This window comes from Shinella sp. 1A1, from assembly GCF_055379515.1.
Genome location: NZ_AP039671.1, coordinates 277,836 through 330,439, shown reverse-complemented (window position 1 = coordinate 330,439; position 52,604 = coordinate 277,836). Strand labels below are relative to the sequence as shown.

Sequence of the window (52,604 nt, the reverse complement as noted above, 5' to 3'; positions counted from 1 at the left end):
CAGACCCGGCTGTGGACTGGTTCATGCCCTTTTCCCAGTCGACGATCCGCGCCGCCACCATGGCGCGCTGGCTTTCGGTAAGGTGCCGGCGATGAAGGTTCAGGGAGAGGACGAACCCGAGCGGGTCCTTTCCCTCATAATCCTTCGTCCAGGCATCGATGCCGAGCAGCGCGCAGGCGGCCTCGCGGTTGCGACCGTCGATGATCTTCCCGTCGAGCAGCCAGACTGGTTCCTCCTGACCGCGCGTCTCGATGTCGTCGGCCAGCCGGCGCAGGTCGTCGTCCGGCAACATCGGGAACAGACCGGCAAGCGGATGGTGAGGCAGGCGCGGCGGCCCGGTGGGTGGTGTAGCGACCGGTGCGATATTCAACTGGGCTGCGGCATCCGTGGGATACCACAGCGCTCCATCCTTCGGATCGCGCCGCAGCAAGCCCTTGGCGTTCAGGCTCCTGCATTTGATCGTCTGGCCTTGGGTCTCAGAACGGAAAGAGCCGCCGGAGAGCGTGGCGGCGAGGATGGCAGTCTGATCTGGGCTGAGGGCCATCACACCGCCCTCATCAATCGGTCGAGATGCGCCAGCCCGTCATGGGTGAGATGGAGCAGTTCCTCGTCTCGCGTATCGCGACGCACATAACCGAGCATTTCGCAGCGGCCAGCCGCATCACGGTCGCGGTTCCGCTCGCATTTGTAGGTGCCGCCCGCCTCGCGGACGCGGCGAAGAAGCGCAACGCCGCGCGGGCCCGCCGGATCGGCCGGCATGGGCCGGGCTGGCGCGTTGACGGTGTGCCGGTCACGGCGATGAATGTCTCGGTGCGATTTCGTGCGCGTCATCGGCTACGCTCCGCCGCCCGCTCGCGCTCGACATGTTCGCGCGCCTTGAGGATCGCCTTCTGCCGTTCCGCTTTCCATGCCCATTCCGGCAAGGTGACGATCAGCCCGCCATCGGTCGATTTCTTCGTTTCCGGGTCGGCGGCCTCGGCCTTGAATTGTGGCGTGAAATCGAGTTCCGGCAGACGCAGGATGACCGCATGCTTCAGAAACGTCGGCTTGAAAGCACCCTGAGGGTCCGGAATCAGCGCCATGCGCCCCTCGTCCGAACCGCTGCCGATCTTGACCGTCAGCCGGTCTGCCTGACCGAATGCGAGCGTGTACCGGGTGCTCGGAATGGAGAGGACGAGGCGGAATGCCCCCCCCTGCCGGGCGACGGACATGATCTTGAAGGCGCCCGATTTCACGGCTGCCTTGGGAACGATGGTTTCGAAGGCCATTATTCCATCTCCCCGACAACCTTGAGGCCGGCGCGGCCGCCGCCCTGCGCGATGATCTGGGTGAGGCCGGTCTTCAGGTCCGGCAACGTGCGTTCCACGGCTTCGAGATCGCGCAACGAGCGCACCGCTTCGGCCGGCGTCACGACGCGATCGGCCATGGCCGAGGCAAGGCCGCTCATGAATTCGGCGTTGCGCTGCTGGAACTCCGCGTTGTCGCGCATGAGGCACCTGCCGTCGGCCGGCGTGTCGCGCGGGTTGGTCAGCGTGCAGCCGTGCAGCTCCGCCATGGCGCGGGTGAAGATCGGCTCGCCGCATTCCGCCTCCAGGCGGATGACGGCCTCGACCGGCGGTAGGTCCGCGCTCGTCGCCACGTTCCAGCGCCCGATCTCGGTTTTCGAGATGGAGAGGATCGGCACGCAGGCCTCGATGCCGCCATTGAGCTTGATGAGCTGCCGGGCCGCAGCCTTCAGGCGATGAAACCACGCATTCGTCATTGTATCGGTCATGGCTTTTTCTCCACGCGCGCAAGATCGTTCCCGCACCGGGAAATCCGGTCGGGTTTTCCCGTATGGGGAAGAGGTCGAAACTGTCAGAACAGGCGGGCGATCAACTCATTGGAGGTCCGCATGCGACAGGATGGAAAAAAGGCGCCGGAACGGTCCGCCACGGAAGGTCTTTCGCGACCGCGTTCCGGCGCCAGGTGGTGCGAACACGCCCGCCAATCGGCAGATCGGGACGCATCGCGCACTCGGGGGGAACATGAATGGGCCTGCGGACGGCGAGACAAGACCCGCCGTCCGCGTGCTGCAGGGCTGGAGGAGGAGAGCCCGCAGCGGGCCGCATCAACCGGGGAAACGACGAGGCCGGTTGATGTAAGGGGGACGGTTTTGAGGTTGGCGTCATTCGGCGGCCTCAGGAACCGGACCGAATGCATCAGGACGCTGAACGTGGCGCGATATTCCGGTCCTTGCTTCGACAAGTAACACCCGCTCGATCGGTACGCCGTTCTTTTCCCAACGGTGAATCGTCGATTTGTCCACCGGTGGATCGAACAGGGAGCCGAACTCCTCCTGCGACATCCGATTGTTCTCAAGACGGTACTTTGCTATGGGCGACAGCGTTTCCATAAATGGAAAGTTGCATAAGTTGCAACTTTCTGCAAGCCCCCATGTTGCACGTGAGTTTAACGCCACACGAAATGGCGGCGGCTACAGTTGCAACATGAGCAACATTACGACGATCCACACAGACAAAACGCCTGTCCGAATTCACTTTATTGCTGAGTGGGCGGAGCATCGCGGCCTAGCGCAGGTGGACATCGTCAACGCCACAGGTGCTGACAAAGGGCTAGTCTCGCGGTGGTTCGGAGGTACTCTTCCCAAGCCTGAATACCTGGAAAAGCTCGCGGCACTCTTCAGTACCGATGTTCACGGTCTCTTTCGAGATCCTAATGATGACTGGTTGGCCAAATTTTTCCGCGACAAGACAGAAGAACAAAAAGCGCAGGCCATCGACATGCTCAAAATTCTGTTCAAATCGGAAAAGACCGGTACCAGCGACTGATCATCATCAGTTGAGCAGCCTCTCCAGAGGCATACGCTTCCGATAGATCGATTTGAACATGGTCTCTGCGCGAGCCAACGAATCACGACGACCTGATGCGCCGAGATCGCACGCATTCCGAAAGCTTTCCCGCTCAGTCGGCTCCTGTCGCGCTCCGGATGCCTGGATGATCATTCGCCACGCGCATCCTTCAACGCGATCAACGACTACAGCGCCATCACACCCGGTCGAAAGACAGAAGGCAATATTTCGCTGGGCCTGGTAGTCGCCCTGCTGCGCAGCGACCCAATCATCCTTGAATGCTTCACGCGTAGCCTCACACAATCCTCTGTGAGACGTCTCTACGCAGATCGTGGTCAGTTCATCTACCTCCGGAAACTCGCCAGCGAAAGCCGAGCCATACGGCAAAAGAATCAGAAAACACGCCGCAACCCCTAGTCCGCGCATTAAACACATCCCCTCCATTACACAACCCAAGACATTGCTAGCGCACCTCACGAACGCCTCGCAAGCGCGAGAAGTCAGGCAGCGTTGCACGTTGTAAATCTTCAATGTTGCATTACGTGCAACTTTTCACCTTTACAGCAGTTGCAACTTATGCAACTTTCTTTTCGTTCCTCCCGGACGGGTAGGCCGCCGCTGACCTCAAGGTCCCCGAGCGCGGCGGCGGCCAGCCTCTCCGGTTCCCTCAGAACGGAGAGCAGCAATGCGTCACTTCTCGAAATCCCAGCATACCCGCATCCGTGCACTGGCGAACGCCATGCGCGAGCTCGGCGACGACTGCACGGTCGAGCGCCTGATCCGCATGAAGTTCACGCGCCTCGAAATCACCGTCTACGGCGAGGCCGCGACCGAAATCGCCAATGCCGAGGCTGTCCGCCCCGGCCGTAAGGCCGCCTGACCATGGCGCTCACTGATCACATCTACGATCAGCGCCTCAACCTTCGTCACCCAAAGCCGGTGGCGAAGGTCGTCCAGCACCATTTCCGCATCAAGCTCGGCGACAAGAGCATTCACGACGTCCTCGCGGCGAATGCCGACGACGCGCGTCTCTTCGTCAGCCGCCGCCATCCGAGCAAAAGCATCGTCTCGACCGTCGTGATCGGCGGCAAGGAGTGACCGGCATGCAGAAGGAAATCGATCTCCCCCGCGAAAGGAGCCTCCTTGAGCGCACGGCCGACATCGCCGCCGGATGGGTTCTCGTCGGCTCGATCCTCGCGCTGGGTATCTTCGGAATGGCCTGCGCAGTGCAGCTCGCGGAAGTCGAGCGTCAGCTCGCCGCCGAGGCGAGGGTCTGACCATGGAAGGCGCACACCCGGACTACATCGCGAGCCTCCATTCGCATCCGAGCCACCGATCCGGCTGCCTGCTCGTCGCCGGCGCGTTCCTCGCGCTCGCTTTCGGCGCCGTGGTCATCGCCATTTGGAGGGCAATGTGATGGTCGAGCTGACCCGAGAAGAAATCGAGCGCCTCTACCGCCTGGTCGCGGACAATGCGCCGCGGCAGGAAGTGCTGCAGATGATCCACGATCTCGCCGGCGCGCAATGCAACCTGCGCCCCCCCGTCGACGAGATGCGGCTTGCCCGCAACTGCGGCACGGAGCATCACGCGCATGGCTGAGATCTGGTTCACCATCCATCGCTCGTCGCTTCTGCCTGCGCTTTCGCGCGTATCCGACGCGATGGACACGAAATCGAAGATCCCGATCCTCGGACACGTTCTGCTCCAGCCGGAAGGCGCGGCGCTGCGTCTGCGCTGCACCAACCTTGATCTCCAGATCGAGGCAGAGTGCGAAATGATGGAGAGCACGGAATTCGCGCCCGTGGCGCTGCCCGTCAGCCGTCTTTCCGCCATCCTCAAGGAAATGCCGGAAAGCGCCGAGATCGCCTTCGGCCCAGGCCGCCTCAAGGATCAGGTAGGCGTCCGCTCCGGCCGTTCCTCATTTTCGATACCATCGCTGCCCGGCGCCGACTTCCCGGAGATGGGCGGCCGCATCAGCGACGGCTGGGTCGAGATCGACGGCGCGAAGGTCGCCGACGCCCTGAAAAAGGTCGCTTATGCAGTCAACAAGATCGATGACCGTCCTTATCTCTGCGGCTTCTGCATGCACAACGGTGAGGCGGGCAAGGGCATCGTCCTCGCGGCGACTGACGGGCACTATCTCGCGCAGGTCATCATGCCCGAAGCAGGCAATGTTGTCTTTCCGCCGGTCGAGAATTCCTATCCGCACGTCATCCTGCCGCCAATGGGCGCGGATCCGATCAGGAAGCTGCTGGACGGCGCCAAGCAGGGCGCACGTATCGCGGTGACGAGGGCGAAGATCGCTGTTGCCTATGATGGCGTCGAGATCCAGTCCAAGCTGATCGACGGGACCTATCCCGTTTATGAGCGCGTCATCCCCGCCCGCACCGAGCAGACGATCATCGTCGCACGCGAGGCCTTCGCATCCAGCGTCAGGCGCGTTGCGGCCATGGTGGACGATGCCAAGAATGACGGCATTCGCCTGCGGGTCACGACCGAGGGCCTGCGCATCGACATGCTCACGGCCGAGGGCGGTTTCGCGTCGGACGTCGTGCAGGGCGAGATCAATGCGCCCGACGGGTTCGTCGTCGCGCACTCGGCGCCACGCCTCGAAAGGACACTGTCGGGCATACATTCGGTCGACATCGAATTGAGCCTGACCGACGAGATGACGGCCGTCGTCATGCGCCCCCTCGACGGTTCTCCCGAACTTTACCTGCTGTCGGCCATGCGGCCGCGCTTCGTGGCGGAGTGAGGCGATGAGCATCAATCACGCGTCGGAACGCCGTCGCCGACAGAATGGCGCCTACCGTGCCGGCATCGAAGAAGGGCGCCGCCGCGAGCGCGACGCGCAGAGCATTTCGCTCGGCAGCCTCGCCAACACGCCGGATTTCCTGCTGGGCGATCGCGTCCAGAAGGTCGGCGGGCGCTATGGCGGTCCCGGCCGCATCGTCGGCATCAGCGAAGATCTCGATGGCGACGGCTACCGCCTCTACCAGGTCGCCATGCGCGTCGCCGAAGGGTTCGGCGAATTCGTGCACGTCTTCCCCGCCGCCTGTCTGCGGCTCGCCGTCGAGCCGGCCACCAATCCCGAAACCATCCAACCCACCGGAGAAGGACAATGAACATTGCAGTCAAGACACCCGCCGCCACCATTGTGCGGCCCGACCAGACACCCATCCTCATTGCCAGGGACGCGGCGTCGCTTGCCATCCGTGCCGGCACGATGATCAAGAGCGACGCCGGCGTCTTCAGCTTCGCCGACGATACCGAGATCGCCGTGCCCGACTTCGTCCCCGGCGAGGATTACGGCGTGCGGCTCGACGAAGGGCGACCTTTCGCCTCTCTTCTTGGCCCCGAGAACGCTATCGAAGCCGGCTGGATCGGCGGCTTTCATTTCGCGGTGGGCGGCAATGCGAAGGCGCGCTCCGGCGGGGATACGACGCCGGCAATCAACCCCTGCTCGTTCTGGGATATCGGCTTCCGTCCGGCCTGCCCGGATCCGCGTGGCATGAAGCTGGTTGACGCCGGCAACACCCATCTTTTCTGGGACGATATCTACCTGCTTGGCACCGAGCACGAACGTTACGGCACGAGCCGCTGCGGCGCGACCATCGCCACCGGCGAGACGCTTGGCCGGCTGAACTATCACGACGCCGTCGAGATCCTGGCGAAACACGGCAAGCGCCTGGCGACCTATGAAGAGGCCCGTGCCAGCGCCTACGGCGTCACCGAACGCAGCTCCGCCGACCGGCATCCGAAGGTGACTGGCCTCGACGCCGCCCGCACCAGCGCGACCGGCAGCATGCAGGCCACGGGCAATGTTTGGATCTGGATCACCGACGGCGATCCTGACGACCCGCGCCCGTCCGTCTTCGGCGGCTCGTGGATCCACGGCTCGAACTCGGGCTCGCGGTGCGCGTACCTCGACGTCTGGGCCGCGTACTCGAGCGAGAACCTCGGCGTCCGCGCTGCCTGCGACCACCTGGCCGCCTGATCCGCGCGCGCGAAAGCGCGGGCGCACCCTCCCTCCATCGAAGGACCACGACCATGACGGCAATAGCCGCAATCAGGAAAAACGACATCATCGTGGAGCGTGCAGACATTGCCGCGCCGATTCTCTACGTCGCCGGCAAGGAGGCCGTCGGCATTCGCGCCGGCACGGTGATCCGCATCGGCGGCAACGCTCACGGCTTCGACGTCGACACGCCCCTCGACGTTTACGGCGCGCTCGCGCCTGGTTACGATTATGGCGTCGGCGTGCACGAAGATGGCAGACCCTTCGCCGCCGTTCTGGCGCCGGCCAATCCGCTTTCCATTGGCTTCGTCGCCGGTTTCCATTTCGCTCCGAGCGGATGCGCGGAAGGTACCGAGGGCGGCAACGGCATTCCCTCGATCAATCCGTTTTCTGCATGGGACATCGACTTCCGCCCGACCTGCGCGGACCCGCGCGGCATGACACTGCTGGAGATCGGCCAGGGCCGCCTGTTCTGGGAGGATATCTATCTCCTCGCGGCCGATCACCTGCGAGGCACCAGCCGCTGCGGAGCGACGATCGCCGACGGGCGCGACTTGCCCGAGCGCGTGGACGGGAAAGGCAGATACGCGCGGCTCGACCATGCCACGGCCGTCGAGATCTGCGCGCACCACGGCAAGCGGTTGATGGGCGCGGAAGAGGCGTTCGCCGGTGCCTATGGCGTCAAGGAGCGTTGCTCGCGCGGCACGGACCCGGTGAAGACGGGGAGCATGGCGGATGGCGGTGCGCGTTTCGTCAGTCGACGCGGCGTCATCGACGCGACCGGCACCATGTGGCAGCGAGGCACCGATGGCCATCCCGACGATCCGCGCCCGTCCATCTTCGGCGGCTCGTGGTTCGACGGCTCGCTCTCGGGCTCGCGGTACGCGTACCTCGGCAGCTGGGCCGCGAGCTCGAGCGGGAACCTCGGCGTCCGCGCTGCCTGCGACCACCTGTCGCCCGCCTGATTTGCGCGGAAGCGCAAATCCCTCCTGAACCGGACGATCGCCAGCCATGCACCGCGACGAACATGTGAGAGCCGGAGACCTGGCGATCGTCGAAAAATACGAGGCAACCGTGACCTATCTCTACCCCATCCTTCAATCTTTTCCGCGCCGGCACGGCGCTCTGCGCGACAACATGATCGGGCAGCTGATGGACATGGTCGGCCTCCTTTACCAGGCCGCGAAATCGAAACAGTCTTCGCGGCTCTATGTGGCGGATGCCCATCTGGCGACGCTGCGCTTCTGGTTGCGCTTCGCGGTTGCGGAGAAGCTGCTCTCTCACAAACAGCATCGGGTGGCGCTCGGCCACATCGCCGAGACCGGCGCGATGCTGGGAGCATGGATCGGCGCCGCGAAGCGCAGCGGGAGGTCGGGGTAATGGCTATGGTGCGCCCGTCCATCTTCGGCGGCTCGTGGATCAACGGCTCGAACTCGGGCTCGCGGTACGCGAACCTCGACAACTGGGCCGCGAACTCGAACGAGAACCTCGGCGTCCGCGCTGCCTGCGACGACCCCTTTCCGGCTCGGCGACGGTCACGGCCGCGTCGGCCACTTTCCACCGGCGCTCGCGCGCCAGGGTGGTCGGCCCAACCTTCCAGCTTCGGCGAATACACTGCGAGGTCCGGCAAAGCGGGGAGTAGCGGCCGTCGCGCCGTCGAAACCCGTGGCCGGCGTCTCGCCGAAAGGTTTCTCATGGCGAAGAAGTACCGCAACCTGATCGGCCTCATCACGGCCGATGCCAACATGCGCGAGGCCCTGCGCCTGACCGCACGCGGCAAGCGCCTCACTCCCGGCTATCTCGAATTCAAGGAATACTCCGTTCTCAACCTGCATCTGCTCGCGGCTGCCATGCGCGATGGCACATATCAGCAGGGGGAGCCGAGCGAGTTTCGTATCTATGATCCGAAGGAACGGCTGATCTGCGCATTGCCATTCGAGGACCGCGTCGCGCAGCAGGCCGTTGCCCGCGTCATCGCGCCGATCTTCGACGCCACCCTGCTGCCGCGCTGCTACGCCTGCCGGCCGGGCAAGGGCACCCATGCCGCCGCCATTGCCCTGCAGGCGGATATGCGGCGTCTCGATCGTGATGGCCCGCTCTATGCCCTGAAGACGGATTTCTCGCGTTACTTTTATTCGATCGAGCGCGGCACTCTCTGGCGGTTGATCGAGGCAAAGATTTCCTGCCGCGCTACGCTATGCCTCCTGGAAGCGATGCTTCCGCGCTCCGGCATTGGCCTGCCGATCGGCAATCTGACTTCCCAGATATTCGCGAATGTCTACGCCGGCGTCGTCGATCGCCACCTGCAGCAGGATCTCGGCGAGCGCTACTGGTATCGCTACATGGACGATATCGTCGTGCTCGGCCGCGATCAGGATCACCTGCGCAAGGTGCGCGCTTCCATCGAGGACCTTTCCCGCGATCTGCTCGGCCTTCGCTTTTCGAAGTGGAGCATCCAGTCTGTCCACCGAGGCGTGAACTTCGTCGGATATCGCATCTGGCCTACCCATAAGCTGCTGCGTCGCGACAGCGTCACGCGCGCCCGTCGCAAGATCAGGGCATACCGCGCCGCCGGCGAGCACGAGCGCCTGGGACGCTTTCTCGCCGCCTGGACTGGCCACGCCCGCTGGGCCGATAGCCGCAATCTTCTCAGAAACCTTGGTGTTCCGCCGGTCGAGATCGGCCGGCCGGTCGCCAGCAAACTGACCGGAGGCGGCGATGCCTAGCATCAATATCAGCGAAGAAGACTTCGCCGCAGTCGCGAGCGCCGCCCAGGAGGCGCAAGGACGTGGAGACGAGGCCGAGGCTAAGGTACTCGACAAGGTGGCGCGGAAGATGAACGCGGCGCTATCGAGCGCGACCGTGAGCTCGATCACCGCATTCGGCCGCGTCAGCGGAAAACCGAAGTGGCAGGACATGCCTTCCACCCTCAATCCGACAACTGGAACCGGGGGTGGCGAATGACGGCCCGTGCCTACTACAACGAAATCGATCCGTACGCCGCTCAATGGCTGCGCAACCTCATTTCCGCCGGACATATCGCGCCCGGCGACGTTGACGAACGGAGCATCATGGATGTCCAGCCCGACGACCTCAAAGGTTACGACCAGTGCCATTTCTTCGCCGGGATCGGCGGATGGTCTGTCGCTGCTCGACTTGCCGGCTGGTCAGACGATCGACCTCTTTGGACAGGTTCTTGCCCCTGCCAGCCCTTTTCCGTCGCCGGCCGCGGAGGCGCGCAAAAGGACGAAAGGCACCTCTGGCCGACGTTCTTTGAACTCATCCGTGCCTGCCGGCCCGATGTCGTCATGGGAGAACAGGTTGCGGCAGCGGTTGGAAAGAATTGGCTCGACGGAGTGCATTCTGATCTGGAAGGCATCGGATACTCCTTCGGGGCGACCGTTGTCCCGGCTTGTGCCGTCGACGCGCCCCATCGACGAGATCGCCTCTGGTTTGTGGCCGACGCCAGTCAAGAACGACGCGACCGGCTCGACGCACTGCTACGGGAAGAAGTATCCGGACGGGACACGGCAGATTTTTCTGAAGCTGCCGGCGGCGGTGAGAGCAATGTGGCCGACGCCGGCAGCACACGAATTCGAGGGGGGCGACCCTTTGAAGATGTGGGCCAGGCGGGAGCGGGAAAAGGCAAAGGGCCGGAACGGGAACGGCTTCGGCCTGACGATCGGCATGCTAACCACCGCGGGCACTGGGGCGCAACCGAGTTCCTCGTCGGAGCCGACGGAAAAGCAAGGCGCGTTGAACCCGGAATTCGTCTGCTGGCTCATGGGGTTCCCGCCCGAGTGGGAAAGCTGCGCGCCTACGGCAATGCCATCGTCCCGCAAGTCGCGGCCGAAGTGATCGGCGCGTACATGGACACCACTTCATCAAGTGGGTGCGCCGAATGATCGCGGTCGTATCTCTCTTCGCCTTAGCCGCATCGTTTGTAGCCATCGATTGGTGGCGTAGACGCTTCTGGCGTCGATGGGACGTAGCCATCGGCAAAGAAGATAAATCCCTTGCTGGCGCGATGAAGCGGGGTCGCCTCAAATGATGCGCGTCCTCGACCTCTTCACCGGCATTGGTGGCTTCGCCCTAGGACTCGAAAGGACCGGCGGGTTTGAGCCAGCTGCGTTTTGCGAGCTCGCGCCCGAGCCCTCCCGTATCCTGCGAAAGAATTGGCCGCATGTCCGAAATCTTCAAGACGTTCATTCCGTGGACGCAGAACAGATCGCCCGCCTGGGCTCCATTGACGCCGTCACCTTTGGTTTCCCCTGCCAAGACATCAGTCTTGCGGGCCCAAGCACCGGACTTGCCGGACACCGTTCTTCTCTCTTCTGGGAAGCTATACGAGCCATTCGCTTGGTACGACCGGCAGTCGGGATCATGGAGAACGTGGCGGCGCTCCTCGGCCGCGGAATGGGCGTTGTTCTCGGGGCGTTGGCCGAAGAGGGGTATGACACGGAATGGGATTGCATTCAGGCAGTTGACGCCGGACGTCCGCACAAGCGGGACAGGGTCTATCTTGTTGCCAACGCCGCGGGCATCGGATGGGGACCGGGGCGGCCGGGGGGACTTGCTGACGGCCTTGCGGGGCTACCAGTCGAGCCATGTTGGCAAGGAAACCCGATCGATTTCTTCGAGGAAAGGTTCTCCCAACCCGCGCTTCTGGGAGTGGATGATGGGCTTCCCCGAGGACTTCACCGCCTAGGGCCGTGCGGCAACGCCGTCATCCCGACAATTCCAGAACTCATTGGCCGAGCGCTTCTAAGCGAAAGCTCCTCCAACGTATCCTCCGGAGGCGGCGATGACTGATTCCCTGTCGAGCGCGGAACGCTGGGAGGCAGACGAGGCGGTTTATCTCGCGCCACGCGTCGCGCCGACCGGCAAAACCTTCGCCCAAGCTGCGGCTAGCCACATCAGGCATGGCGGCGAGGCGCGATACCTTGAGCGGATCGTTGCACATTTCGGTGACAGGCCGCTCTCGGAGATCTTTCCTTTCGACATAAAGCAGATGGCGAAGGCGCTTTATCCCGAGGGCTCGAACGCGACGCTCAACCAGCAGGCATTGGCGCCGGCGCGCGCCGTGATGATCCATGCTTATGAGTGCGGATACATGCGCCTTCGCCGATTCCGTGAGGAAACACCGAAGCGCCGCGAGCCTGCATCGCCGACGTGGCTGCACACCTTCGTGCGCCAGGCCGTGCAGGACGGTCATGATCGTCTGGCGGCGCTCGTGCTCTTCATGGCGACGTCCGGCGCACGCGTTACCGAGGCGATCAATTTGCGCTGGAGCGAGGTGGACCTTCGTCAGCGGAACGCCATGCTGGTCAAGACGAAGACCGATCGCAACTCGCTCCGGTCACTTACGAGCGAGGTCGCGGCTCGCCTTATGGACCTCCAGGAGAACGCCCGGCCGGAAGACCGCGTATTCGGTTTCGCGCACCGGCAATCCGTAAATGCCCGCATCCGGAAGGTCTGCGAACGCGCCGGCATATCCTACAAGCCGAGCCACACGTGCGGTCGCTCCAGCTTCGCGAACAACGCGCTTGAGATGGGGCTCGATATCCGCAGCGTCATGCACGCCGGCGGCTGGCGCAGCCTTGCCATCTTCCTCGGAATTTACGTTCGGCCACACCGAAACGCCGGCCGCATCGTCGCCGAGCGATTTGGCCGCTACGAATACCGGACGGATATTTGAGATGGCGGCAGCGGAACCGACAGCATCTCCCGCCCAACTGCGCCTCGACGCAATCAGGAACCGCGTGACTTCTTCCTCGCCGATCTGGGAAATCACGGCGGGAGATCACCTAACCATGACGGCCGGCGAGGGTGGAGACCTTCCAGAAGTCCTCACCTTCTCGTCTGCGGTATTCATCGAAGATCGCGATCTCGTCCTACACGCGCGAGACGATCTAATTTGGCTTCTCGCGATATACGACAAGCTCGCCGAGCGGTTTCGTTGGGCGCTCTCGGAGATCAAGCGCCTCGATCCTCCGAAGAAGTCGAAGGACTATGCGGCGGAATGCGCAATGCAATGCAGCAAGCAGGCGTTCCGCACCTTCCTGCGCGAGAGGCATGGCCTTGAAGCGACCGACGACGAACGCATCAACACGCGCGTCCGGTCGATCCTTCGAATTCAGTCGCGCGCCGACCTCAACACCGATGACAGCGCCCGCGAGCGCTGGTTTTCGCTACGGGCTGAATTCAAGAACTGGCAGGAGGGAAGGGCATGAGCGCTCAGATCACTCAAGACGACGAGCCCATGACGCTTGCCGAGGCTTGCTGTATCGTATTCAGAGGTGCGATCAAGCCAGCCACGTTGAGGGCCGAGGCTGCGAGAGGCAATCTCGTCATCGAACGGATTGGCCGGCGCGACTTCGTGACCCGTGCAGCGATAAGGGAAATGAGGGAAAAATGCCGCGTCCAGCAAAGGGAGCCCGCCTCTGGTACGACAAGAAGTCAGGCCTCTGGTACATCCGAGACGGCACAACAAAGCGCGGCACTGGCTGCAGCCTTGCAGAGCGCGAGAGCGCTGAGGAAAGGCTCAAAGAGTACATTGGCGAAAAATATCAGCCACCGAGCGACAGTCGTCCATCTCGACTCCGCGTCGAAGACATCCTGACCTTCTACGCCAGAGAAATCGCCCCTGGACAGCGATCCGATACGACCAGCTACGCGATCGAGCGCCTACTCAGTTGGTGGCAGGGAAAGTACCTGTCGGACGTCAAGCGCTCGTCTTGCCAGGACTATGTGTCGTTTAGAGCCGCCCAGCCGATTCGGCAGGCGAAAAAGGCAAAGGAACCGAAACTCGTCAGTGTCGAAACAGCGCGCCGCGAATTGACGGTTCTCAGGGCGGCAATCAACGCCTACCACGCCGAAACTCCCCTTGATGCGCTGCCAGTGGTCACGCTACCGCAGGCTTCGGACGCCCGTCCGGATTGGCTCAGGCGCGACCAGGCGGCGCGCCTCTTGTGGGCTACGCGGAAGGCGGAAAGCAAGGACGCCGGTCGCGCGCTGCGGCGCCTGATCCTTATCGGCCTCTACACGGGCACGCGGTCAGGAGCGATGCGACGGCTTGGATGGGTGCCAAACACCCTGGGCGGATACATCGACGTGGAAGCCGGCGTGATCCATCGCTGCGGCGACGACGAGCAGGAAACGAAAAAGCGCCGGCCTACAGTTCGCATACCGGATCGACTGATGGGCTTCCTGAAGCGCTGGCGAAAGGAAGACATGGCCGCGAAGCCGCCCATCGCCTTCGTCATTCATTATCGCGGAAGCCCCGTCGACAAGCAGAGGAAGGCATGGGCATCAGCACGCGATGCGGCCGGCCTTGGCAAGGAGATTACCCCTCACATCCTGCGGCACACCGCTGCAACTTGGCTCATGCTCGCCGGAGCGGAGATATGGGATGCTGCGCACTATCTGGGAATGAGCCCGAAAATGCTCGAAGATGTGTACGGTCACCATAGCCCGGAATATCAAAAGAGCATCGCCGCGACGGTGGGCAGGAAACGATAACTGTCAGCATTTCTGTCAGGACAGAAACGGGAGCTTCGCTAAGTGATTGAAAGAATGGTGCTGCTAGAGAGATTTGAACTCTCGGCCTCTCCCTTACCAAGGGAGTGCTCTACCCCTGAGCTATAGCAGCATCTTGCGAAACAGGGCTGTTCCGCGTGAGCGAGGGCCTATTGCCACAGGTGATCGGGCAGTGCAAGCGGCCAAATCGCGATTATCGTAACAAATCTGATATGCGCGGCGCTTTTTTCGCAGGGGCGTTTTCAGTATGAGAGGGGACATGAGCGGGAAAGACGACACGGAAAGCCGGAAGATCAGGACGGAAGCGGAGCTTCGGGCCGAGCGGTTGGCGAAGACGCTGCGGGACAACCTGCAGCGCCGCAAGCAGCAGGCGCGCGCCCGGCGCGCGGGCGATGCGGACGAGACGGTGGGGCTTCCTGCCGCAAAAAAAGACGAATCGGACGGTTAGTCGGGGATGTCTTCATCATGAAGGCTACGGGGGACGGTTTCCGGAACCGGGCGCAAATAACCATGCGGCCGGCACGGTCTTCATTTTTCGATCGCGATGCTCTAAGAAGCCGCCATCTCCGAAAGCCTATACTCACTAGGAAAGGCGGGCACGGCCCGTAGTCACGCATGGATCGTATCAGGATTGTAGGCGGCAATGAGCTTCGGGGCATCATCCCGATCTCCGGCGCCAAGAATGCCGCATTGCCGCTGATGATCGCCTCGCTCCTCACCGACGACACGCTGACGCTGGAAAACGTGCCGCATCTTGCCGACGTCGAGCAGCTCATCCGCATCCTCGGCAACCACGGCGCCGACATCTCCGTCAACGGCCGCCGCGAGCGCCAGGGCGAAGGCTATTCGCGCACCGTTCACTTCACCTCGCGCAACATCGTCGATACGACCGCCCCCTACGAGCTGGTCTCGAAGATGCGCGCTTCCTTCTGGGTCATCGGCCCGCTGCTCGCCCGCGAGGGCAAGGCCCGCGTCTCGCTGCCGGGCGGCTGCGCCATCGGCACGCGTCCGGTCGACCTCTTCATCGAGGCACTGGCCGCGCTCGGCGCGAAGATCGAGATCGACGGCGGCTATGTCGAGGCGACGGCGCCCGAGGGCGGCCTGATCGGCGCGCGCTACAGCTTCCCGAAGGTTTCCGTCGGCGCGACGCATGTCATGATGATGGCCGCGACCCTTGCCAGCGGCACGACCGTGATCGGCAATGCCGCCCGCGAGCCTGAAGTGCAGGACCTTGCCAAGTGCCTCAACGCCATGGGCGCGAAGATTTCCGGCGCCGGCACCTCCACCATCACCATCGAAGGCGTCGACCAGCTTTCCGGCGCGCGCCACCGCGTGCTGCCTGATCGCATCGAGACCGGCACCTATGCCATGGCCGTCGCCATGACAGGCGGCGACGTCGTTCTGGAAGGCACGGAAGCCTCCCTGCTCGATACCGCACTCGAAGCGATCCGCCGTTCCGGCGCCGAGATCACCTCGACGGAAAGCGGCATCCGCATCGTGCGCAACGGCGGCGGCATCAAGCCGGTCGACGTCGTGACCGATCCTTTCCCGGGCTTCCCGACGGACCTCCAGGCGCAGTTCATGGGCCTGATGACCAAGTCGAGCGGCATTTCGCACATCACCGAGACGATCTTCGAGAACCGTTTCATGCATGTGCAGGAGCTTGCCCGCCTCGGCGCGAAGATTTCGCTCTCCGGCCAGACGGCCAAGATCGAGGGCGTCGAGCGCCTGCGCGGCGCGCCCGTCATGGCGACGGACCTGCGCGCCTCCGTCTCGCTCGTCATCGCCGGCCTTGCCGCCGAAGGCGAGACGATGGTCTCGCGCGTCTACCATCTCGATCGCGGCTTCGAGCGCCTCGAAGAAAAGCTCACGCGCTGCGGCGCGGTCGTCGAACGCGTCAGCGACTAAGCTTCTGCGCGCGGCGGAGTTGCAGTCCGCCGCGCGCCGTCCTATCTCGTGATCAATAATCGAGATACCGCCCATCCGCGGGAAGGACGCACAATGGACAGCCTGAAACTGCTCGCCCTCGACACGGAAGACCTCTCCGTCGTCTCGGCCCACCTGCAGGACGCGGTCTTCAAGACCGACGGCCTTGCCTATGACGCCCGCCACCATGTCTTTTCGGTCGTCGTCAACCGCTTCGTCTGGGAAAAAGCCGGCGGGCGCGGCAAGAGCTTCGAGCGCCGCCGCGCGGTCATCGCCTTCAAGCGCGTCACCGCCGTGCGCTCCCTCGGCATCGACCGCAAGGACAAGGAAAGCGTCTTCTCTCTCCTCGCCGTGAACTTCGCCCAGAAGGGCGAGGGCCCGGACGGCACGCTCGAACTCGTACTCTCCGGCAATGCTTCCGTCGCCCTCGATGTGGAATGCGTCGAAGTTCAGCTTGCAGATACCGGCGGAGCATGGGAAACCAGCTTGAAGCCCCGCCATCCGGCGGTTTGAGGCATTGGTCCGGCGCTTTCGCCGGGAGACGACGGGAACTTTCGACTTGGCGATCAGACTTGACTACCAGAGCAGCGATTTCGAAAGCCGGTTCGCTGCCTTCCTGACCACCAAGCGCGAGGTCTCCGAGGACGTCAACGCCATCGTTCGCACCATCATCGACGATGTGCGCGCCCGCGGCGACAAGGCGCTCGCCGACTATACGAAGAAGTTCGACGGCCTCGATTTTTCGACCACCTCCATGCGCGTGTCGCTGGAGGAGATCGAGGCGGCCTATGACGCCGTCGACCCGAAGATCATCGCCGCGCTCGAGCTTGCTGCCCAGCGCATCGAGAAGCACCATGCCCGCCTGATGCCGAAGGACGACATCTACGAGGACGATATCGGCGTCGGCCTCGGCTCGCGCTGGACGGCCATCGATGCCGTCGGCCTCTACGTTCCGGGCGGCACCGCGAGCTATCCGAGTTCGGTTCTTATGAACGCCGTGCCGGCCAAGGTCGCCGGCGTGCCGCGCCTCGTCATGGTCGTGCCGGCCAAGGAAGGCGAGATCAACCCCGCCGTGCTCGCCGCCGCGCGCATTGCCGGTGTCGACGAGATCTACCGCATCGGCGGCGCGCAGGCCGTCGCCGCGCTCGCCTATGGCACGCAGACCATCGCCCCCGTCGCCAAGATCACCGGCCCCGGCAATGCCTTCGTCGCCGCAGCCAAGCGCCAGGTCTTCGGCACGGTCGGCATCGACATGATCGCCGGCCCCTCGGAAGTCCTCATCATCGCAGATAGCGACAACGATCCGGACTGGCTTGCCGCAGACCTGCTCGCCCAGGCCGAGCACGATGTCGGCGCCCAGTCGATCCTCGTCACCGACAGCCCTGCCCTTGCCGATGCCGTCGAGGCCGCCGTCGAGCGCCAGCTCAAGACGCTGGCGCGTTCGGAGACGGCCGCCGCAAGCTGGCGTGATTTCGGCGCGACCATTCTCGTGCCCGATCTCAAAAAGGCCGTGCCGCTGGCAAACCGCATCGCCGCCGAGCATCTGGAGATCGCCACCGCCGATCCCGACGCCCTGCTGCCGGCAATCCGCAACGCCGGCGCCATCTTCGTCGGCCGCCACACGCCGGAAGTCATCGGTGACTATGTCGGCGGCTCCAACCACGTGCTGCCGACCGCCCGTTCCGCCCGCTTCTCCTCGGGCCTCTCCGTGCTCGACTACATGAAGCGCACGTCGATCCTGCGCCTCGGTCCCGACCAGCTTCGCGCCCTCGGCCCCGCCGCCGTGACGCTTGCCGAAGCCGAAGGGCTCGGCGCCCATGCCCGTTCCGTCGCCATCCGGCTCAACATGGAGACGTGAGGCATGGGCACGAAGGGCAGCTTCCGCCTCTGCGACGTGGTGCTGGACGATACGATCGGCCAGGCCACGCCGGATGTGGAGCACGAGCGTGCCGTTGCCATCTTCGACCTCATCGAGGAGAACACCTTCGAGCCGATCGGCCATGCCGGCGGCCCCTACCGCCTGCACATCTCGCTTCTCGATTCCAAGCTGGTCTTCGCGATCCGCACGGAGGCCGGCGAGGCGGTCGCAACGCATATCCTCTCGCTGACGCCCTTCCGCCGCATCGTGAAGGATTACTTCCTGATCTGCGAGAGCTACTACCAGGCGATCCGCTCGGCCACGCCAAGCCAGATCGAGGCGATCGACATGGGCCGGCGCGGCATCCACAACGAGGGATCGCAGACATTGATGGACAGGCTTTCCGGCAAGATCCGTTTCGATTTCGACACGGCCCGTCGCCTGTTCACGCTCGTCTGCGTTCTCTACTGGCGCGGGTGAGCGGATGGAGGGTGCCTTCCCGGCAGTGCAGGACGCCCGGCCGCGAACGCCCCGTTCGATCCTCTTCATGTGCCGCATGAATGCGGTGCGCTCGCCGATGGCCGAGACGATCGCCCGCAGCCTCCTGCCCGGCACCTATGTCGCCTCGGCGGGCGTGCGCCCCGGCGAGCGCGATCCCTTTGTCGACGCGGTGCTCGGCGAGGTCGGCCTTTCGCTCGGCCGCCATGCGCCCCATTCGCTCGACGAACTGGAGGACGATTACTTCGACCTCATCGTCACGCTCGCCCCGGAGGCGCATCACGCCGCCCTCGAGCTCACGCGCTCCATGGCCGTCGACGTGATGTACTGGCCGACGCCCGATCCGACGGTCGCCACCGGCACGCGCGAGCAGATCCTGGCATCCTACCGGGACGTTCGCGAGTTCCTGAAGATGCTGATCGAGAAGCGGCTGAAAGGCCCCGGCTGACGCGGAAACGGCCGCAAGAACGGCAAATGCAGAAAGCCGGCGCTTCGGTGTTCACAAAGCACCGGGGATTGTGTAGTTTCCGGCAACTTTTCGAGGCGGGCATCCTGCCTCCCCGAATCCACCTCACAGGAATATCGCTCAAAGATGGCAAAAGAAGAAGTCCTCGAATTCCCCGGCGTCGTGACGGAACTGCTCCCGAACGCGACCTTCCGCGTCAAGCTCGAAAACGAGCACGAGATCATCGCGCACACCGCGGGCCGCATGCGCAAGAACCGCATCCGCGTTCTCGCCGGCGACAAGGTGCTGGTCGAGATGACCCCCTACGACCTCACCAAGGGTCGCATCACCTATCGTTTCAAGTAAGCGGCTTCCCGCAAGCCCCGGAGGCCGCGCCCTCGCCCGGCATTGCGCCGCAGAGCGAAGACCGGCGCATCCCGGCGCTTTCCCGGAGACATCATGGCGCAGACCGAAAAGCTCATCCTCGCCTCCGGCTCGCCGCGCCGCGTCGAACTGCTCGCGCAGGCGGGCATTGCGCCCACGCGCCTGATGCCGATGGATATCGACGAGACGCCGAAGCGCTCCGAGCATCCCCGCTCGCTGGCCCGGCGCCTGTCGACCGGCAAGGCCGAGGCGGCGCTCGCCGCCGTCAAGGGCGACCCGGCCTTTGCCGGCAGCTACATCCTTGCGGCCGACACGGTCGTTTCCGTCGGCCGGCGCATCCTGCCGAAGACGGAGATGATCGACGAGGCCTCCAGCGCGCTGCATCTTCTCTCCGGCCGCAGCCACCGCGTCTTCACCGGCGTCTGCCTCATCACGCCGGACCGCACCGTGCGCCAGAGGGTCATCGACACGAAGGTGCGCTTCAAGCGCCTCTCGGCCAGCGACATCGAGCATTACCTCGCCTCCGGCCAATGGCGCGGCAAGGCGGGCGGCTATGCCATCCAGGGCATTGCCGGCAGCTTCGTCGTCAAGCTGGTAGGCTCCTATACCAATGTCGTCGGCCTGCCGCTCTACGAGACGCTCGCCCTCCTTTCCGGCGAGGGCTTCGACGTGCATGCCGGCTGGGCGGACGCCTGACATGGCCGACGAGACCGAAAAGCCCTCCGCCACCGTGGCGCCCCTGCGCAAGGCCGTCCCCTGCCCGATCTGCCGTCGCCCCTCCTCGCGCGAGCACTATCCCTTCTGCTCCAACCGCTGCCGCGACGTCGACCTCAACCGCTGGCTCTCCGGCTCCTACGCCATCCCCGTCGCCGACGACGAGACGAAAGCCGACGAAGACGACCGGTAACGCCTGCCGCAAAGGCAAAAACGCAATCTTTTCCGCAGCTTGAAAAGCCCGCCATTTTTCCCGCAAAAAACCGCCCATGGGGCTGGACACATTTTCGCAAGATGCTATAACCCCGCTCGCTTCCGGGGCGAAACCAAGCGCCCCACGGATTTCACCCGAAATCCAAGCCGGATGCCCGGATAGCTCAGTTGGTAGAGCAGCGGATTGAAAATCCGCGTGTCGGTGGTTCAAATCCGCCTCCGGGCACCATCTCTTCCCTCATGAAGCCACAAAGTCTCCTGATCTTTTGCCTGCGATTCCATCGCCGTTTCGGCGTGACCGCACGCTTTTCCGACCAATCCTCCGCGGCTTACAACACACTTCGTTTCAGGGGATTCTCACGCAAGGTAAAACTGATAAGCTAGGCGAATCAGAATGAAAGACCATTCGAGTGACAGTGAGCGTGACATTTCGTGAGCCGGGCGTCGTGGGAGCCGGCGTTTCCTTGCAGAGCAATCCGGAAAAGGATGCGACAATGCGGAAGTCCGAATCGTCAGAACCTGCCTTCCTTCCCGCAATCGACATCGCGGCCACCCGTGAAAGGGACATGCAGAACATCGTGCATGCGCTTTCCGCGCTGGCCGAGGTCGCCCAGAACCTCAAGGACGTTCCCCTTCGCCGCCCGCGGGCGGAAGACCTGATGGGGTTTGACGGCTGAGCGAGGGGCGAGCGTCCTCCCATCACCGAATTCGATGCATCCGTCAGCGAAACTCGCGTGAACGGCAGCGGAAAAACCGCTAGAGCATTTGCAGCCGAGGCGGGATCGCTTCGGCATCGGACAATGCGGTTGAAACACAAAGCTCCGGATCCTGGGCATCTCGCCGTTCCGGGCGAAGGCGGGATTGCGGAGTGACGCCATGACCATCGTCGAAAGCCTCAGCCCCCGCTCGCTCCGTGCGCCGGAGAGCGGGATCGTCGAAGTCGTCAACTATGCGCGCGGGCGCGAGGGGCTGATCCCGCTCTGGGTCGGCGAAGGGGACCTGCCGACGCCGGAATTCATCGCGCGCGCTGCTTCCGATGCGCTGCTGCGGGGCGAGACCTTCTACACCTGGCAGCGGGGGATTCCGGAGCTTCGGGCGGCGCTGTCGCGCTACTATGCGCGGCGCTTCGGCGCGATGTTGCCGGACGAGCATTTCTACGTGGTCGGCTCGGGCATGCAGGCAATCAAGCTTGCCATCGAGGCACTCGTCTCGCCCGGCGACGACATGGTCTACCTGACGCCGGCCTGGCCGAATTTTGCCGCGGCGGCGGAGCTTTCCGGCGCCAACACCATCGCCGTGCCGCTCGATTTTTCCGGCGGGCGCTGGCAGCTCGACCTTGGCCGCGTCGAGGCCGCGATCACGCCGAAGACGCGCGTGCTCTTCGTCAACACGCCGTCGAACCCGACCGGCTGGACGGCGACGCGCGAGGACCTTGCCAGCCTCCTCGCCATCGCCCGGCGGCACGATCTGTGGATCATGGCCGACGAGATCTATGCGCTCTATCATTATGCCGGCGGCCGGGCGCCCTCCTTCCTCGACGTGATGGAGGACGGCGACCGGGTGATCTTCGTCAATTCCTTCTCGAAGAACTGGTCGATGACCGGCTGGCGCGTCGGCTGGATCGTCGCCCCTCCGGAAATCGGCCAGGTTCTGGAAAACCTCATCCAGTATTCCACCTCCGGCGTGCCGCAGTTCCTGCAGCAGGGCGCCGTCGTGGCGCTCGACGAGGGCGATGCCTTCGTGCAGGCGAATATCGACAAGGCGGCGCGGAACCGCGACATCTTCTGCGACGCGCTGATCGCCACCAACCGGGTGGAAACGCTGAAGCCGGACGGCGCGCTCTATGCCTTCCTGAAGATCGACGGCGTGACGGATTCTCGCCTCGCCGCGCTCGACATCGTCGACCGCACCAATGTCGGCCTTGCGCCGGGCACGGCCTTCGGCCCCGGCGGCGAGCGCTTCATGCGGGCCTGCTTCCTTCGGGATAGCGGCCAGGTCGCGGAAGCGGCCGACCGGCTTGCCCGCTACATCGCCGCGCGCTGATCATTCCGCCAGACGGGCGAGCAGGAAATCGGCGCGCTCAGTGACCGGCGCCTTCGGCAGGATCACCGTCTCGTAGCCGAGCAGCGGATAGGTCGTTTCGAGGCGAGCATATTCGGCGAGCGCGGCGTCGAAGCCGTGGCGGCGCTCCGCATCGCCGGCATAGATCTCCGGCCAGGGCGGGGTGAGGAAGACCTTGCGGTTGTAGCGATGTGCCGCGGCAAGCGCCGCCAGGACCAGCTCGCCGCCGGACGCTTCCAGCGCGGAGGCGGCATCCACCAGCCCGCGATCGAAGAAGACGAGGCCGGGATGACCGGCCATGCGCTGCCGGTCGGCGAGCGCCAACTCCACCGCGCGGCGGGCAAAAGCGGCAAGGTCGAGCCAGGGCAGCGCGCTGCCGCCGGCGGCCAGTTCCTCCTGCACGATGCGGCGGCCGGGCTCCTCGACAACGGCATGGCCGCGCCGGGCGAGCTCTGCCAGCAGGGTGGACTTTCCGCCGCCGGAGCAGCCGGACAGAACGATGAAGCGGTCGGACATATTCTTACCTTTCTCGGACGGGAAAAGGGCCGGGCGCAATTGCGGTTGCGTCCCATGGGCAGGCGGGTTGATATGCCTGCTATTCTTGCGATTCGGAGGTTTGCATGGCGGTTCTGGTAACGGGTGGGGCGGGTTATATCGGCAGCCACATGGTCTGGGCGCTGGTCGATGCCGGCGAGGAGGTCGTGGTGCTCGACCGGCTCTCCACCGGGTTCCGCTGGGCGCTGGCGCCGGAAGCCCGGTTCTACGAGGGCGACATCGCCGATGCCGCGTTGCTGGCGCAGATCTTCGCGGAAAACCGCATCGATGCGATCATCCACTTCGCCGGCTCTGTCGTGGTGCCGGAATCTGTCGCCGATCCCCTCTCCTATTACGAGAACAACACGGTCAAGTCACGCGCGCTGATCGCCGCAGCCGTCGCGGCGAAGGTGCCGCATTTCGTCTTCTCCTCCACCGCCGCCGTCTACGGCACGCCGGACGGCACCGAGCCGGTGTCGGAGACCGCCGCGCTCCGGCCGGAATCGCCCTATGGCTCCTCCAAGCTGATGACCGAGATCATGCTGCGCGATACCGCCGCCGCGCATGACTTCACCTATACGGCGCTACGCTACTTCAACGTGGCGGGGGCCGATCCGCGCGGGCGTACCGGCCAGTCGACCAAAGGCGCGACCCATCTCATCAAGGTCGCCTGTGAGGCCGCGCTCGGCAAGCGCACGGGCATGGAGGTCTACGGCACGGACTATCCGACGCCGGACGGCACCTGCATCCGCGACTATATCCACGTCTCGGACCTTGCCAATGCCCATCTGAAGGCGCTGCAGCGCATGCGGGCGGGCGGCGGGTCGATCGTCGCCAATTGCGGCTATGGCCGCGGCTTTTCGGTGCTGGAGGTGCTGGAGAAGGTCAGGGCCGCGTCCGGCAAGGACTTCCCGGTGCGGTTCGCCGAACGGCGGCCGGGCGACGCGGTGCTCGTCGTCGCCGATCCGGCGGTCGCCATGAAGGAGCTCGGCTGGGTGCCCGAGCATGACGACCTTTCCTTCATCGTGCGCACCGCGCTCGACTGGGAGGACCATCTCGGCCGGCGCAACCAGATCTAGCTCAGGCTAGATCAGGATTCGCCGAGTTCCGCCTTCTCGTAGGCGATGGCGTGCTGGATAAGCTGCGCCCAGATTTCCTCGTAGAAACCGCCTTCGAGGCCGTGCGCCTCGGCATTGCGGTGGGCGTTGTCGCGCACCTGCTTCACGCGTTCCGGCACGTCGGCGGGAATGCCGAGGCCCGCCTTGATCTCGGCGGCGCGGCGGATGAAGGTCCAGCGTTCGGCGAAGAGCGCCATCAGCCCGTTGTCGACCCGGTCGATGTTCTCCCGGATTTCCGCCATCGTCGTGCAGTCTGCCGCAGTCTTCGCCATTCCGGTCTCCTGTTTTGCGGACCCGGATAGCAGAGGAATGGTGTGGGGAAAAGGCGGCTGCGTGTCGCAAGGCCACATGCAGGCCCGGGGGTGGGCAAAAGGAGGGTGCGGTCCTGTCTTTCGCCTGCGGGCCTGCATGCTGGCCGAGGCGGAACCTAGGCAAGAAAGCTGGCGCGAGGCTGGATGTCCTCACGTAGGGTGATGTCAGGCGCCGAGCGCCAGTTTGATGGCGAGCCCGACGAGGCTGACGGCGAGCACGCCGCCCGCCCACAGGCCGGCGAACCACAGCAGTTTCGTGACCGTCGAGCGCTCTTCGGTCATCAGTGATAACCCTCCTCCGGATCGACCTTGCCGCGGAAGACCCAGTAGGCATAGGCGGTGTAGCCGAGGATCATCGGCACGAGCACGACCGCGCCGACGATGAGGAAGGCAAGGCTCTCCTCAGGCGCGGCGGCTTCCCAGATCGTCAGCGAGGCCGGCACGATATAGGGATAGAAGCTGATGCCGATGCCGGCAAAGCCGAGCACGAAGAGGCCGAGCGCGGCGATGAACGGCCGCGAATCGTGCTCGGTCCTCAGCCCATGGATCAGCATCGCGAAGCAGCCGAGCACGAGCAGCGGCACCAGCAGGCTGAAGACGATGGTCGGCCAGCCGAACCAGCGCTCGAAATAGAGCGGCTCCAGGAAAGGCGTCCACAGGCTGAAGACGCCCATGGCGGCGAGCGTGCCGATGCCGGCGCGCAAGGCATAGCGGCGAGCGCGGGCGGCAAGCTCGCCTGTCGTCTTCATCACCAGCCAGGTAGCGCCGAGCAGGCCATAGCCGACGAGCAGCGCGATGCCGGTCGCGACGGAGAAGGGCGTCAGCCAGTCCCACCAGCCGCCGGCATAGGCGCGGCCCGTGACGGGAATGCCCTGCACCAGCGCGCCGAGCGCCACGCCCTGCATGAAGGCGGCCACCATGGAGCCGCCGGCAAAGGCGATGTCCCAGAGGAACTCGCCGCGCTTCGTGCGCCAGCGGTATTCGAAGGCGACGCCACGGAAGATGAGGCCGAGCAGCATGAGGATGAGCGGCATGTAGAGCGCCGGCAGGATGGTCGCATAGGCGAGCGGGAAGACGGCCATCAGCCCGCCGCCGCCCAGCACCAGCCAGGTCTCGTTGCCGTCCCAGACGGGCGCGACGGAATTCATCATCACGTCGCGGTCGTGCTTTTGCTTGAAGAGGGGGAACAGGATGCCGACGCCGAGGTCGAAGCCGTCGAGGATGACATAGGCGAGCACCGCGAAGGCGATGATGGCCGCCCAGAGGAAGGGAAGGTCAAGCGCCATGGCGATGGCTCCCGGCTTTGCTGGAGACGGCGGCGGCGGGCGTGATGCCGGCCGTGCGGATGGGACCCTCTTCCTCGGGCAGGGGATCGCGCGGCAGGCGGCCCATCAGGCGCAGGATGTAGAAGGTGCCCGCGCCGAAGACGAGGAAATAGACGATGATGAAGGCGATCAGCGAGGTCGCGACGGCCGGCGCATCGACGGGCGCGACGGAATCGGCCGTCAGCAGATGGCCGTAGACCGTATAGGGCTGGCGGCCGACCTCCGTCGTCACCCAGCCGGCGAGCACGGCGAGGAAGCCGGCCGGCCCCATCAGCACGGCGGCGCGGTGCAGCCAGCGGTTCTCGCCGAGCGTGCCGCGCCAGCGACACCAGAGCGACCACAGGCCGAGGCCGAGCATGGCGAAGCCGATGGCGACCATGACGCGGAAGGACCAGAAGACGACCGCGACGGGCGGCTGCAGGTCGCGCGGCACCGTGTCGAGGCCTGCCAGCGGCGCATTCAGGTCGTGCTTGAGGATGAGGCTCGACAGCTTGGGAATCTCGATAGCGTAGTCGACGCGCTGCTCGGCCGCATTCGGCAGGCCGAAGAGGATGAGCGGCGCGCCGTCCGGATGGCTCTGGAAGTGGCCTTCCATCGCCATGACCTTGGCGGGCTGGTGCTCCAGCGTGTTGAGGCCGTGCATGTCGCCGGCGAATATCTGGATGGGCGCGACCAGCGCCGCCATCCACATCGCCATCGAGAACATCTTCCCCGCCCGCTTCGGCGCGTCGCCGCGCAGGAGATGGAGGGCGCCGACGCCGCCGACCACGAAGGCCGTGGTGAGATAGGCGGCCAGCACCATGTGCACGAGCCGGTAGGGGAAGGACGGATTGAAGATCACCGCCCACCAGTCGGTGGGCACGAACTGGCCCGCCGCGTTGACGGAGAAGCCGGCGGGCGTCTGCATCCAGGAATTGGCCGCAAGGATCCAGGTCGCCGAAATCAGCGTGCCGAGGGCGACCATGAGCGTGGCGAAGAAATGCAGCTTCGGGCCGACGCGGTTGAGGCCGAACAGCATGACGCCGAGGAAGCCCGCCTCGAGGAAGAAGGCAGTCAGCACCTCGTAGCCCATCAGCGGCCCGATGACCGGGCCCGCCTTGTCGGCGAAGACGCTCCAGTTGGTGCCGAACTGGTAGGACATGACGATGCCCGACACGACGCCCATGCCGAAGGTAAGCGCGAAGATCGTCTTCCAGAAATTGAAGAGCGCGAAATAGACCTCGTCCTTCGTCCAGAGCCAGAGGCCCTCCAGCACGGCGAGATAGCTCGCAAGGCCGATGGAGAAGGCGGGAAAGACGATGTGAAAGGAGATCGTGAAGGCGAATTGCAGCCGGGCGAGCAGCGTTGCATCCAGCGTTTCGAACATTCGACCCATCCTTTCCGAGCGCCGCAGTCCTCTCGGCTGCCGTCAGCAAGAATGTGGCCCGGAAATGGGAAAGGTCAATTCCGGCCCCCTGCCCCACGTTGCCGCAGCGCGACAATCGCCCGCGTGCGGCATTTCGCCGACGCCATGCATGCGAGCCGCATCGACATCCCGAGCCTGAACCAGCGGGCGGAGGCCCGCCGAACTCAGGCGGCGCGCAGGTAGTGCTCGGCCAGCTCCGTCCAGAAAGCGGCGCCGACGGGCAGGAGATCGTCGTTGAAGTTATAGGCGGGGTGATGGAGCGACCTGTCGTTCCCGCCGGTGCTGCCGCCGAGGAAGAAATAGGTGCCGGGCCGCGCCTTGAGCATATAGGCGAAGTCCTCGCTGCCCATGAAGGGACGCTCGAGATCGACCACCTTGTCGGCGCCGGCGAAGCGGGTGGCGAGGGCGCGCACCAGATCGGTCTCGGCCTTGTGGTTGACGGTCGCGTCATAGAAGCGCTGATAGTTCACCGCCGCGCTCATGCCGTAGCTCTCGGCCTGCCGCTCGGCGATAAGGCGGATGCGGCGCTCCAGCTCGTCGCGCACGGCCGGATCGAAGGAGCGGATGCCGACGACGATTTCCGCCCGGCTCGGGATGATGTTGCTGGCCGAGCCCGCATGGAACGAGCCGACCGTCACCACCGTCGGGTCGAGCGGATGGATGTTGCGCGACACGATGGTCTGCAGCGCCATGACGATGGAAGCGCCGCAGACGATGGGGTCCAGCGTCTCCTGCGGCTCGGCGCCGTGGCCGCCGACACCGTTGACCGTGATGCGCGCCTCGTCGACCGCCGCCATGATCGGCCCTTCGCGCAGCGCGAACTGGCCGAAGGGCAGGTTCGGCTCGTTGTGGAGCGCGAAGACGGCATCGCAGGGGAATTTCTCGAACAGCCCCTCCTCCACCATGATCTTCGCCCCGCCGAAATTCTCCTCCGCCGGCTGGAAGATCAGGTGCACCGTGCCGTCGAAATTGCGCCGCTCGGCAATCGCCTTGGCCGCGCCGAGCAGCATGGTGGTGTGGCCGTCATGACCACAGGCATGCATCTTGCCAGGCGTCTTGCTGGCATAGGCAAGGCCCGTCTCCTCATGGATCGGCAGCGCATCGATATCGGCCCGGATGCCGATGGACCTGCTGCCCGTGCCGTTCGTCAGCGTCGCGACGAGGCCCGTCTTCGCAAGGCCGCGCGTCACCTTGTAGCCGTAGCTTTCGAGATGCCGCGCGATGACGTCGGAGGTGCGGACCTCCTCGAGGCCGAGTTCCGGGTGTTCATGCAGGTCGCGGCGGATCGCCACCAGTTCCGGCATGGAATTGAGCAGGGTCGTATGGATCGTCATCTAGGCACCACGCGTCGGGATCTTGCTTTCGAAATAGCGGAAGGCGACCACCAGGATGGCGGTCAGGCAGAGATAGATGAGCGCCAGCAGCAGCAGCGGCTCGTAGGTGATGTAGGTCTCCTGCCGCACCTTGGAGATGACGGCATAGACGTCGATCACCGTGATGGTCGCGACCAACGGCGTCGACTTGAGCTGGAGAACGGTCTCGCCGTTCAGCGTCGGCAGGGCACGGTGCACGGCGCGCGGCAGCCAGATGCGGCGGAAGGCCGTGAACGGGCTCATGCCATAGGCGCGGGCGGCCTCCAGCTCGCCGCGCGGCACGCCGGCAAAGGCGCCACGCATCACCTCGCCCTCATAGGCGGCGAAGGAGATGGTCAGCGCCGCCACGCCATAGGGCCAGGCCTCGCGCAGATAGGGCCACAGGAAGGAGCTGCGGATGCTCGGGAACTGCGGAAACAGCGAGCCGAGCCCGTAATAGAGCAGCCAGAGCTGCAGGAGCAGCGGCGTGCCGCGGATGACGGTGCAGAAGCCCTTCGCCAGCATCTTGAGCGGCCACGGCCCCGTCACCTGCACGAGGCCGATCGGAACGGCGAGGAGGAAGCCGATAAAGGCGGTGCTGAACAGCATCAGCAGCGTGACGCCGACGCCATAGGCAAGGCGGCCGGAATATCTCGGCACCCAGTCCCAGCGCATGAACCAGACGACACAGAAGACGAGGATGGCGGCGATCGCCATCAGCACGATGCGGTGCGGCTTGAAGAAGCTCTGCTTGGACGGCAGCTCGGTCAGCGCCATGGCGGAGATGGTTTGCTCGCTCATCAGGCCGGCCTCGTCATGCCGCGCCGGTAATGGCGCTCGATGAAGCCGATCAGCACGTTCGAGACGAGCGTGATCATCAGATAGAGCACGCCGGCCGCGCAGAAGAACAAGAGATAGGCCTTGGTGCTGCCCGCTGCCTGGCGCGTGACAAGCGTCAGCTCGCTGAAGCCGACGACGGCCAAAAGAGCGGTATCCTTCGTGGCGATCAGCCAGAGATTGGAGAGACCGGGAATGGCGTGCGGCAACATGGCGGGCAGGGTGACGCGGCGCATGATCTGCACCGGCGACATGCCATAAGCGCGCGCCGCCTCGATCTCGCCCGCCGGCACCGCCTTGATCGCGCCGCGCAGCACCTCGGTGGAATAGGCGCCCTGCACGACGCCGATGACGAAGATGCCGGCGGCAAGACCGCTGATATCGACCGTCCCCCAGCCGAGGGCCGCGGACATCTGGTTCAGCACGTCCGTGCCGGCATAATAGAGGATGAGGATCAGCACGAGTTCCGGCACCGCCCGCACCAGCGTCGTATAGACCTCCAGCAGGTCCTTCGTGACCGGCCCGCCATAGAGCTTGCCCATGGCGCCGCCGGTGCCGAGGACGAGGCCGAGCCCATAGCCGCCGACGGCGATCTGGATGGAATTCCACAGCCCGCCGAGCAGGACCCCGCCCCAGCCGGGCGGTTGGATGGCAAGCAGGCTCCAATTGATCAGCGATCCGGCATCGGCCATGGGGTTTCAGATTCCTTCAGGTCAATTTCGCGGCGTTTCTTCTTCGGGGAGAGGCTCGCCCCTCATCCGGCCTGCCAGCCGCCTTCTCCTTGGCTGCGGGGCGAAGGGGATATGCCGCACCGGTTTCCCGGAAATGCAACACCGCGTGGGACGCGTCCCCTCTCCCCGCAAGCGGAGAGAGGGTTAGGGTGAGGGGCAAACGCCCCGCAGGCGAAATCAGCCGCCGTAGATGTCGAAGTCGAAATACTTCTTCGAGAACTCTTCATACTTGCCGTTCTCGCGGATTGCCTTGATCGCGGCGTTGACCTTGTCCTTCAGCTCGGTCTCGCCCTTGCGCAGGCCGACACCGACGCCGAGACCGAGGACTTCCGGATCGTCCTTGACCATGCCCTTCATGTCGCAGCAAGCAGCGCCCTGCTCGGACTTGAGGAATTCCAGCATCGCCACGGAGTCGGCCTGCACCGCATCGATACGGCCGGCGGCGAGGTCGTTGTTGGCCTCGTCCTGCGTCTGGTATTCCTTGACCGTCACGCCGGCCGGGGCGAAGTACTTGTTGGCATAGACCTGGTGGATGGTCGCCACCTGCACGCCGAGCGTCTTGCCGGCAAGGCCCTCGGGCGTCGGCTCGAACTTCTGGTCCTTCGGGCCGATGATGCCCGGCAGCGTGTTATAGTACTTGTCGGAGAAGTCGATGGTCTGCTGGCGCTCCGGCGTGATCGACATGGAGCCGATGATCATGTCGATCTTGTTGGAGGTCAGCGCCGGGATGATGCCGTCCCAGGCGACCGGCGTGATGACACAGTCGAGCTTTGCCTCGGCGCACATCGCCTTCATGAAGTCCACTTCCCAGCCTTCCCAGTTGCCCGAGGCATCCGGCGAGGTGAAGGGTGGATAGGGCTCGGCGGCGAAGCCGACGCGGACCTGTTCGGCGGCCGCGCCGGAAACGGCCGCAAGGCCGATGGCGGCGGCAAGGGCGATTGTCTTCAGGGCATTCTTCATGTTCTTCCCTCTGTTGGTCTTATGGTTCTCAGTGGATGGAGCTGATGAATTTCTTGAGCCGCTCGGATTTCGGCGCGCCGAAGATCTCCTCGGGCGGCCCCTGTTCCTCAATGACGCCGCCCGCCAGGAACACGACATGGCTCGCCACGTTGCGCGCGAACTTCATCTCGTGGGTGACGAGGATCATCGTGCGCTTCTCCTTGGCGAGGTCGCCGATGACGGAAAGCACCTCGCCGACCAGTTCCGGGTCGAGCGCGGAGGTCGGTTCGTCGAAGAGCATGACATGGGGCTGGATGGCGAGCGCCCGGGCAATCGCCGCGCGCTGCTGCTGGCCGCCGGACAGGAAGGCGGGATAGGCGTCGCGCTTCTCGTAGAGCCCGACGCGGCGCAGCAGCGCCTCGGCCCGCTCGACCGCCTCGTCCTTCTTCACGCCCAGCACATGGACCGGCGCCTCGATGACGTTTTCGAGGATCGTCATGTGCTGCCACAGATTGAAGCTCTGGAAGACCATGCCGAGGCGCGAGCGGATGCGCTGAACCTGCCTGCGATCCGAAGGCATCATGCCGCCATGGCCGTCCTTCTTCATGGCGATGGTCTCGCCATGGATCGTCACCGTGCCGGCGCTCGGCAGCTCCAGCATGTTGATGCAGCGAAGGAAGGTGGACTTGCCGGAGCCGGAACCGCCGATGATGGCGATGACGTCGCCCTCATGCGCGGTCAGCGATACGCCCTTGAGAACCTCCAGAGGCCCGAAGCGCTTGTGCAGGTCCGTGACCGCGATTGCCTCGGCGCGTTCCGTCATCGCGGAGACGTCTCCAGCGCACGGAAAATCGATGCATGACCCATGCCAAATTCCCCTGTTTTCAGCGTTCCCGCGGGCATCTTCGGCCCATCGTTTCGTCTTGTTGAAGCCATCGTGGCACTTGTTAAGAAATTATTCAAGCGTATAATAATCGTATCGCTGACTTTTCCGGCAGCGCCCGTCCAAGATGAATTTCCTTTGAGGAGCATTGAATGACCGCCTACGGTTCGCAGGAAATGTCGGCCCCTCTGTTGCGCGTGCTGATGCGCCGGCCGGGCGCAAGCCTGAAGGCCGCCGACCCGTCCAAGTGGCACTACGGCCCGACCTTCGACGGCGCGCGCGCCGTCCACCAGTACAAGGCCTTTGCCGAGCTGGTGGAAAAGTCCGGCACCGAGATCATCTGGCTGGAGGACGAGGGCGATGGCCTCGCCGACGCCATGTTCACGCACGACCCGTCGCTGATGTCCGACCACGGCGCGATCCTCCTGCGCATGGGCAAGCCGCTGCGCGTTTCCGAAACGGCCCTGCATGAAAAGGCCTATGCCGAGCGGCAGATCCCGATCCTCGGCCGCATCGAGGGCGACGGCACCGTCGAGGGCGGCGACTGCATCTGGCTCGACGCGAAGACCCTCGTCGTCGGCCGCGGCGTGCGCACCAACCAGGAAGGCATCGACCAGTTGACGCGGATGCTCGCGCCGCACGGCGTCAGCGTGCTCGCCTACGACCTGCCGCTCTGGCAGGGCGAGGAGGCCTGCCTCCACCTGATGAGCGTGATGAGCCCGCTTGCCGAGGACCTCGCTCTCGTCTTCGCGCCTCTCCTGCCGGCCGCCTTCTACCAGATGCTGAAGAAGCGCGGCGTGCGCCTCATCGAGGCCCCGGCGGAAGAGTTCCACGCCAGCAACGGCCTGTCGCTCAACGTGCTGCCGACGCGGCCCCACGAGGTCATCATGGTGGAAGGCTTCCCGGCCACCAGGGCGGCGATGGAAGCGGCCGGCTGCAAGGTCGAGACCTTCGAGGCCGACGCACTCTGCATCGCCTGCGAGGGCGGCCCGACCTGCCTGACGCGGCCGGTGCTGCGCCGGGCGGCGTAAAGCAATTCCAGCAAAAGTGTAAAGCGGTTTTGCGTCCGGAATTGCGTTGAAACCAGGAGAAGAAATGGCCCGCCGGACCTTCCATCGCGCTCCCGAAGCCGAACGCCGCCACGACCTGATCGAGGCGACGCTCGACTGCATCGCGGAATATGGCCTCGAGGGCGCGACGGTCCGGCAGATCGCCATCAAGGCGGGCGTCACGGCGGGCCTCATCCGGCACTACTTCCAGTCCAAGGAACATATCCTGCAGGAAGCCTACCGCGTCGTCATCGCCCGGCTCACCGAGAAGGCCGAGCGGGTGACGGGCGATCCGGAAACACGGCTGCGCGATTTCATCGTCATCAACCTGACGGAGCCGGTCGCCAACAGCCGCAGCCTTTCGCTCTGGGCGTCGTTCATCAGCCGCGTCAGCGTCGATCCCGAGCTTGCCGCGATCCACCGCGAAGGCTATCTCGGCTTCCGCAACGCGCTGGAAGCGCTGCTCGCGGATTTCCTTGCCGAGCGCGGCGTCGACGCCTCGCCGGAGCGCTGCCGACGGCTCGCCATCGCCATCAACGGCCTGCTCGACGGCCTGTGGCTGGAGGGCTGCCTTGCCGGCGAGCTCTTCGGCGAAAGCGAACTCGTCGAGATCGCGCTCTCCACCATCGAGACGCTTCTCGGACTGACCTTCAGGCCCGCGACGGGCTAAACGAACATTTTCCAGGGAGGACGGCCATGCGCTATGCATCCATCACAAACCGGCTTCAAAATCTCGGCTCGGAGAAATGGGCCATCCATGCCGAAGCGCGGCGCATGAAGGCCGAGGGCAAGCCCGTCATCGAGCTGACCATCGGCGAGCCGGACGTGGCGCCCGACCCGACGCTGCTCGCCGAAGCCATCCGTGCCATGCATGCGGGCCGCTACCGCTATTCCAACGGCCGGGGCGAGCCGGCCGTCGTCGGTGCGCTGGTGCGCAAGTACCAGAAGCGCCGCGGCGACGTGACCGCGGAGAATGTCCTGTGCTTTCCCGGCACCCAGACCGCCCTCTTCGCCGTGATGCTCGGCCTCGTGGAGGCGGGCGATGCGGTGCTCGTCGGCGATCCGCTCTATGCCAGCTACGAGGGCGTCATCCGTGCGACGGGCGCAAGCTGCGTGCCCGTGCCGCTGCGCCCGGAAAACGGATTCCACATGAAGGCGGCCGACCTCGAAGCCGCCATCACGCCGGAATGCCGCGTGCTGCTGCTCAACACGCCGCACAACCCGACCGGCGCCGTGCTGACGGCGGAGGAGATCGCCGAGATCGGCGCCGTCTGCCGCCGCCACGACCTCTGGATCGTCTGCGACGAGGTCTACGAGCAGCTCGTCTTCCACGGCACTTTCGCCTCGCCCTTCGACAATGAGGACCTTGCCGAGCGCACCGTCGTCGTCTCCTCCATCTCCAAGTCGCATGCCGCGCCGGGCTTCCGCAGCGGCTGGGCGATCGGCCCGGCGGAGTTCTGCGCGCGGCTGCTCGCCGTATCCGAGACCATGCTGTTCGGCGGCCAGCCCTTCATCGCCGACATGACGGCCTATGCGCTCGACAATCCCATCGCGACCGCCGCCACCATGCGCCGGAGCTATCAGGCGCGCGCCGCGCGCTTTGCCGATGCGCTTTCCCGCGCGCCCGGCCTCGTGCCGCTGCCGCCGGAAGCCGGCATGTTCATCGTGGTCGACGTCTCGCAGACCGGCATGAGCGGCGAGGATTTCGCCTGGGCGCTGCTGCGCGAGGAATTCGTGGCGACGATGCCCGGCTCCTCCTTCGGCGAGCAAGCGGAAGGCTTCATCCGCCTCAGCCTCACCGTTCCGGACACCCATATCGACGAGGCGTGCCGGCGCATTACCGCGCTTGCCACCCGTGCCACGAGCCCCAAGGAGCGCTACGCATGACCACGAAGACAGTCGGTGAAGTCCTCGTCGACCTTTTGGAAGCCAACGGCGTCGAGGTGGTGTTCGGCATTCCGGGCGTGCACACGGTCGAACTTTACCGGGGCCTTGCCGCCTCGAAGATCCGCCACATCACGCCGCGCCACGAACAGGGCGCGGGCTTCATGGCCGACGGCTATGCGCGCGTTTCCGGCAAGCCGGGCGTGGCGCTCGTCATCACCGGCCCGGGCCTGACCAACACCATCACCGCGATGGCGCAGGCGCGGCAGGATTCCGTGCCGATGCTGGTGATCTCCGGCGTCAACAAGCGCGATTCCCTCGGCCACGGCCGCGGCCTGCTGCACGAGCTGCCGGACCAGCAGGGCATGATGAAGACGCTGGCGCTCTATTCGCACACGCTGCTCAACCCCGCCGACCTGCCGCTCGTCGTCGAGCGCGCCTTCGCCGTGCTGCTCTCCGGCCGCCCCGGCCCGGTGCATATCGAGATCCCGACCGACGTGATGGCCAAGCCCATCGAGACCGGCAGCTTCCCCGCCGCCGTCGCGACGCGCCCGCGCGCCGATGCGGAAACGCTGCAGCGCGCCGCCATTCTCTGCACCAATGCCTCGCGCCCGGTCATCCTCGCCGGCGGCGGGGCGATCACGGCGGAAGAGGAGATCCGCGCGCTTGCCGAGCGCATCGGCGCGCCGGTCGTCACCACCGTCAACGCCCGCGGCATGCTCGCCGGCCATCCCCTGTGCGTGCCGGCCAGCCCCAGCCTGAAGGCGGTGCGGCGGCTTCTTTCCGAGGCCGACCTCGTCGTCGCCTTCGGCACGGAATTCGGCCCGACGGACTACGACATCAATGTCGACGGCGGCTTCCCGCGGCTCAAGACGCTGATCCGCGTCGATATCGACGCCGCGCAGCTCGCCCGCACGCCGCAGACGAGCCTTTCCATCTTCTCCAGCGCCAAGACGGCCGCCGCCGGCATGCTCGGCTTCCTTGAAGGGCACAAGCCGGTCAGCGAGGGCGCATCCCGCGCCGAGACCGCCCGCAAGGCGGCGTGGAAGGAGCTGACACCCAAGATGCAGGCGGAGATCGGCGTCCTCGACGTGATCTGGCGCACGCTGCCGAAGGCGATCGTCGTCGGCGATTCGACGCAGGCCGTCTATGCCGGCAACTACTATTGCGACGCGCCGCGCGCGCGAAGCTGGTTCAACGCCGCGACGGGCTACGGCGCGCTCGGCTACGCTCCGCCCGCCGCCGTCGGCGCGGCGCTGGCCGAGCCCGATGCGCCGATCATCTGCCTCGTCGGCGACGGCGGGCTGCAGTTCTCGCTGTCGGAGATCGGCTCGGCGGTGGATGCCGGGGCGCGCGTCATCTTCCTCGTCTGGAACAATGACGGTTACCAGGAAATCGAGAACTACATGATCGACGCGGGCATCACGCCCGAAGGCGTCAAACCCTCCGCCCCCGACTTCATCGCCATCGGCACCGCCTATGGCGTACCCTCCGAACGGCTCGCGGACGTCAAGGACCTGCCGGCGGCGCTGGAGCGGGCGGGCGGGCGCAAGGGCCCGAGCCTCGTCGAGATCCACCAGACGAAGACGGTGGGCGCGACGGCCTGATACATGGCAAAAAGGCCCGGGAAACCGGGCCTTTCTTCATTGAACGCGGTGCTGAAGACCTCAAACCGCAGGGCGGCTCTTGAGCAGGTCGCGGATTTCCGTGAGGAGCAGCACATCTTCCGGCGGCGGGGCGGGCTCGGCGGCGCCGGCTTCCTTTTCCTTCTCCAGCGAGGTGCGCATGCGGTTCACGCCCTTGATCATCAGGAAGATGATCCAGGCGAGGATGAGGAAGTTGATGAGGACGGTGATGAAATTGCCGTAGGCGAAGACCGCGCCCTGTTCGCGGGCGGCGGCAAGCGACGTCGCCGTCACATTGCTCGACAGCGCGATGAAGTAGTTGGAAAAGTCGAAACCTCCCCCTGTCAGGGCGCCGACGATCGGCATGACCAGATCGTTCACGACGGATTCGACGATCTTGTTGAAGGCTGCACCGATAATGACACCCACGGCGAGGTCCATGACATTGCCGCGGGCGATAAACGCCTTGAACTCATTGAGCATGAGGGTCTCCTGTTGCTGCGAGGCCGAAGCAGACTAATTTAGTTTTTCATGGGTTGAAACTGCCAATTGCCAATCTACGGGTGCTTTGCACAGGCGAACATTTCCAACCCCGACCTTCGGCGCAATTTCCTTCCCGCCCGCTTTGGCCTATTCTCGCCGGAAAGGCCGAAGGACTGCGGGAGGAAGCATGCCGGGCTCGCTGATATTCGCCTTGGCGCTCGCCTACCTGCTCCTGCTCTTCGCGGTCGCAAGTTACGGCGACCGCAAGGCCAAGCATTCCGGCCGCTCGTCGAAGGGCCGGCCGCTCGTCTATGCGCTCAGCCTTGCCATCTATTGCACCTCCTGGACCTATTTCGGCGGCGTGGGGCTCGCCACCACCAACGGGCTGGAATTCACCGGCATCTATATCGGCCCGATCCTGATGTTCACGCTCGGCATGCCGCTGATCCGCCGCATCGTGACGCTGGCGAAATCCGAACGCCTCACCTCCATCGCCGACTTCGTCGCCGCGCGCTACGGCAAGAACCCCGGCGTCGCCGCCGTCGTCGCGCTGATCTCGCTAATCGGCTACATCCCCTATATCGCGCTGCAATTGAAGGCGGTCTCCAGCTCCGTCGCCGCCATGGTCGATACGACCGGCTTCGGCATCGCCGCCTCGGGCGGGCTCATCGACCTGCCGCTGGTCGTGACGCTCTTCCTCGCCTGCTTCGCCACCGTCTTCGGCACGCGCCACACGGATGCGACCGAGCACCAGGACGGGCTCATCCTCGCCATCTCGATGGAATCGCTGGTCAAGCTCATCGCCATCGCCTCGGTCGGCCTCTACGTCATCTTCGTGATGTTCGACGGGCCGGGCGACCTGTGGCAGCGCGCCTCGCAAAGCCCGCGCGTCATGCAGGCGCTGACCTACGAGACACCGGTGGCGCGCTGGATCCTGCTCGTCGTGCTGTCGGCCTTCGCCATCGTCATGCTGCCGCGCCAGTTCCACGTGACGGTGGTGGAGAACCGGACGGCGGGCGAACTGCGCACGGCGGGCATCCTCTTTCCGCTCTATCTCGTCGCCATCAACCTCTTCGTCCTGCCCGTCGCCATCGGCGGCGTGATGACCTTCAACGGCCAGGGCGACGGCGATCTCTACGTGCTGACCCTGCCCTTCGCGCTCGACCAGCCGGTGCTGACGCTCGTCGCCTTCATCGGCGGCTTCTCCGCCGCCACCGCCATGGTCATCGTCGCCTCGGTGGCGCTCTCCATCATGGTGTCGAACGACATCGTCATCCCGGTCGTGCTTCGGCGCAACCTCATCGGCGGCGTCGAGCAGCAGGACGACCTTTCGCGCATGCTGCTGCGCATCCGCCGGCTCGCCATCTTCTTCGTGCTGCTGCTCGGCTATGCCTACTATCGCGCGGCGACGGCCAATGCGGGCCTTGCCTCCATGGGCCTCCTCGCCTTCGCGGCGGCGGCGCAGGTCGCCCCGGCGCTGCTCGGCGGCCTCTTCTGGCGCAGCGCCAATGCGCGCGGCGCCATGGCCGGCATGATCTCCGGCCTCGTCGTCTGGGCCTACCTGCTCTTCCTGCCGAGCATCGGCGTCGCGGACAATGCCTATGTCGCCGAAACCATCCTCGGCTTCCTCTTCCCCGGCTCCACCATCTTCACCGGGGATGCCGCCGACCCGCTGGTCAACGCCACCCTCATCTCAATGCTGGTCAATGTCGGGGCCTATGTCGTCGGCTCGCTCACCCGCAACCCGACCTCGCTGGAACGCCTCCAGGCCGGCACCTTCATCCGCTCCAAGCCGCGCCTCGAAAGGGCCTTCCGCGGCCGGCGCACGAAGGTGACGGTCAAGGACCTCAAGAGTACAATCGCCAAATATCTCGGCGAAGAGCGCATGCAGCGCTCCTTCCACACCTATGAGCGGCAGGTCGGCCGCTGGCTGGAGGATAATGCGCCGGCCGACGCCGCCATCGTGCATTTCTCCGAGCAGCTCCTCGGCAGCGCCATCGGCTCGTCCTCGGCCCGCCTCGTGCTCTCGCTCGTGCTCCAGCGTATCGACGACACGCCGACGGATACGGACTGGCTGCTCGACCAGGCCAGCGAGGCCCTGCAATACAATCAGGACATGTTGCAAACGGCGCTCGGCCAGATGGACCAGGGCATCGCCGTCTTCGACAGCGAGGGCAACCTCACCGTCTGGAACCGCCGCTTCCGCCAGCTCCTCGACCTGCCGGAATATGTCGGCCAGGTCGGCTTTCCGCTGGCCGACATCGTCGAGATCCTCGTCGAGCGCGGCGATATCGCCGAGGCTGACCAGGAGGCGGCGATCGTCCGCACCATGACCTTCGACGAGCCCTTCGCGCTGGTGCTTTCCGGCGGCGAGCGCATTATCGAAATCCGCACCAACGCCATGCCGGAGAAAGGGTTCGTCTCGACCTATACCGACATCACCGACCGCGTCGCCGCCGACCGCGCGCTCAAGCAGGTCAACGAGACGCTGGAGCAGCGCGTCGCCCAGCGCACCGCCGAGCTCACCCGCGTCAACACCGAGCTCGCCGAGGCGCGCGCCGCCGCGGAAGAGGCCAATATCAGCAAGACGCGCTTCTTCGCCGCCGCCGGCCACGACATCCTCCAGCCGCTCAATGCGGCGCGGCTCTATTCCTCCTCGCTGGTGGAGCGGCTGGGCGACACGGAGAACCGGGCGATGATCCACAATATCGATTCCTCGCTGGAATCGGTGGAAGCGATCCTCGGCGCGGTGCTCGACATTTCCCGCCTCGATACCGGCGCGATGAAGCCGCGCGTGCAGACGGTTCCGCTCAAGGACCTGCTGAAGCGCATCGAGACCGATTTCGCGCCCGTCGCCCGTGCGAAGAACCTCAGGTTCACCGTGCTTTCCTCCTCGCTCGCCATCCGCACGGACCCCAATCTCCTGCGCCGCGTCGTGCAGAACCTCGTCTCGAACGCCATCAAATACACCAATTCCGGCAAGGTGCTCGTTGGCGTGCGGCGCAAGGGCGGGCATGCCTATATCCAGGTGCTCGATTCCGGCATCGGCATCCCAGCCTCGAAATTCCGCACCGTCTTCAAGGAATTCGCCCGGCTGGACGAGGGCGCGCGCACCGCGCCGGGCCTCGGGCTCGGCCTTTCCATCGTCGACCGCATCTCGCGCGTCCTCTCCCATCCCGTCGAGCTGCAATCGACGCCGGGACGCGGCACCAGCTTCAAGGTGCGCGTGCCGATCGATGCCGCCGCCAGCCGCCATGTCGCCGACAAGCCGGCCGTCGTGCCGGCCAGCGACGAGCCGCTGAAGGGCCTCAGGGTGCTCTGCATCGACAACGAGCCGAAGATCCTCGACGGCATGCGGCTGCTGCTCTCTGGCTGGGGCTGCACGGTGACGCTCGCCGAATCCGTCGCGGCGGTCGAGGCGCTGGCCGCCGCCGAGCCGCCGGCCATCGACGCCGTGATCGCCGACTACCACCTCGACGACGGCACCGGCATTTCCGCCATCGGCAAACTCCGCGCCGCGCTCGGCCGCGAGGTGCCGGCCTTGCTGGTCACCGCCGACCGCACGCCCGATGTGCGGGCCGAGGCGGAGCGGGACAATATCCTCGTGCAGAACAAGCCGGTCCGCCCCGCCTCGATGCGGGCATGGCTGACGCAGTTTTCGGCATTGCAGCGGGAGGCGGCGGAATAATCAGCAATGACCGGTTAAGGCTTCAAGCGGTTCAACCCAAGGCAAGAAGGTACCGGTCGACATGCTCTTTCCAGAGCGCGGGCTTGAACATCAGCGCGTGCCCCATGGGCGCCGCCACGAATTTTCCCTGCCCGCCAGCCGACAGGAACCGGTCGAAATTCCCTCTGCAATGCGCGATCCGGTAGTATTGATCGTAGCTGCCATGGAGCCATAGGGTCGAAATTCCCGACGGTGCACCACGCTCGAAGAGCAGCGGATTGACGAGTTCGTGACTCAGGCACCCCCTCCCCAACCACCCGCCGTTAAAGTTGATGCAGCCGCAGAACATTCCTGGCCTCATCCCGGCATAGGCAATGGACAATATGCCTCCACGTGACACGCCCCCGATGATCATCCGGTTCTGGTTTACATCGGATCGACCGCGCAGATGGCGCACGACGGCATCGACGTCATCGACGGCCCGCTCGAAACCGGCGAGCGTGATTTCCGCGTCGCAGGAATAGCCGGAGCCATCTTGAGCAAGGCCCTCGCCATATGCTCCTCCCGATTTGCCCCGTCCTCGACGTTGCGGAAACAGAGCCATCCATCCCCGCGCAACGAAGTAGTCTGCTATGACTGCCGGAACCATAGTCCTGGAATATAGAGCTCTGTTCTGGCCCCTTCCGGTAGAGCCGTGATTGAACACGACAGTCGGAAAGGGACCATCCCCTTCGGGCCTCGCGGCAACGATCTCCAATCTGACGCCAAGTTCATCGGATGGTATGAAGAACTTTTCGAATTTCATTGGGTTTGCCCCGGGAAATATCTGCTCAGCGCGCAATCGCCATTTCAATCGAATGGCCGCAAGTGGCGCAAGGCCGCCAATGTCGCTTGCTCCCGGTTGGCAGAATTTATCGCATGATCCAGATCACGCTGCCGCCTGCGCCGCGCCGATCTTGCCGAGCTGGATGACCGCCTGGGTGCGGCTGTCGACGTTGAGCTTGAGGAGGATCGCCGAGACATGCGCCTTGATGGTCGCCTCGGAGACGCCGAGCTCGTAAGCGATCTGCTTGTTGAGCAGGCCCTCGGCCAGCATGGCGAGCACGCGCGACTGCTGCGGGGTGAGCGTGCGCAGCCGGGCGATGAGGTCGGCCACCTCGCTGTCCTGCTCGGGCCCGCGCACATAGAAGCCGGGCGTATAGATATTGCCCTCCAGCACCGAGCTTATCCCCTCGCGGATATCCTCGATGGAGGCGGACTTGGAGATGAAGCCGGAGGCGCCGAGATCGAGCGCGCGGCGAATGGTGGCCGGGTCGTCGCTCGCCGAGACGATGACGACCGGAAGGCTCTGGAACTCGGCCCGCAGCGAAATGAGGCCGGAAAGGCCGCTGACGCCCGGCATGGCGAGGTCGAGCAGCATGAGGTCGGCGCCCGGATTGGCGGCGGCCGCCTTGCGCGCCGCCTCGAAATCGCCCGCCTCGACGATGTCCGGATTGCCCGCCATTCCGGTCAGCGCCTGTTTCAACGCGCCTCGGAACAGCGGATGGTCATCCGCGATGATGATCGTGAGTGCCGATGCCATGCGCTCCCTCCCAGGAATGTGACGGGCGCAGCACGGTTCTGCCGGCGCAGGTAGCCCGTCAGGTCTTCTGCGGCACTGCCTTGCCGGGGGCGGCTTCCTCCTCGCCATCCTCCAGGTTCTTCACGATGCCCATGAACCTTTGCATCATCTTTTCCATGATGCTCATGGTCCGGTCAATCTCTTCGTCCGACGGGAGCGAGGGTTTTGCGGCCGTCAGGCCGCTCGCCGCGCCCTTTTCGAGCGCTTCGACGCGCTTCGTGAGGAGGTCGAGTTCCTTTTCGAAGGCCGCGCGCTCGTCCGCCGCCATGCGGCAGACGATCTGGCCCTCCTGCTCGCGGCAGAGCGATATCTCGCCGGAAACCGTGTCGAGCCGCACAAGGCCGGCCTCGGTCTTCTCCATGCGGTAGCGGCCCTCGCCCTCGGCATGGGCGGAGCCTGCCAGAAGGAGAGCGGCGAAGGTCAGGGGCAGAGCAGAGATTCGCATGCAAAATCCTCCAAGAGCCGGTTTGCGGCCTGTCGCCGGTGGACATTCGCCGTTCTTTGCGGCAAGCGCTACCGTCAAACGCGGCAGCCAATGGAGGAACGGACGAGATGGCGAAAACAATCTACAAGATCGTTCCGGCAAGTCTGTGGCAAGATGCGAAGGACGCCGGGATTTTCAAGGGCGCGGCCATCGACCTTGCGGACGGCTACATCCATTTCTCCACCGCGGCCCAGGCGAAGGAGACCGCCGCCCGCCATTTCGCGGGCCAGAGCGACCTTCTCCTTATCGCCATCGATGGCGATGCGCTCGGCGACAAGCTCGTCTTCGAACCCTCGCGCGGCGGCGATCTCTTCCCGCATCTTTATGCCGACCTGCCGCTTTCCGCCGTGCTCTGGGAAAAGCCCCTGCCGCTCGGCCCCGACGGCGCCCACCAGTTTCCGGAGATGTCCCTCTGATGTCGTTTCTCTCGAGCCTCGGCCGCAAGGGCCTCTTCCTCTTCGATCCCGAAACCGCGCACGGCCTTTCCATCGCCGCGCTGAAGGCCGGCGTCGTTCCGGCCTGCCCGGTGAAGGCCGATCCGCGCCTGGCGCAGACCGTCGCCGGCATCGCCTTCCCCAATCCGCTCGGCATGGCCGCCGGCTATGACAAGAATGCCGAGGTGCCGGAGGCGCTGCTGCGCCTCGGCTTCGGCTTCACGGAAATCGGCACCGTCACGCCGCGCTCGCAGGCCGGCAATCCCAAGCCGCGCATCTTCCGCCTCATTGAAGACGATGCCGTCATCAACCGCCTCGGCTTCAACAATGAAGGCCATGCCGCCGCGCTCGCGCGCCTCGGGGCCTGCCGGCGCGATGCGCTGATCGGCGTCAATATCGGTGCCAACAAGGACAGCGAGGACCGCATCGCCGATTACGTGGCCGGCATCCGTACCTTCTACGACGTCGCGCGTTATTTCACCGCCAACATCTCCTCGCCCAACACGCCGGGCCTGCGCGACCTGCAGGCGAAGGAAAGCCTGCATGCGCTGCTGTCGGCCGTGCTCGCCGCTCGCGCCGAAGAGAATGCCCGCAGCGGCCGCCCGGTGCCGGTCTTCCTGAAGATCGCGCCCGATCTCACCGAGGAAGGCCTCGACGACATCGCCGAGGTGGCGCTCGCCCATCCGCTCGACGGCCTCATCGTCTCCAACACGACGCTGTCGCGCGAAGGGCTGCGCGACACCCGCCATGCCGGCGAGGCGGGCGGGCTTTCCGGAAAGCCGCTCTTCGAGAAATCGACCGTGGTGCTTGCCAAGATGCGCCGGCGCGTCGGCGAGCGCCTGCCGATCATCGGCGTCGGCGGCGTCTCCTCGGCGGAGACGGCGGCGGAGAAGATCCGCGCCGGGGCGAACCTCGTGCAGCTCTATTCCTGCATGGTCTATGCCGGCCCGACGCTGCCGGGCGAGATCGTGAACGGCCTCTCGCGCATTTGTGATCGCGAGCAGATCGCCTCCATCTCAGCGCTTTGCGGCACGCGCACGGCCCATTGGGCCGATCGTCCCCTCTGACCGTCACACGGGAACCAAACTTTCCCGCTAGGGGTTTTCCCCTTGCGGGTGGAGCGTTCGGCAGAAGCCGGTTCGCACCGCGGTAGCCTGCGCCGACCCCGCCCGAAACGGCCGAAAAGGCCAGGAAGGGACGATACGATGAACGATCACGACGAACGTATCAGGCAAAGGGTCCACGAGATCTGGGAGGCGGAAGGCCGCCCCGAGGGCCGCGAATATTCGCACTGGCTGCGCGCCCGGGCGGAGATAGCGGAGGAGGACGGCGACGCCGCCCCCCATGCGAAGAGCGGCCTCATCCTGCGCCCCGACCTTCACCCGAAGGAAAGGCTCGACAGGGCGGCCAAGGCCGATATCGCCCGCAATGCGCTCCCGCCCGGCACCGTGCCGGAAAACCCGACGGCGGAAAATCCCGACCGCATCACCCAGATGAAACCTGCCCGCGCCAGAAAGCCTCTCGACGCGCGCGACATGGACGCCCAGCTCGACCAGCCCCTGTAACGGCCGGTCCGCTGAAAGGCCTCAAGCGAATTGCCGCCCCGCCAGCCCCGGCAGGCGGAGCGCCAGGAAAATCCCCCGAAACGCCAGGAAGAGATTGAGCGCGAGCCAGAGCCCGTGATTGCCGAGGAGCGGCACGAAGAGGGCGAGCGCCGCGAGATAGCCGACGAAGGCGGCCAGCATCATGTTGCGCATGGCGGAGGACCAGGTCGCGCCGATATAGACCCCGTCCATCTGGAAGGCGAGCGCGCCGGTGATCGCCGTCAGCGCCGCCCAGGGCAGGTATTTCACGGCCTCCGCCTGCACGCTTTGCGTCGTCGTCAGGAAGCCGATCACATTCGCGCCGAAAAGAAGGAAGAGCAGCGTCGTCACGATGCCGAGGCCGAAGGACCAGAGGAACGTGAGCCGGACGGCGCGGTCGAAGGCCGGACGGAAATTCGCGCCGAAAGCCCGGCCGACGAGCTGCTCGGCCGCATTGGCGATGCCGTCGAGATAATAGCCGGCGACGAGGAAGATGTTCATCAGCACCGCATTGGCCGCCAGCACCAGCGGCCCCATGGACGAGCCGATGCGCGTCATGATGGCGAAGGCGCCGATCAGCACGAAGGTGCGGATCATGATGTCGCGGTTGAGCGAGAACAGCGCCTTCATGCGCGCGCGAGCGAAGATCTCCGCCCGCGCCGGGCGATGCGCCCGGTCGAAACGGGTGACGACGATGAGGAGGCCGGCGAGCATGCCGACCGTCTCGCCGGTGAAGGTGCCCCAGGCGATGCCGGCGACGCCCCAGCCGAGCCCGAGGCCGAGGGTGATCGACAGCACGATGTTGATGCCGTTGATGATCGCCTGCAGGGCGAGGCCCGTCATGCCCTGCCCGCGCCCGAGCACGAAGCCGAGCAGCGCATAATTGGCGAGCGCCATGGGCGCGGCGAGCACGCGGATGGTGAAATAGGTCGAGGTCACCTCGGCGACGGCCGGCGACGGCGCCATCAGGAAGAGGCCGGCGGAGAGCAGGAGCGGCGAAAGCAGCGCGATCGCCAGGCCGCAACAGAGCGCGATGGTGAGCGAGCGCCAGTAGACCGCCTGCTCCTCGCGCCGGTCGCCGCGCCCGAAGGCCTGGGCGACGAGCCCGGTGGTGGAGGCGCGCAGAAAGTTGAAGCTGCCGAGCAGGAGATCGAAGAGCACCGAGCCGACCGCCATGCCGGCCAGCGCATCGGCCGAGCCGAGCCGGCCTGCGACCGCCGTGTCGGTGAGGCCGAGCAGCGGCGTCGTCAGGAAGCCGAGCGTCATGGGAATGGCGATGGACAGCACCAGCCGGTGCGTCACCTCGAAGGGACCGGCCCCTTCGTTTTCCTCTATCGTCGCTGCGCTCATGTTTCCGTCCCCCGCTGCCCCTGCAGCCCCTCATCCGCCTGCCGGCACCTTCTCCCCGCGAGCGGGGAGAGGGAGCATGTTGTGCATGGGGCGAGGGGCAATCCCGCTCAGTTCGAGAGCACCATCGCCCAGTAGCGCCGGTTGCCGGACGCCGGATTGGAGACGACCGCGACGCCGAGGCCGCGATAGTTGCCCAGCATGTTGGCAAGGTGCTTGGGCGACTGGTGCCAGGCCTCGAAGGCCTCCGCCGCGCCCGCCTGCCCGGCGGCGATGTTCTCGGCGGCCGGCAGCGCCACGTCCATGCCCTTCATGCGTTTGCCGAAATTCGCGCCGAGGCCGATATTGTGCTCCATTCGGCCGGCGGCCGCCATGCGGCTTGCCTGGTCCATGGCGGCGCGCTGCGCCGCGCCGTCGGCGGCAAGCGCCGGCAGGCCGCGCGCGGCGCGCAGCTTGTTGACCAAGGCGAGCGAGGCGGCGGTCTGGTCGCTGCCGGTGCCGGCGGAAGGGGCCGGCGGGCGGGTGGTGCAGCCGGCGGCAAGCGCGGCGACGGCCGCCCCGGAGGCGGCAAGGAAGTGTCTGCGGGAGATCATGATCAGCGACGGTAGCTCAAGAGACGGATGACGATGAAGACCGGGACGACGATGGCGGCGCCGAGCAGCAGGTAGTCGCCGAGGCGGCCCAGCGTCTTGAAGCCGGTGTTCCACAGGTCGATGACGAAATCGCGCGCGGCGATGAGGATGTCATGCGGATAGAGCCCGAAGATCGACATCAGGAAGCCCACGGCCACCGACAGGATCAGCAGCTTGACGATCACGCGGACCGGTGTGTCGCCGAGAAAGCCGTTCACGCCATTCGACATCGGTTGATTCTCCAAAAATTCGTGTCCATCCAGATAAGCCGTCACCGCGCCCGCGGCAAGCAAGCGGGCTTCATGAGAAATCGCTTGCCTTTTGCAATGGCCCTGCCATGTAGCTCAGCCAGCTTTCCCGCATCAAAGGTGCCCATGACGAGCCCGCATTTTTCCTCCGGCGATCTCATCGCCGACCGCCGCGCCGACTATGCCCGCATGTTCGCGGAATCCGGCGAGTTCGCGGAGGCTGCGGAACTCATGGAACAGGCGCTCGAACAGGTGCCGCTCTGGGCCGCCGGGTGGTTCCGGCTCGCCGAATATGCCGAGAAATCGGGCCGGAAGGAGGCGGCGACCGCCGCGCTCGAAAAGGTCGTCGCGCTCGACCCTTCCGACATCTTCGGCGCGAGCCTCAAGCTCGCCGTGCTCGGCGCCGCCGAACCGCCCGCCGCGCCGCCGACGCCCTATGTCGAGCGCCTCTTCGACGACTATGCCGACCGCTTCGACACAGCGCTCGTCGAGAAGCTCGACTATACCGTTCCCCAGACACTCGCCCGGCTGGTGCTGAAACATGCCGGCGCGGACAGCAAATTCGGCCTCGTTTGCGACATCGGCTGCGGCACCGGCCTTTTCGGCGTGGAATTCCGCGCCCATGCCGGCCGGCTGGAGGGCTTCGACCTTTCCGCCGGCATGCTCGCCAAGGCGGAGGAAAAGGCCGTCTACGACCATCTCGCCCAGGCCGACCTTTCGCTTCCCGCCGGAGAAAGCGGCCTTTTCGCGGACGGGCCGGAGGCGCGCGCCGATCTCGTCAGCGCGGCGGACGTGTTGATGTATCTCGGCGACCTTGCCGAGGTCTTCCCGAGCGTGGCGCGCCTTGCGCGGCCGGGCGGGCTCTTCGCCTTTTCGGTCGAGGACGGCGGGACGGGCGATGCGCCGCTGCTGCGCCCATCCCTGCGCTATGCCCATCCGGAAGCCTTCATCCGCCGGCGGCTGGCCGAAAGCGGCTTCGACCTTCTCTCCCTCGAAAGAAGTGTGATCCGTCGGGATGCCGGCCAGCCGGTTCAGGGCCTGCTCTTCCTCGCCCGGCGCCACGACCAGGCCTGCAACTGAGAACCATCGGAGATCGGCCATGGACAAGCGGCACTTCGGCTTCTGGAACCCCACACCCACCCGCCACACATTGCTGGAGGACGCGCAGGGCCTCTTCGCCAGCAGCATGATCGCCGCGCTCGGCCTTGCCCTGATGGGCAGCGCCGGCCTCGTGGCCAGCGGCACCGCCGGCGTCGCCTTCATCCTGCATTATCTCACGGGCGTCAGCTTCGGCCTCTACTATACCGTCGTGAACATCCCGTTCTACATCCTCGCCCTCAAGCGCCTCGGCCGCGCCTTCACCATCAAGACCATCGCCGCCGTCGCCCTCACCTCGCTCATCACCGAGTTGCAGCCGCACTTCCTCAGCATCGACAGCATCGATCCGATGTGGACGGCGGTGCTGGCCGGCATCCTGCTTGGCTTCGGCCTGCTCGGCCTTTACCGCCACCGCGCCAGCCTCGGCGGCATCGGCGTGCTCGCGGTCTATCTGCAGGAGCGCTTCGGCTGGCCCGCCGGCCTCGTCCAGCTCGCCTTCGACCTCGTCGTGCTGGCCGCCGCCTTCGCCGTCGCCGCGCCCTTCATCGTGCTCTGCTCGGTGGTCGGCGCCGTGGTGCTGAACCTCTTCCTCACCGTCAACCACCGCGCCGACCGCTATATCGCCATGTAGGGGCGTTGGCCGGGGCGGGAAATCCCGGTATTGCGGAGGCATGAAGACCCTTGGCCGCCTTGTCCTCTCCGCCATTCTGGCGATCCTCGCCAGCCTGATCGTCGCGGGGCTGTTTCTGCCCGTCTACGGCATCGTCGAAGGGGGCTCGTACAATTGCCTTTCTGACGGGGTCGGAACATGCCTTTCCGAAATTCCCCTCAGCGCGCTCCTCTACGGGCCGTTGTTTTCCATCGCCGGCCTGCTGGTCCTGACGCCCGTCTTCATGACGATCCTCTCGTGGCGCGATTGACCGCCTGCCCCGGCGGCGGCCTGTTTTTTCGGTTCACGACTTCACATTCACGCGCCGCTCACTAGCTTAGGGCGGTGAGCACCGCCGATTCCGCCGCCAGCCCCTCCCTCCTTGCCAACCCCTTCGCCGACTGGTTCGCGGCCAAGGGCTGGCAGCCGCGTGCCCACCAGATGGAGCTCCTGGGGCGCGCCACGGCGGGGGAGAGCCTGCTGCTGATCGCGCCCACCGGCGCGGGCAAGACGCTCGCCGGCTTCCTGCCGGCGCTGATGGACCTTGCGCAGCGCGGCAAAATCCCGCCCGGCTCCGCCTTCACCGGCATCCACACGCTCTATATCTCGCCGCTGAAGGCGCTCGCCGTCGATATCGAGCGCAACCTGATGAAGCCCGTCTCGGAAATGGACCTGCCCATCACCATCGAGACGCGCACCGGCGACACGCCGCAGGCAAAGCGCCAGCGCCAGCGCCTCAACCCGCCGGACATCCTGCTGACGACGCCGGAACAGGTCGCCCTCCTCATCGCCAACGGCGAGGCTCCGCGCTTCTTCAAGGACCTGAAATACGTGATCTTCGACGAGCTGCATTCGCTCGTCACCTCCAAGCGCGGGCATCTGCTGTCACTCGGCCTCGCGCGCCTGCGCCTGCTTGCGCCGGGGCTCAGGACCATCGGCCTTTCGGCCACCGTCGCCGAGCCGATGGACCTTCGCCGCTGGCTGGTCGCACAGTCGCCCGATGCGGAGAACCATGCCGGGCTCGTCACCGCGCCGGGCGGGGCGAAGCCGATCATCACCATCCTGAAAAGCGAGGAACGGGTGCCGTGGTCGGGCCATCAGGCGAAATATGCGATGCCCGAGGTCTATGCAGCGATCAAGGCGCACAGGACGTCGCTGCTCTTCGTCAACACGCGCAGCCAGGCGGAAATCCTCTTCCAGGAGCTGTGGAACATCAACGAGGACACGCTGCCGATCGCCCTGCACCACGGCTCGCTCGATGTCGGCCAGCGGCGCAAGGTGGAGCAGGCCATGGCGGAGAACCGCCTGCGCGCCGTCGTCGCCACCTCGACGCTCGACCTCGGCATCGACTGGGGCGATGTCGATCTCGTCATCCATGTCGGTGCGCCGAAGGGCGCCTCGCGGCTCGCCCAGCGCATCGGCCGCGCCAACCACCGCATGGACGAGCCGAGCCGCGCCATCCTCGTGCCGGCCAACCGCTTCGAGGTGATGGAGTGCCAGGCGGCGCTCGACGCCAACTATCTCGGCGCGCAGGATACGCCTCCCGTCGGCGAAGGCACGCTCGACGTGCTCGCCCAGCACGTCCTCGGCATGGCCTGCGCCGCGCCGTTTGACGAGGACGCGCTGTTTTCCGAAGTCACTACCGCCTCGCCCTATACCGGCCTTTCGCGCGAAAAATTCGGGCGGATCGTGCAGTTCGTCGCCACCGGCGGCTATGCGCTGAAGACCTACGAGCGCTATGCCCGCATCCGCAAGACCGTCGACGGCCTCTGGCGCGTCTCCAATCCGGGGGTCGCCCAGCAATATCGCCTGAACCTCGGCACCATCGTCGAGATGCCGATGCTGAACGTGCGCATGGTCAAACGTGGCGCGAAGGGCGCGGTCGGGCGCGGCGGGGCCTCGCTCGGCAAGGTGGAGGAGTATTTCCTCGAAATGCTCTCGCCCGGCGACACCTTCCTCTTCTCCGGCAAGGTGCTGCGCTTCGAGGGTATCCGCGAGAACGAATGCCTCGTCTCCCAGGCCTTCTCGCTCGATCCGAAAGTGCCGGCCTATGCGGGCGGCAAGTTCCCGCTCTCCACCTATCTCGCCGACCAGGTGCGCGAGATGCTGGATGACCCGCATCGCTGGGGCGAGTTGCCCGAGCAGGTGCGCGACTGGCTCGCCCTGCAACGCGACGTCTCCAGCCTGCCGAAACGCGACGAACTGCTCATCGAGACCTTTCCGCGCGGCAGCCGGCACTACATGGTCGCCTATCCCTTCGAGGGGCGGCTGGCGCACCAGACGCTCGGCATGCTGCTGACGCGCCGGCTGGAGCGCGCCGGGCGGCGGCCGCTCGGTTTCGTGGCAACGGACTATTCGCTCGCCGTCTGGGCGCTGGACGATCTCGGCTACAGCTTCGCCGTCGAGCGGCCGTCGCTGGAAAACCTCTTCGACGAGGACATGCTGGGCGACGATCTGGAAGCATGGCTGGACGAGAGCTTCATGCTGAAGCGCACCTTCCGTAATTGCGCCGTGATTGCCGGTCTTATCGAGCAGCGCCATCCGGGCAAGGAAAAGACCGGGCGGCAGGTCACGGTTTCCGCCGACCTCATCTACGACGTGCTCAGGAGCCACGAGCCGGACCATATCCTGCTGGAGGCCACGCGCAGCGATGCGGCGGCGGGGCTTTTGGATATTCAGCGATTGGGCGATATGCTGGCGCGAATCAAGGGCCACATCGCCCACCGGCGGCTCGACCGCATCTCACCGCTTGCCGTGCCGATCATGCTGGAAATCGGCAAGGAGACGGTGGCGGGCGAGGCGCAGGATTCGCTTCTGGCGGAAGCCGCCGAAGACCTGATCGCCGAGGCGATGGGCGAGGCCGGCATTTAGGAAAAGCAACGGGCATGCAGAGACTGGCTCTGGCATCGATGGATATTCAGGATTTCGGCGCAGTTTCCGCGCGCGCAGTCGTCGCCGGCGTCGAGGCCGTGTGCGATCCGCTCGGCGCACTCTACCTGCCGGAATCACGCCTTCTGGTCGTCTCCGACCTGCATCTGGAAAAGGGCGCGGCCTTCGCCCGCCGCGGCATGATGCTGCCGCCCTACGATACGCTGGCGACGCTGAAGATGCTGGAGGCCGTCATAACCCGGCACGATCCCGCCATCGTCGTCAGCCTGGGCGACAATTTCCACGACCGCGTCGGCTCGGCCCATCTGCCGGAGATTTTTCGCGCGAAGATTTCGGAACTGGCGCGCGGGCGCGAATGGATATGGATCAACGGCAACCACGATCCGGACGGCACCGTGGACCTGCCGGGCCATTCGGCCGACGAACTCCACTATGCCGGCCTTGCCTTCCGGCACGAGCCCTCGCTCCTCTCCCCGGCCGGCGAGATCGCCGGGCACCTGCACCCGGCCGCCACCGTCATCCGCCGCGAGAAGGCGGTGCGCCGCCCGTGCTTTGCGACCGACGGCAGGCGCCTTCTGATGCCCGCCTTCGGCATCATGACCGGTGGCCTCGACCTGCGGCACCGGGCGATGACCGGCCTCTTCGACCGGCAGAGCCTCGTCGCCCACATGCTCGGCCGCGACCGCATCTATTCGGTGCGCTTCGCCAATCTCAGAGGCTGACGCCCTCCGGCGCATAGCGCGTAAGGATCGTGCCGTTGGAAAACGGCCTTGCCTCGACGAGATCGAAATCGCGCCGCGCACCGTCCTTGAAGAAGGGCGTGCCCTTGCCGAGCTGCACCGGCACGATGCCCAGCATCACCTCGTCGACCAGCCCCGCCTCGAGCAGCGAATCCGCCAGCTCGGCGCTGCCGAAGACATAGATCGGCTTGTCCAGCGCCTGCTTGCGGCGGGAGAGCTCGCCGACGA

At 65.4% G+C, this 52,604-nt stretch carries 65 protein-coding genes and 2 tRNA genes (2 of these 67 cut by a window edge); 44 read left to right on the top strand and 23 right to left on the bottom strand.

Features of this window, described 5'->3' with window-relative positions; genetic code table 11:
- The 5 genes from ACZ48C_RS01695 to ACZ48C_RS01675 all read right to left on the bottom strand — a co-directional run.
- Positions 1-544, bottom strand: partial view of an MT-A70 family methyltransferase gene (locus ACZ48C_RS01695; protein ID WP_464781998.1) — the 5' portion only. It extends 857 nt beyond the left edge of the window; only the first 544 of its 1,401 coding nucleotides appear in the window; it begins with the start codon at positions 542-544; the stop codon falls past the left edge of the window.
- A complete protein-coding gene (locus ACZ48C_RS01690) occupies positions 544-831 on the bottom strand; it encodes a hypothetical protein (RefSeq protein WP_464781997.1) in 288 nt (95 codons plus the stop codon). Before ACZ48C_RS01690 ends, ACZ48C_RS01695 begins: the two co-directional genes overlap by 1 nt.
- Positions 828-1,268 (bottom strand): hypothetical protein, encoded by a 441-nt coding sequence (locus ACZ48C_RS01685; RefSeq protein ID WP_464781996.1) that lies wholly within the window; start codon positions 1,266-1,268, stop codon positions 828-830. The genes ACZ48C_RS01690 and ACZ48C_RS01685 overlap by 4 nt, the downstream gene beginning before the upstream one ends.
- Positions 1,268-1,774 (bottom strand): hypothetical protein, encoded by a 507-nt coding sequence (locus tag ACZ48C_RS01680; protein ID WP_464781995.1) that lies wholly within the window; start codon positions 1,772-1,774, stop codon positions 1,268-1,270. The genes ACZ48C_RS01685 and ACZ48C_RS01680 overlap by 1 nt, the downstream gene beginning before the upstream one ends.
- 393 nt (positions 1,775-2,167) lie before the next feature.
- Positions 2,168-2,347 carry a hypothetical protein gene (locus ACZ48C_RS01675; protein WP_464781994.1) on the bottom strand — a complete coding sequence of 60 codons (180 nt, stop codon included), beginning with the start codon at positions 2,345-2,347 and terminating at the stop codon, positions 2,168-2,170.
- A gap of 28 nt (positions 2,348-2,375) precedes the next feature.
- Between ACZ48C_RS01675 and ACZ48C_RS01670 the strand changes: the two genes are divergently transcribed.
- The 18 genes from ACZ48C_RS01670 (at position 2,376) to ACZ48C_RS01585 (ending at position 14,391) form a co-directional block, all read left to right on the top strand.
- Positions 2,376-2,831: a helix-turn-helix domain-containing protein gene (locus ACZ48C_RS01670; protein ID WP_464781993.1), complete on the top strand. Its 456-nt coding sequence runs from the start codon at positions 2,376-2,378 to the stop codon at positions 2,829-2,831.
- A gap of 706 nt (positions 2,832-3,537) precedes the next feature.
- On the top strand, positions 3,538-3,732 hold the full coding sequence (locus tag ACZ48C_RS01665; RefSeq protein ID WP_464781992.1) for a hypothetical protein: 195 nt from the start codon (positions 3,538-3,540) through the stop codon (positions 3,730-3,732).
- Between the two features lie 2 nt (positions 3,733-3,734).
- Positions 3,735-3,950: a hypothetical protein gene (locus ACZ48C_RS01660; RefSeq protein ID WP_464781991.1), complete on the top strand. Its 216-nt coding sequence runs from the start codon at positions 3,735-3,737 to the stop codon at positions 3,948-3,950.
- A 5-nt stretch (positions 3,951-3,955) separates the two neighbouring features.
- Positions 3,956-4,129: a hypothetical protein gene (locus ACZ48C_RS01655; RefSeq protein WP_464781990.1), complete on the top strand. Its 174-nt coding sequence runs from the start codon at positions 3,956-3,958 to the stop codon at positions 4,127-4,129.
- A 2-nt stretch (positions 4,130-4,131) separates the two neighbouring features.
- Positions 4,132-4,269 carry a hypothetical protein gene (locus ACZ48C_RS01650; RefSeq protein ID WP_464781989.1) on the top strand — a complete coding sequence of 46 codons (138 nt, stop codon included), beginning with the start codon at positions 4,132-4,134 and terminating at the stop codon, positions 4,267-4,269.
- Positions 4,269-4,451, top strand: a complete 183-nt coding sequence (locus tag ACZ48C_RS01645; RefSeq protein ID WP_464781988.1) for a hypothetical protein — start codon at positions 4,269-4,271, stop codon at positions 4,449-4,451. Before ACZ48C_RS01650 ends, ACZ48C_RS01645 begins: the two co-directional genes overlap by 1 nt.
- Entirely contained in the window at positions 4,444-5,607 is a 1,164-nt protein-coding gene (dnaN, locus tag ACZ48C_RS01640; protein ID WP_464781987.1) for a DNA polymerase III subunit beta, read from the top strand. The genes ACZ48C_RS01645 and dnaN overlap by 8 nt, the downstream gene beginning before the upstream one ends.
- A gap of 4 nt (positions 5,608-5,611) precedes the next feature.
- On the top strand, positions 5,612-5,977 hold the full coding sequence (locus ACZ48C_RS01635) for a hypothetical protein (RefSeq protein ID WP_464781986.1): 366 nt from the start codon (positions 5,612-5,614) through the stop codon (positions 5,975-5,977).
- Positions 5,974-6,849 carry a phage major tropism determinant gene (locus tag ACZ48C_RS01630; protein ID WP_464781985.1) on the top strand — a complete coding sequence of 292 codons (876 nt, stop codon included), beginning with the start codon at positions 5,974-5,976 and terminating at the stop codon, positions 6,847-6,849. The genes ACZ48C_RS01635 and ACZ48C_RS01630 overlap by 4 nt, the downstream gene beginning before the upstream one ends.
- A 53-nt stretch (positions 6,850-6,902) precedes the next feature.
- A complete protein-coding gene (locus tag ACZ48C_RS01625) occupies positions 6,903-7,835 on the top strand; it encodes a phage major tropism determinant (protein WP_464781984.1) in 933 nt (310 codons plus the stop codon).
- Positions 7,836-7,881: 46 nt separating this feature from the next.
- Entirely contained in the window at positions 7,882-8,250 is a 369-nt protein-coding gene (gene avd, locus ACZ48C_RS01620) for a diversity-generating retroelement protein Avd (protein WP_464781983.1), read from the top strand.
- Between the two features lie 314 nt (positions 8,251-8,564).
- Positions 8,565-9,596: a reverse transcriptase domain-containing protein gene (locus ACZ48C_RS01615; RefSeq protein WP_464781982.1), complete on the top strand. Its 1,032-nt coding sequence runs from the start codon at positions 8,565-8,567 to the stop codon at positions 9,594-9,596.
- Positions 9,589-9,834, top strand: coding sequence for a hypothetical protein (locus tag ACZ48C_RS01610; protein ID WP_464781981.1), 246 nt, complete (start codon positions 9,589-9,591; stop codon positions 9,832-9,834). The genes ACZ48C_RS01615 and ACZ48C_RS01610 overlap by 8 nt, the downstream gene beginning before the upstream one ends.
- Positions 9,831-10,775, top strand: a complete 945-nt coding sequence (locus tag ACZ48C_RS01605) for a DNA cytosine methyltransferase (protein ID WP_464781980.1) — start codon at positions 9,831-9,833, stop codon at positions 10,773-10,775. Before ACZ48C_RS01610 ends, ACZ48C_RS01605 begins: the two co-directional genes overlap by 4 nt.
- A 142-nt stretch (positions 10,776-10,917) precedes the next feature.
- Positions 10,918-11,682: a DNA cytosine methyltransferase gene (locus tag ACZ48C_RS01600; RefSeq protein ID WP_464781979.1), complete on the top strand. Its 765-nt coding sequence runs from the start codon at positions 10,918-10,920 to the stop codon at positions 11,680-11,682.
- Complete coding sequence (locus ACZ48C_RS01595) at positions 11,675-12,568, top strand: tyrosine-type recombinase/integrase (protein WP_464781978.1); 894 nt, start codon at positions 11,675-11,677, stop codon at positions 12,566-12,568. The genes ACZ48C_RS01600 and ACZ48C_RS01595 overlap by 8 nt, the downstream gene beginning before the upstream one ends.
- 1 nt (position 12,569) lies before the next feature.
- On the top strand, positions 12,570-13,103 hold the full coding sequence (locus ACZ48C_RS01590; RefSeq protein WP_464781977.1) for a hypothetical protein: 534 nt from the start codon (positions 12,570-12,572) through the stop codon (positions 13,101-13,103).
- Positions 13,104-13,284: 181 nt separating this feature from the next.
- Complete coding sequence (locus ACZ48C_RS01585; RefSeq protein WP_464781976.1) at positions 13,285-14,391, top strand: tyrosine-type recombinase/integrase; 1,107 nt, start codon at positions 13,285-13,287, stop codon at positions 14,389-14,391.
- 55 nt (positions 14,392-14,446) lie between these two features.
- On the opposite strand, the gene ACZ48C_RS01580 is transcribed toward ACZ48C_RS01585, so the two are convergent.
- Positions 14,447-14,521: transfer RNA gene (locus ACZ48C_RS01580), tRNA-Thr, on the bottom strand.
- A 147-nt stretch (positions 14,522-14,668) separates the two neighbouring features.
- Here ACZ48C_RS01580 and ACZ48C_RS01575 point away from each other — a divergent pair.
- The 12 genes from ACZ48C_RS01575 (at position 14,669) to ACZ48C_RS01520 (ending at position 22,490) form a co-directional block, all read left to right on the top strand.
- Positions 14,669-14,857, top strand: a complete 189-nt coding sequence (locus ACZ48C_RS01575; RefSeq protein WP_318910850.1) for a hypothetical protein — start codon at positions 14,669-14,671, stop codon at positions 14,855-14,857.
- A gap of 167 nt (positions 14,858-15,024) precedes the next feature.
- The gene (murA, locus tag ACZ48C_RS01570; RefSeq protein WP_464781975.1) at positions 15,025-16,317 is read left to right on the top strand and encodes a UDP-N-acetylglucosamine 1-carboxyvinyltransferase; all 1,293 of its coding nucleotides are present in this window, start codon (positions 15,025-15,027) and stop codon (positions 16,315-16,317) included.
- A 93-nt stretch (positions 16,318-16,410) separates the two neighbouring features.
- Positions 16,411-16,848 carry a DUF2948 family protein gene (locus ACZ48C_RS01565; RefSeq protein ID WP_119257597.1) on the top strand — a complete coding sequence of 146 codons (438 nt, stop codon included), beginning with the start codon at positions 16,411-16,413 and terminating at the stop codon, positions 16,846-16,848.
- A 46-nt stretch (positions 16,849-16,894) separates the two neighbouring features.
- Entirely contained in the window at positions 16,895-18,193 is a 1,299-nt protein-coding gene (gene hisD, locus ACZ48C_RS01560) for a histidinol dehydrogenase (RefSeq protein WP_464781974.1), read from the top strand.
- 3 nt (positions 18,194-18,196) lie between these two features.
- Positions 18,197-18,673 carry a UPF0262 family protein gene (locus ACZ48C_RS01555; protein ID WP_119257595.1) on the top strand — a complete coding sequence of 159 codons (477 nt, stop codon included), beginning with the start codon at positions 18,197-18,199 and terminating at the stop codon, positions 18,671-18,673.
- 4 nt (positions 18,674-18,677) lie between these two features.
- Positions 18,678-19,139 carry an arsenate-mycothiol transferase ArsC gene (locus tag ACZ48C_RS01550; protein ID WP_119257594.1) on the top strand — a complete coding sequence of 154 codons (462 nt, stop codon included), beginning with the start codon at positions 18,678-18,680 and terminating at the stop codon, positions 19,137-19,139.
- Positions 19,140-19,283: 144 nt separating this feature from the next.
- Complete coding sequence (gene infA / locus ACZ48C_RS01545) at positions 19,284-19,502, top strand: translation initiation factor IF-1 (RefSeq protein ID WP_004435948.1); 219 nt, start codon at positions 19,284-19,286, stop codon at positions 19,500-19,502.
- A 93-nt stretch (positions 19,503-19,595) separates the two neighbouring features.
- Entirely contained in the window at positions 19,596-20,216 is a 621-nt protein-coding gene (locus tag ACZ48C_RS01540; RefSeq protein ID WP_119257593.1) for a Maf-like protein, read from the top strand.
- Between the two features lies 1 nt (position 20,217).
- The gene (yacG, locus tag ACZ48C_RS01535) at positions 20,218-20,427 is read left to right on the top strand and encodes a DNA gyrase inhibitor YacG (RefSeq protein WP_318910843.1); all 210 of its coding nucleotides are present in this window, start codon (positions 20,218-20,220) and stop codon (positions 20,425-20,427) included.
- A gap of 173 nt (positions 20,428-20,600) precedes the next feature.
- Positions 20,601-20,676, top strand: a tRNA-Phe gene (locus ACZ48C_RS01530).
- Between the two features lie 265 nt (positions 20,677-20,941).
- A complete protein-coding gene (locus ACZ48C_RS01525; protein WP_464781973.1) occupies positions 20,942-21,124 on the top strand; it encodes a hypothetical protein in 183 nt (60 codons plus the stop codon).
- A 199-nt stretch (positions 21,125-21,323) separates the two neighbouring features.
- Entirely contained in the window at positions 21,324-22,490 is a 1,167-nt protein-coding gene (locus tag ACZ48C_RS01520) for a pyridoxal phosphate-dependent aminotransferase (RefSeq protein ID WP_464781972.1), read from the top strand.
- On the opposite strand, the gene ACZ48C_RS01515 is transcribed toward ACZ48C_RS01520, so the two are convergent.
- Entirely contained in the window at positions 22,491-23,024 is a 534-nt protein-coding gene (locus ACZ48C_RS01515) for an AAA family ATPase (RefSeq protein ID WP_464781971.1), read from the bottom strand.
- Positions 23,025-23,128: 104 nt separating this feature from the next.
- Between ACZ48C_RS01515 and galE the strand changes: the two genes are divergently transcribed.
- Complete coding sequence (gene galE / locus ACZ48C_RS01510; protein WP_464781970.1) at positions 23,129-24,121, top strand: UDP-glucose 4-epimerase GalE; 993 nt, start codon at positions 23,129-23,131, stop codon at positions 24,119-24,121.
- Positions 24,122-24,132: 11 nt separating this feature from the next.
- Here the strand turns inward: galE and ACZ48C_RS01505 are convergent, their stop codons facing one another.
- The 8 genes from ACZ48C_RS01505 to ACZ48C_RS01470 all read right to left on the bottom strand — a co-directional run bounded on the left by ACZ48C_RS01505 (position 24,133) and on the right by ACZ48C_RS01470 (position 31,883).
- Complete coding sequence (locus tag ACZ48C_RS01505; protein ID WP_463621404.1) at positions 24,133-24,432, bottom strand: chorismate mutase family protein; 300 nt, start codon at positions 24,430-24,432, stop codon at positions 24,133-24,135.
- Between the two features lie 320 nt (positions 24,433-24,752).
- On the bottom strand, positions 24,753-25,757 hold the full coding sequence (gene cydB / locus ACZ48C_RS01500; protein ID WP_464781969.1) for a cytochrome d ubiquinol oxidase subunit II: 1,005 nt from the start codon (positions 25,755-25,757) through the stop codon (positions 24,753-24,755).
- Positions 25,747-27,162: a cytochrome ubiquinol oxidase subunit I gene (locus ACZ48C_RS01495; RefSeq protein WP_119257571.1), complete on the bottom strand. Its 1,416-nt coding sequence runs from the start codon at positions 27,160-27,162 to the stop codon at positions 25,747-25,749. Before ACZ48C_RS01495 ends, cydB begins: the two co-directional genes overlap by 11 nt.
- A 203-nt stretch (positions 27,163-27,365) precedes the next feature.
- Complete coding sequence (locus ACZ48C_RS01490; protein WP_464781968.1) at positions 27,366-28,535, bottom strand: M20 aminoacylase family protein; 1,170 nt, start codon at positions 28,533-28,535, stop codon at positions 27,366-27,368.
- On the bottom strand, positions 28,536-29,354 hold the full coding sequence (locus ACZ48C_RS01485) for an ABC transporter permease (protein ID WP_119257569.1): 819 nt from the start codon (positions 29,352-29,354) through the stop codon (positions 28,536-28,538).
- Positions 29,354-30,082, bottom strand: coding sequence for an ABC transporter permease (locus tag ACZ48C_RS01480; RefSeq protein ID WP_424549174.1), 729 nt, complete (start codon positions 30,080-30,082; stop codon positions 29,354-29,356). Before ACZ48C_RS01480 ends, ACZ48C_RS01485 begins: the two co-directional genes overlap by 1 nt.
- 216 nt (positions 30,083-30,298) lie before the next feature.
- Complete coding sequence (locus tag ACZ48C_RS01475; RefSeq protein ID WP_464781967.1) at positions 30,299-31,081, bottom strand: transporter substrate-binding domain-containing protein; 783 nt, start codon at positions 31,079-31,081, stop codon at positions 30,299-30,301.
- Between the two features lie 28 nt (positions 31,082-31,109).
- Positions 31,110-31,883 (bottom strand): ABC transporter ATP-binding protein, encoded by a 774-nt coding sequence (locus tag ACZ48C_RS01470; RefSeq protein ID WP_119257566.1) that lies wholly within the window; start codon positions 31,881-31,883, stop codon positions 31,110-31,112.
- A gap of 212 nt (positions 31,884-32,095) precedes the next feature.
- Here ACZ48C_RS01470 and ACZ48C_RS01465 point away from each other — a divergent pair, with 212 nt between their 5' ends.
- The 4 genes from ACZ48C_RS01465 to ACZ48C_RS01450 all read left to right on the top strand — a co-directional run bounded on the left by ACZ48C_RS01465 (position 32,096) and on the right by ACZ48C_RS01450 (position 36,483).
- The gene (locus tag ACZ48C_RS01465; protein WP_454630749.1) at positions 32,096-32,974 is read left to right on the top strand and encodes a dimethylarginine dimethylaminohydrolase family protein; all 879 of its coding nucleotides are present in this window, start codon (positions 32,096-32,098) and stop codon (positions 32,972-32,974) included.
- 64 nt (positions 32,975-33,038) lie between these two features.
- The gene (locus tag ACZ48C_RS01460) at positions 33,039-33,662 is read left to right on the top strand and encodes a TetR family transcriptional regulator C-terminal domain-containing protein (RefSeq protein WP_119257564.1); all 624 of its coding nucleotides are present in this window, start codon (positions 33,039-33,041) and stop codon (positions 33,660-33,662) included.
- Between the two features lie 26 nt (positions 33,663-33,688).
- Positions 33,689-34,879 carry a pyridoxal phosphate-dependent aminotransferase gene (locus ACZ48C_RS01455; protein WP_464781966.1) on the top strand — a complete coding sequence of 397 codons (1,191 nt, stop codon included), beginning with the start codon at positions 33,689-33,691 and terminating at the stop codon, positions 34,877-34,879.
- Positions 34,876-36,483, top strand: coding sequence for a 5-guanidino-2-oxopentanoate decarboxylase (locus tag ACZ48C_RS01450; RefSeq protein WP_454630744.1), 1,608 nt, complete (start codon positions 34,876-34,878; stop codon positions 36,481-36,483). The genes ACZ48C_RS01455 and ACZ48C_RS01450 overlap by 4 nt, the downstream gene beginning before the upstream one ends.
- A gap of 60 nt (positions 36,484-36,543) precedes the next feature.
- Here the strand turns inward: ACZ48C_RS01450 and mscL are convergent, their stop codons facing one another.
- Positions 36,544-36,984 (bottom strand): large conductance mechanosensitive channel protein MscL, encoded by a 441-nt coding sequence (gene mscL, locus ACZ48C_RS01445; RefSeq protein ID WP_119257561.1) that lies wholly within the window; start codon positions 36,982-36,984, stop codon positions 36,544-36,546.
- Between the two features lie 187 nt (positions 36,985-37,171).
- Here mscL and ACZ48C_RS01440 point away from each other — a divergent pair, with 187 nt between their 5' ends.
- Positions 37,172-40,672: a hybrid sensor histidine kinase/response regulator gene (locus ACZ48C_RS01440; RefSeq protein WP_464781965.1), complete on the top strand. Its 3,501-nt coding sequence runs from the start codon at positions 37,172-37,174 to the stop codon at positions 40,670-40,672.
- Positions 40,673-40,703: 31 nt separating this feature from the next.
- Here the strand turns inward: ACZ48C_RS01440 and ACZ48C_RS01435 are convergent, their stop codons facing one another.
- The 3 genes from ACZ48C_RS01435 to ACZ48C_RS01425 form a co-directional block, all read right to left on the bottom strand.
- Complete coding sequence (locus ACZ48C_RS01435) at positions 40,704-41,456, bottom strand: alpha/beta hydrolase family protein (RefSeq protein WP_464781964.1); 753 nt, start codon at positions 41,454-41,456, stop codon at positions 40,704-40,706.
- 123 nt (positions 41,457-41,579) lie between these two features.
- Positions 41,580-42,233, bottom strand: a complete 654-nt coding sequence (locus tag ACZ48C_RS01430; protein ID WP_318910827.1) for a response regulator transcription factor — start codon at positions 42,231-42,233, stop codon at positions 41,580-41,582.
- A 58-nt stretch (positions 42,234-42,291) separates the two neighbouring features.
- Complete coding sequence (locus ACZ48C_RS01425; protein WP_313194556.1) at positions 42,292-42,717, bottom strand: hypothetical protein; 426 nt, start codon at positions 42,715-42,717, stop codon at positions 42,292-42,294.
- A 107-nt stretch (positions 42,718-42,824) separates the two neighbouring features.
- On the opposite strand from ACZ48C_RS01425, the gene ACZ48C_RS01420 reads away from it, so the two are divergent.
- From ACZ48C_RS01420 to ACZ48C_RS01410, 3 genes are all read left to right on the top strand, one after another.
- The gene (locus ACZ48C_RS01420) at positions 42,825-43,172 is read left to right on the top strand and encodes a DUF952 domain-containing protein (RefSeq protein WP_464781963.1); all 348 of its coding nucleotides are present in this window, start codon (positions 42,825-42,827) and stop codon (positions 43,170-43,172) included.
- A complete protein-coding gene (locus ACZ48C_RS01415; RefSeq protein WP_464781962.1) occupies positions 43,172-44,257 on the top strand; it encodes a quinone-dependent dihydroorotate dehydrogenase in 1,086 nt (361 codons plus the stop codon). Before ACZ48C_RS01420 ends, ACZ48C_RS01415 begins: the two co-directional genes overlap by 1 nt.
- A gap of 138 nt (positions 44,258-44,395) precedes the next feature.
- Positions 44,396-44,755, top strand: coding sequence for a DUF2934 domain-containing protein (locus ACZ48C_RS01410; protein ID WP_464781961.1), 360 nt, complete (start codon positions 44,396-44,398; stop codon positions 44,753-44,755).
- Between the two features lie 21 nt (positions 44,756-44,776).
- On the opposite strand, the gene ACZ48C_RS01405 is transcribed toward ACZ48C_RS01410, so the two are convergent.
- The 3 genes from ACZ48C_RS01405 to ACZ48C_RS01395 all read right to left on the bottom strand — a co-directional run bounded on the left by ACZ48C_RS01405 (position 44,777) and on the right by ACZ48C_RS01395 (position 46,982).
- The gene (locus ACZ48C_RS01405) at positions 44,777-46,123 is read right to left on the bottom strand and encodes an MATE family efflux transporter (RefSeq protein ID WP_464781960.1); all 1,347 of its coding nucleotides are present in this window, start codon (positions 46,121-46,123) and stop codon (positions 44,777-44,779) included.
- 107 nt (positions 46,124-46,230) lie between these two features.
- On the bottom strand, positions 46,231-46,713 hold the full coding sequence (locus ACZ48C_RS01400) for a CAP domain-containing protein (RefSeq protein ID WP_464781959.1): 483 nt from the start codon (positions 46,711-46,713) through the stop codon (positions 46,231-46,233).
- A 2-nt stretch (positions 46,714-46,715) separates the two neighbouring features.
- A complete protein-coding gene (locus tag ACZ48C_RS01395; protein WP_119257551.1) occupies positions 46,716-46,982 on the bottom strand; it encodes a DUF6460 domain-containing protein in 267 nt (88 codons plus the stop codon).
- A 144-nt stretch (positions 46,983-47,126) separates the two neighbouring features.
- On the opposite strand from ACZ48C_RS01395, the gene ACZ48C_RS01390 reads away from it, so the two are divergent.
- From ACZ48C_RS01390 to pdeM, 5 genes are all read left to right on the top strand, one after another.
- A complete protein-coding gene (locus ACZ48C_RS01390; RefSeq protein ID WP_464781958.1) occupies positions 47,127-48,080 on the top strand; it encodes a methyltransferase domain-containing protein in 954 nt (317 codons plus the stop codon).
- Between the two features lie 19 nt (positions 48,081-48,099).
- Positions 48,100-48,729: a DUF6198 family protein gene (locus ACZ48C_RS01385; protein ID WP_119257549.1), complete on the top strand. Its 630-nt coding sequence runs from the start codon at positions 48,100-48,102 to the stop codon at positions 48,727-48,729.
- 40 nt (positions 48,730-48,769) lie between these two features.
- Positions 48,770-49,018 (top strand): hypothetical protein, encoded by a 249-nt coding sequence (locus ACZ48C_RS01380; protein WP_119257548.1) that lies wholly within the window; start codon positions 48,770-48,772, stop codon positions 49,016-49,018.
- A gap of 74 nt (positions 49,019-49,092) precedes the next feature.
- Positions 49,093-51,618 carry a ligase-associated DNA damage response DEXH box helicase gene (locus tag ACZ48C_RS01375; protein ID WP_464781957.1) on the top strand — a complete coding sequence of 842 codons (2,526 nt, stop codon included), beginning with the start codon at positions 49,093-49,095 and terminating at the stop codon, positions 51,616-51,618.
- Between the two features lie 14 nt (positions 51,619-51,632).
- On the top strand, positions 51,633-52,358 hold the full coding sequence (gene pdeM / locus ACZ48C_RS01370) for a ligase-associated DNA damage response endonuclease PdeM (RefSeq protein ID WP_464781956.1): 726 nt from the start codon (positions 51,633-51,635) through the stop codon (positions 52,356-52,358).
- On the opposite strand, the gene ACZ48C_RS01365 is transcribed toward pdeM, so the two are convergent.
- A protein-coding gene (locus ACZ48C_RS01365; protein WP_464781955.1) for a dihydrofolate reductase family protein crosses the window boundary here: on the bottom strand, positions 52,348-52,604 show its 3' portion. It continues 304 nt past the right edge of the window; only the last 257 of its 561 coding nucleotides appear in the window; its start codon lies off the right edge, out of view; it ends in the stop codon at positions 52,348-52,350. The genes pdeM and ACZ48C_RS01365 overlap by 11 nt on opposite strands.

Coding starts and splice junctions, on each gene's coding strand:
- ACZ48C_RS01690 (WP_464781997.1), bottom strand. CDS start 831: ATGACGCGCACGAAATCGCACCGAGACATTCATCGCCGTGACCGGCAC.
- ACZ48C_RS01685 (WP_464781996.1), bottom strand. CDS start 1,268: ATGGCCTTCGAAACCATCGTTCCCAAGGCAGCCGTGAAATCGGGCGCC.
- ACZ48C_RS01680 (WP_464781995.1), bottom strand. CDS start 1,774: ATGACCGATACAATGACGAATGCGTGGTTTCATCGCCTGAAGGCTGCG.
- ACZ48C_RS01675 (WP_464781994.1), bottom strand. CDS start 2,347: ATGTCGCAGGAGGAGTTCGGCTCCCTGTTCGATCCACCGGTGGACAAA.
- ACZ48C_RS01670 (WP_464781993.1), top strand. CDS start 2,376: ATGGGCGACAGCGTTTCCATAAATGGAAAGTTGCATAAGTTGCAACTT.
- ACZ48C_RS01665 (WP_464781992.1), top strand. CDS start 3,538: ATGCGTCACTTCTCGAAATCCCAGCATACCCGCATCCGTGCACTGGCG.
- ACZ48C_RS01660 (WP_464781991.1), top strand. CDS start 3,735: ATGGCGCTCACTGATCACATCTACGATCAGCGCCTCAACCTTCGTCAC.
- ACZ48C_RS01655 (WP_464781990.1), top strand. CDS start 3,956: ATGCAGAAGGAAATCGATCTCCCCCGCGAAAGGAGCCTCCTTGAGCGC.
- ACZ48C_RS01650 (WP_464781989.1), top strand. CDS start 4,132: ATGGAAGGCGCACACCCGGACTACATCGCGAGCCTCCATTCGCATCCG.
- ACZ48C_RS01645 (WP_464781988.1), top strand. CDS start 4,269: ATGGTCGAGCTGACCCGAGAAGAAATCGAGCGCCTCTACCGCCTGGTC.
- dnaN (WP_464781987.1), top strand. CDS start 4,444: ATGGCTGAGATCTGGTTCACCATCCATCGCTCGTCGCTTCTGCCTGCG.
- ACZ48C_RS01635 (WP_464781986.1), top strand. CDS start 5,612: ATGAGCATCAATCACGCGTCGGAACGCCGTCGCCGACAGAATGGCGCC.
- ACZ48C_RS01630 (WP_464781985.1), top strand. CDS start 5,974: ATGAACATTGCAGTCAAGACACCCGCCGCCACCATTGTGCGGCCCGAC.
- ACZ48C_RS01625 (WP_464781984.1), top strand. CDS start 6,903: ATGACGGCAATAGCCGCAATCAGGAAAAACGACATCATCGTGGAGCGT.
- avd (WP_464781983.1), top strand. CDS start 7,882: ATGCACCGCGACGAACATGTGAGAGCCGGAGACCTGGCGATCGTCGAA.
- ACZ48C_RS01615 (WP_464781982.1), top strand. CDS start 8,565: ATGGCGAAGAAGTACCGCAACCTGATCGGCCTCATCACGGCCGATGCC.
- ACZ48C_RS01610 (WP_464781981.1), top strand. CDS start 9,589: ATGCCTAGCATCAATATCAGCGAAGAAGACTTCGCCGCAGTCGCGAGC.
- ACZ48C_RS01605 (WP_464781980.1), top strand. CDS start 9,831: ATGACGGCCCGTGCCTACTACAACGAAATCGATCCGTACGCCGCTCAA.
- ACZ48C_RS01600 (WP_464781979.1), top strand. CDS start 10,918: ATGATGCGCGTCCTCGACCTCTTCACCGGCATTGGTGGCTTCGCCCTA.
- ACZ48C_RS01595 (WP_464781978.1), top strand. CDS start 11,675: ATGACTGATTCCCTGTCGAGCGCGGAACGCTGGGAGGCAGACGAGGCG.
- ACZ48C_RS01590 (WP_464781977.1), top strand. CDS start 12,570: ATGGCGGCAGCGGAACCGACAGCATCTCCCGCCCAACTGCGCCTCGAC.
- ACZ48C_RS01585 (WP_464781976.1), top strand. CDS start 13,285: ATGCCGCGTCCAGCAAAGGGAGCCCGCCTCTGGTACGACAAGAAGTCA.
- ACZ48C_RS01575 (WP_318910850.1), top strand. CDS start 14,669: ATGAGCGGGAAAGACGACACGGAAAGCCGGAAGATCAGGACGGAAGCG.
- murA (WP_464781975.1), top strand. CDS start 15,025: ATGGATCGTATCAGGATTGTAGGCGGCAATGAGCTTCGGGGCATCATC.
- ACZ48C_RS01565 (WP_119257597.1), top strand. CDS start 16,411: ATGGACAGCCTGAAACTGCTCGCCCTCGACACGGAAGACCTCTCCGTC.
- ACZ48C_RS01555 (WP_119257595.1), top strand. CDS start 18,197: ATGGGCACGAAGGGCAGCTTCCGCCTCTGCGACGTGGTGCTGGACGAT.
- ACZ48C_RS01550 (WP_119257594.1), top strand. CDS start 18,678: ATGGAGGGTGCCTTCCCGGCAGTGCAGGACGCCCGGCCGCGAACGCCC.
- infA (WP_004435948.1), top strand. CDS start 19,284: ATGGCAAAAGAAGAAGTCCTCGAATTCCCCGGCGTCGTGACGGAACTG.
- ACZ48C_RS01540 (WP_119257593.1), top strand. CDS start 19,596: ATGGCGCAGACCGAAAAGCTCATCCTCGCCTCCGGCTCGCCGCGCCGC.
- yacG (WP_318910843.1), top strand. CDS start 20,218: ATGGCCGACGAGACCGAAAAGCCCTCCGCCACCGTGGCGCCCCTGCGC.
- ACZ48C_RS01525 (WP_464781973.1), top strand. CDS start 20,942: ATGCGGAAGTCCGAATCGTCAGAACCTGCCTTCCTTCCCGCAATCGAC.
- ACZ48C_RS01520 (WP_464781972.1), top strand. CDS start 21,324: ATGACCATCGTCGAAAGCCTCAGCCCCCGCTCGCTCCGTGCGCCGGAG.
- ACZ48C_RS01515 (WP_464781971.1), bottom strand. CDS start 23,024: ATGTCCGACCGCTTCATCGTTCTGTCCGGCTGCTCCGGCGGCGGAAAG.
- galE (WP_464781970.1), top strand. CDS start 23,129: ATGGCGGTTCTGGTAACGGGTGGGGCGGGTTATATCGGCAGCCACATG.
- ACZ48C_RS01505 (WP_463621404.1), bottom strand. CDS start 24,432: ATGGCGAAGACTGCGGCAGACTGCACGACGATGGCGGAAATCCGGGAG.
- cydB (WP_464781969.1), bottom strand. CDS start 25,757: ATGGCGCTTGACCTTCCCTTCCTCTGGGCGGCCATCATCGCCTTCGCG.
- ACZ48C_RS01495 (WP_119257571.1), bottom strand. CDS start 27,162: ATGTTCGAAACGCTGGATGCAACGCTGCTCGCCCGGCTGCAATTCGCC.
- ACZ48C_RS01490 (WP_464781968.1), bottom strand. CDS start 28,535: ATGACGATCCATACGACCCTGCTCAATTCCATGCCGGAACTGGTGGCG.
- ACZ48C_RS01485 (WP_119257569.1), bottom strand. CDS start 29,354: ATGAGCGAGCAAACCATCTCCGCCATGGCGCTGACCGAGCTGCCGTCC.
- ACZ48C_RS01480 (WP_424549174.1), bottom strand. CDS start 30,082: ATGGCCGATGCCGGATCGCTGATCAATTGGAGCCTGCTTGCCATCCAA.
- ACZ48C_RS01475 (WP_464781967.1), bottom strand. CDS start 31,081: ATGAAGAATGCCCTGAAGACAATCGCCCTTGCCGCCGCCATCGGCCTT.
- ACZ48C_RS01470 (WP_119257566.1), bottom strand. CDS start 31,883: ATGACGGAACGCGCCGAGGCAATCGCGGTCACGGACCTGCACAAGCGC.
- ACZ48C_RS01465 (WP_454630749.1), top strand. CDS start 32,096: ATGACCGCCTACGGTTCGCAGGAAATGTCGGCCCCTCTGTTGCGCGTG.
- ACZ48C_RS01460 (WP_119257564.1), top strand. CDS start 33,039: ATGGCCCGCCGGACCTTCCATCGCGCTCCCGAAGCCGAACGCCGCCAC.
- ACZ48C_RS01455 (WP_464781966.1), top strand. CDS start 33,689: ATGCGCTATGCATCCATCACAAACCGGCTTCAAAATCTCGGCTCGGAG.
- ACZ48C_RS01450 (WP_454630744.1), top strand. CDS start 34,876: ATGACCACGAAGACAGTCGGTGAAGTCCTCGTCGACCTTTTGGAAGCC.
- mscL (WP_119257561.1), bottom strand. CDS start 36,984: ATGCTCAATGAGTTCAAGGCGTTTATCGCCCGCGGCAATGTCATGGAC.
- ACZ48C_RS01440 (WP_464781965.1), top strand. CDS start 37,172: ATGCCGGGCTCGCTGATATTCGCCTTGGCGCTCGCCTACCTGCTCCTG.
- ACZ48C_RS01435 (WP_464781964.1), bottom strand. CDS start 41,456: ATGAAATTCGAAAAGTTCTTCATACCATCCGATGAACTTGGCGTCAGA.
- ACZ48C_RS01430 (WP_318910827.1), bottom strand. CDS start 42,233: ATGGCATCGGCACTCACGATCATCATCGCGGATGACCATCCGCTGTTC.
- ACZ48C_RS01425 (WP_313194556.1), bottom strand. CDS start 42,717: ATGCGAATCTCTGCTCTGCCCCTGACCTTCGCCGCTCTCCTTCTGGCA.
- ACZ48C_RS01420 (WP_464781963.1), top strand. CDS start 42,825: ATGGCGAAAACAATCTACAAGATCGTTCCGGCAAGTCTGTGGCAAGAT.
- ACZ48C_RS01415 (WP_464781962.1), top strand. CDS start 43,172: ATGTCGTTTCTCTCGAGCCTCGGCCGCAAGGGCCTCTTCCTCTTCGAT.
- ACZ48C_RS01410 (WP_464781961.1), top strand. CDS start 44,396: ATGAACGATCACGACGAACGTATCAGGCAAAGGGTCCACGAGATCTGG.
- ACZ48C_RS01405 (WP_464781960.1), bottom strand. CDS start 46,123: ATGAGCGCAGCGACGATAGAGGAAAACGAAGGGGCCGGTCCCTTCGAG.
- ACZ48C_RS01400 (WP_464781959.1), bottom strand. CDS start 46,713: ATGATCTCCCGCAGACACTTCCTTGCCGCCTCCGGGGCGGCCGTCGCC.
- ACZ48C_RS01395 (WP_119257551.1), bottom strand. CDS start 46,982: ATGTCGAATGGCGTGAACGGCTTTCTCGGCGACACACCGGTCCGCGTG.
- ACZ48C_RS01390 (WP_464781958.1), top strand. CDS start 47,127: ATGACGAGCCCGCATTTTTCCTCCGGCGATCTCATCGCCGACCGCCGC.
- ACZ48C_RS01385 (WP_119257549.1), top strand. CDS start 48,100: ATGGACAAGCGGCACTTCGGCTTCTGGAACCCCACACCCACCCGCCAC.
- ACZ48C_RS01380 (WP_119257548.1), top strand. CDS start 48,770: ATGAAGACCCTTGGCCGCCTTGTCCTCTCCGCCATTCTGGCGATCCTC.
- pdeM (WP_464781956.1), top strand. CDS start 51,633: ATGCAGAGACTGGCTCTGGCATCGATGGATATTCAGGATTTCGGCGCA.